Source organism: Prevotella melaninogenica (assembly GCF_018127925.1).
In the GTDB taxonomy this organism is placed as follows: Bacteria; Bacteroidota; Bacteroidia; order Bacteroidales; family Bacteroidaceae; genus Prevotella; species Prevotella melaninogenica_C.
Genome location: NZ_CP072348.1, coordinates 1,563,700 through 1,621,370 on the forward strand (window position 1 = coordinate 1,563,700; position 57,671 = coordinate 1,621,370).

A 57,671-nucleotide genomic window follows, 5' to 3' on the forward strand; every position below is an offset into this window, starting at 1 on the left:
TGATAGAAAAACGTGGGACAGAGTTGGCTATTACTGACCCTGTTTTTGCCAAGTGGTTTCAACGAAAAATGATGTTTTAAGAATCAGAGAAGGCATAAAATAAAAGGCGTCAAGTCAATAGTTTTTATCGTATTACATACTTTTCTTATACGAAGAAACTATTGACTTGACGCCTTTAATCGACTTTATTATAGTCTTATTCCTTATCCATAGTGTAGCATTACGCCGTTATCATCTTACGTGATATGCGTAGGAGGATGGCGAAGAGGATAACTGCAGTGATGAAACCAGCGATGGCATCAATGAGATAATGCGCTTGAATATAAACAGTGGCACAGCAAAGCAGAAGATAGAAAGGTGCAAGGATAGCTAAAAGTTTATAGTTGCGGTCGTGCCAAAGGAGCAACATACAGATAGTGCTAACACCAACGTGTGAGCTTGGGAAGGCTGCAGTAGGACGCTCACCAGCAGCCTTAGCATCCTCAACGAGGTGATAGAAAATGCCATCAGTATATCCGGGGCTTGGTAAACACTCCTGATGATGGTTGAAGTAGTCGTGAACATTAGGGAAGATACCCGCTGTCACGTTCTGCAAACCTATCGCCTTGTAATAGAAGGTAGGTCCTGTTACAGGCACGAAGATGAATACGATGTAATAAATAAAGAAGGAAGAGAGGATGATAAAGGTAGCTCTATTAAACTCCTTATAGTACCATCCGAAGTAATAAACAGCCGTTGCGGCTATCATAGGATAGTAGGCTGCATAGCCCATATCGAACAACTCGCTGAAGAGATGTCCCGGCAAAGCCTTTGAGAAGAGTAGGGCTGGCTGACAACCAAAGAGGTCTTGCTCCCATTGCGCAAATAGATGGTCGAGGTTGGGCAGGTGTCTATTGATTTCAAAGGTGTCAGGATACCACCAAGCAAGCAGTCCTAACTGTACGCCAACACGTAGGAAACGAGTCGCCCTACAGGGAGCTAAGCGATAAACCACCCACATAGCAGCCGTCAAAGCGACGATGCGTAGACGCCCGAAGATCATTGCCTGCGGGTTGTTAATGGTGGTGTACATAAAGAAGATGACGATGAGTGTCAGCACCAAGTAAGCCATTACCACCCATTCGTATGCCATAAGACCCTTTACGGGCTTCTTTTCTAATTTAAATAAGTCTATGATGAATTGTTTCATTGTTTGTTGTTATTGGGCTTATTAGGCCTATTAGCCTTATTAGCCTAATTGGGCCAATAAGGCTAATAATAATTAGCTATCCTATAGCCAGCCTTCTTTTTTATACCATTCAATAGTCTCTTTCACGCCTCGTTGGAGGTCATATTCAGGCTTATAACCTAACTCTTCAATCGCTGGGCGGATGTTACAACGCCAGTTACGCTGCTTTAGAATCTGGTATTTGTCGTTGTTTAAAGCCGAAATCTTACCTGTCGCATGTCCAATAAGGTCGCCAAAGAACGTGACAACACGTAATACCCATATCGGAGCTGTGATGCGAATCCACCAAGGACGACCTAACTCCTCGTGGATAAGGTCGCTAAAGGTAGTACTCTGATAGACGTTCCCATCACTTAGGAAGTAGGCACTGCCTATCTTTCCGTGGTCAAGTGCAAGGAAGGTAGCCTGTACCACGTCCTTAACATATACGAAGGTGATATCCTGCTGCTTATAACCAACAGCAAAGTCGCTATGCCCCTTGATGCTCTTTGCCATTAGGAAGTAATCCTTCTCACGTGGTCCATATACGCCTGTTGGGCGCAAGATGATATAAGGAAAGGACGAAGGCAACAACTGTTCAGCCTCCAACTTACTCTTACCGTAAGCCGTGTTAGGTCGAGGAGTGTCTGTTGGCTCAATCTCCTTATAAGGTTGTTGCTCTCTGATAGCACCGAAGATGCTAAGGCTTGAGAGGAAAACAAAACGCTCCAAAGGCTGATTAAGTTCCTGCAGCGCCTGTACGAAGTTGCGCGTACCATCTCGATTGACACGGAAGAAATCCTCTTTGTTTAAGCATTTTGTCACACCAGCGGCATGAACAACATAGTCAAACTGATGTCCAGAGAGCTGTTCTTTTAGCTTGTCAACAGATGAGAAGTCAAGTTCTATGAAGTGAATACGCTCATCTTGTAGGTATTCTCGTGAGGAAGTACGGCGTACTACCGCCCAAGTTTCCATACCCTTGCGCAGTGCTTCCTCCACGATAAAGGAGCCTATGAAGCCCGATGCGCCTGTTATAAGTATCTTTTTCATTAAAAATTTCGTTGCAAACGTTTGCAAAGATACAAACTTTTTCGTTACTTTGTGGAAAATAACAAAACTCAAGTTTCGGTTTTTAGATGTTTTGTATGTAATGAACAGCATTGCAACTAAGTATCAAACCGTTTTGTCTCGGTCTACCGGACATGTGCTACGGCTATTTCGGACAACTTGTCCGAAGCCTCCGGACAATAATGTTCGATGGCTTTCAGGATTGCTTAGGATAACCTTTACTTGAGTTCAAAACAACTAATTCCACTATGAGGAAAGAAAAGAAAAGCAGCAAGCGATTGACTAAGAAGCAGCTTGCAGAGAAACTCATGAGTTTCTTTCAGACACAACCCGACGAGACATTTAGCTTTAAACAGATATTCCATGCACTCAAACTGACCACCCATCCAGCCAAAATGTTGGCGATAGATGTGATGGAGGAATTGGCGTGGGACGACTTCCTTTCAAAGGTTGGAGAGAGTGCTTACACGTTGAATACCAAGGGACAGGTGCAGGAAGGTACCTTTATCCGTAAGGCGAATGGTAAGAATACATTCCTGCCAGAGGATGGTGGTACACCAGTCTTTGTCTCTGAGCGTAATTCTATGGCGGCTTTGAATGGCGACCAAGTGAGAGTTCAGTTCATGGCACGCCGTCAGAACCATATAAAAGAGGCAATGGTCATCGCGATACTGCAACGGAAGAAAGACACCTTCGTTGGAAGGTTGCGGGTCGAGAAGGACATTGCCTTTCTTGTAACGCAGGAGAATCTCTTTATTCATGACATCCTTATCCCTAAGAAGAAACTAAAGGGAGGAAAGACAGACGACCGTGCTTTGGTGAAGATTACCAAGTGGCCTGATGCCGATCATAAGAACCTTGTGGGCGAAGTGGTGGACGTCTTGGGTGAAGCTGGTGACAATGATGTGGAGATGAATACCATCCTTGCACAGTATGGATTGCCTTATAAGTATCCTAAACGTGTCGAGGATGCTGCCGAGAAGATAAGTGCTGAGATCACAGCACAAGACTATGCGGAACGTGAAGACTTCCGTGACGTATGGACTTGTACGATAGATCCACGCGATGCGAAGGACTTTGACGATGCACTTTCTATCCGAAAGTTAGAGAGTGGACTGTGGGAAGTGGGCGTACATATTGCTGACGTGTCGCATTATGTCAAAGAAGGAGATATTATTGACCGTGAAGCGCAACAGCGTGCAACGTCAGTTTATCTCGTAGACCGTACTATCCCGATGCTTCCAGAGCGTCTTTGTAACTTTATCTGTTCGCTCCGTCCAGACGAAGAGAAGCTTGCTTTCAGTTGTATCTTCAACCTTGACGATGAAGCAAACGTAAAGGCTTACCGCATTGTGCACACGGTTATCAAGTCAAATCGTCGTTATGCCTATGAAGAGGCACAGCAGATATTGGAAGACAACGGTGTTGTTGATGGTACAGGTGAGCCTGCTCCAACCCCAGGAAAGGCAGGATATAAAGGCGAGAATGCCGAGCAAATCATTACACTCGACCGTCTTGCGAAGTTGATTCGTTGTCGTCGTATGAAGGCAGGAAGTGTTAAGTTCGATTCAGAAGAACTCCACTTCGACATTGATGAGAAGGGTAAGCCTATCCGTTGTTACTTTAAGCGATCAAAGGATGCCAACAAGTTGATTGAAGAGTTTATGCTCTTGGCTAATAAGACAGTAGCAGAAAGCGTTGGAATCGTGAAGAAAGGCAAGAAAGCAAAGACCCTTCCTTATCGTGTTCATGACAATCCTGACCCACAGAAGTTCGAGAACTTGCGTGAATTTACAGCCAAGTTCGGTTATAAACTCAAGTCTGCAAGCACGAAGGGAGCCACTGCTCGTGCGTTGAATAAGCTGATGGACGAGGTACAAGGCAAACGTGAAGAGAAGGTAATACAGACGATTGCACTCCGTTCGATGATGAAGGCGAAGTATACCACGCACAACATTGGTCACTTCGGACTTGCTTTTGATTATTACACCCACTTCACCTCGCCTATTCGTCGTTATCCTGACACGATGGTTCATCGCTTGATAACACGCTATCAGAACGGTGGTCGCTCGGCTAATAAGGAACATTACGAGGAGCTTTGTGAGCATTGTTCAGACATGGAACTCGTTGCACAGAATGCAGAACGCGACTCTATCAAGTATAAGATGGTTGAGTTTATGAGCGAGCATATCGGTGAATGCTATGATGCACACATCTCTGGTATACAAAGTTTCGGCATCTATGCGGAGATTGATGAGAACCATTGCGAGGGTATGATACCAATGCGTGACCTCGACGATGACTATTACGATTTCGACGAGAAGAACTATTGTCTTGTTGGTCGTCGTCGTCACCATGTCTACCAGCTTGGTGATCCTATCCGCATACAGGTGGCTAAGGCCGATTTAGAGCGTAGACAACTCGACTTCGCACTTGATGATGGTCGCCCATTAAAGGCAAAGCAGGCTGTTGCTGAGTATGCTGTAAATAGGAAGAACGACCGAAAGAGCAGCAAGCGTGGTAGCAAGAGCCGCAGAAGAAAGTAGTTATCAAGGTGAGACGAAAGATATTCTTTTCACACAAAGAGGAACTATGGAACTCATGGAGTCATAGTGGAGGAATCGTACTGGGCGTAGTGTTCGGTACGATTTTCCTTGTTTGGTGCTCTAAGGAGCGGTCTGGTTGGGCAACAGCAGGTGTGATATTATATCTTGTCGGGATGCTTTTCAGTTATATCACATCGACCGTCTATCATGCCCTCTCTGCCCATTCCGTATGGAAAGAACGGTTGCGAAAGTGGGACCATGCAGCCATCTATTGGCACATAGCAGGCTCTTATTCGCCCATAACACTGATAGCCTTGCGCAATCAAGGTGCTTGGGGCTGGGGTTTGTTTGCCTTTGTATGGCTCTGTGCGATACTTGGCACCATTTCATCCTTCCGTAAACTGCGTGACCATAGTAACTTAGAAACGTTGACATTCATTGGTATGGGACTATCTGTATTGGTCGCTTTCAAGCCATTAGTCGATGCTTTGGAAACGCAATCGCTCGTCTGGATCTTTGCAGAAGGAGTCATGTATATCACCGGTGCACTGTTTTATTCGCTCAATAAGCGTAAGTATATGCACACAGTATTCCACTTCTTCGTCCTCGCAGGTAGTATTTGTCACATCATAGCCGTGTGGGGAATCCTAATGGAATACCTATGATTTGTACTCATATAAACCCTAAAAGAAATGTTTAAACGTAGCATCTTGCTCTCCCTAATACTCATTCTTGCTGTTGTGAATACGCAGGCGCAGGAACGAAAATACACTCGTCTGAAAGGCTATTATCGTGTCTACCAGAGCACAAACTCCATGCTTAGCTATTTCATTGACGGTATGATGGAGTTTTATATACCGCTTTCTGACACTGCTGCTGAGGCTTCAGAAGGGAAGAAGGGTTCACCTTTTGTTGAACGGAAGTTCCTTGGTGAGCGTCGTCGTAAGGCTCCGAAAGCCAATGGTGATGATACCTTTGTGCGTATTTCATTACCGAATCTGGAACGGCAGACCCTCCTTAAGAGTATTGACAGCGAGGAATACTCCACTCGTAACAATGGGGATGTGTACCGATGGGCTGATAAATGCGGTAAGATAAGCAAGGAAAAGCGGAAGATTAATGGGAAGACAGAGGTCGTGACAACCCTTGAGATGGACGAACTCGTTGGTCAACCAAAGCACGAAATAGATATGAGTCAGCTGCGTATGTATGGTATCGTGGCTCGGATGACACAGTATGATGAGAGCGAGAGTTACCTCTCTAACAATCTTCTCCTTGCCTCACAGAAGCATCAAACCTTCTTTGCTCACTACCGTGGAGAGGATGATGACGAGCGAATAGACGTCTGGAGTGAGTTCTATGTGTCGGACCGTATGACCATTACTGAGAGCGAACTCAAACGTATAAAGAAGGAGAAAAACAGCGTTTGGACCTTCTCTATCCCTGCTGTTGTCCCACCTTTAGATAAGGAAGTGGCTGAGGCTTGGACCAAGATGGTGGAATATTGAGGGAGAGTAGAGACGAAGGAGTTAAGGAGTAAAAGCGAGTGAGAGGAGTTAAGACGAATGTTCTATAATTAACTTAACGATTGTCTTTAGTGTTAGTTATGGGATAATACACAATTATCCACAACCAAAGTATAAGACAGAAACGTTAATATTGAATTGAAGAATGAAGAAAAGTATCTTTGTATTCTTGACATGTTTAGTGTTAGTAAGCTGTGGGCAGCAACGGAGCAACATCTCTTTTCCAGAAGAGAAGTTCACAGTCGACTTGCGACTTCCTACTACCCCAGTGAAGGATCAAGGGTCGAGTTCGCTCTGCTGGGTCTATGGAATGCTTGCAACCCTTGAAACAGAGCATATCATGCGGGGCGATTCTATAAACCTAAGTCCTGACTATGTGGCACGTATGTACCTTAGTGAGCAGGCAAGTCGTCGCCGTTTACTCCCTAATAAGATTGTTCAGAAGGAGGCTGGTATTACAACGCGTGGTATGTGTACTATGGCACTCGACCTTATACAAACCTACGGTTTGCAGCATTATGATGCCTATCGTCATAAGCTAAATATGGACTATAACGTTCTTTGTCGTAAGTTGGATAAGGGCAATGATGCGGAGAAACTATTGGATAAGTATATCGGTCCGCTACCTAAACAGGTCTTTATGTTAGGCGCATTATACACTCCATTAGAGTTTGCACATAGCGTATGCACTGATGATGAGTACATAGCACTAACCAGTTTCACACATCATCCTTACGGACAACGCTTTCCTTTGGAAGTACCTGATAATTACTTTCATGACACTTTCCTCAATGTTCCACTCGACACGATGATGAACCGCATTGTTCAGAGTCTACGTTCAGGACATCCAGTGTGTTGGGAAGGCGACACGTCAGAGCCTGGTTTCTTATTTGGAAATGGTTTTGCTGTGTTGAAACATGAAGACAAAAAGGTGACAGCTGAGCGTCGACAGGCTTCTTTTGAAGCGCATCGTACAACCGATGACCATGTTATGGAAATCGTAGGCCTGGCTCATGACCAACACGGTCGTCGCTTCTTCCTCTGCAAGAATAGTTGGGGAACAGCCAATCGCTACCATGGTTTTATGTTCTTAAGTGAGAACTATGTGCGCATGAAGACTATTGCTGTGGTGCTACGAGCTATTTAAGACGAATACAATACAAGGTGATAGGGACTGAACACTCAGCCCCTATTTTTGTTACTATACTCATGAGAGTAGCCCTACTAAGACTAAACAGCCACAGAATAAGCCTAATGCGTCCTAAGTATCAACTCACCTCCTGTCTGCATCACAGGGACCTCAACCTCCGAAGAATACTCCTTATAATTAAACTCCCCATCTGGTAGACGATACAAACTAAGCTTACTGTCTTCCTCAGCAGCACATGAGATCTGCACCGTCTGACTATGTGTATTCTTCAGTTTTATGGGTTGGTAAAACATTAGATAACCTCTTTCTCCATTAAACCCATTCGGTATTTGGCTCTCTATACCATATCTGACTTTATTACAAATGGCAAAGCTATCCTTCTCGTTAATAGTTCCATTCGTTTCTATCCTTACCTTCACAAGCTGCTTGCGAGGGATGAATATATTCTGCTCATACACCTGTCCTTGCTGTAAACGACCTGGCATTCCATAAGCATCATAGAAGAGCTTCTTCTCACTCAACGGACGTACTGCTGTGATATCAGTAGGTAATAGATACACTTTGTCATCCAACTTACTCAAATCCAACGTCATCTGTAGATGGTATACGAAGCCTTCTTCAGGTGAATAAGTGGTTAAAGACTTTAATTCTTTGTCGTTTAAATTGAAAAACATTATGTAGTTACCATCCTTATCCGTCGTTGCTTTGGCCTTATGATAAACCTTAGTAGAATAAAGAGTAGACATAATCGTGTAGTCCAACTTCAATTCTATGTTAGGAATTGGCTGTCCGTCTGGCGTTTTAGCAACCCCTTTAATAATCAAACTCTTAGGATCTGGCTTATCAATAAAGTCATCTTCTTCAGAATGACAGCTTGCCAATAGCAACATAACTACTGGTAAAGCAAGTAGATACAATAATACCTTCTTCATAATCCATTCATTTTTAGTTTTAAGTTAAGTCGTTTTTAGATATCATAGCTTTAATATGATACCATCCTTCTATATTGATTTCGATTTCACAAAGGTATGTAATATTTGAAAAACAAGCAAGAAGATTGCTTGTAAAAATATGATTTTAAGGATTTATACACCATGAAGGGTAGTGGAAGTATGCGTATTAACAAACCCTATTCACAATAATAAGCAGTCAAACATTACAAGGCTTATAATTTATTTTCATGAAAATAAATCTTTTTCTTCATGAAAATAAATATTTCTTTTCACGTAAATAATTATTTTTCTTCATGAAAATAATTCGCAGAAGGTGAACTCTACTACTGTTTTATTCCCACTTATGCAGGCTATATTCATGTGATTTGAAATTAAAAAGGGGGCATATACGCCCCCTATATCTTTATGTCGTCAGTTGTTTGAAACCTACTTTATAAGTAGCTGACGAGCAAACTCCCAAATGACAATACCGGTTGTTACACTAACATTCAATGAGTGTTTGGTGCCGAACTGTGGAATTTCAAGGCAGCCGTCGCTCATATCCACGACACTTTGCTTTACACCTTTCACCTCGTTGCCCAGCACGATAGCGTAGTGGGGGGATGGGTGTTGGGTGTTGGGTGTTGGGTGTTGATGGTTTGTTGGGTTCTGTGTGTTGAGTTCCTGCAGTTTTGTTGAGTCTTCCACCTGTTCCACACTATATACAAATACGCCTTGACGATGGAGTTCTTCGATAGCATCCTCTGTACGTTCAAAGTAACGCCAGTCAACTGAATCCTCACCACCGAGTGCCGTCTTATGAATCTCAGCGTTTGGTGGTGTGGCAGTGATACCGCATAGATAGACAGCTTCCACGCGGAAAGCATCAGCCGAACGGAAGACACTTCCCACATTATGTAACGACCGCACATCGTCTAACACAACGATGAGTGGCAGTTTATCAGCTTCCTTGAACTCTTCAAGGGAAAGCCTATTCATTTCTATTGTGCGTAGTTTTCTCATAAAGGAAAGCCCCACCTGACCTCCCCGAAAGGGGAGGAGTCTTAGCTTGTGAAGTTCCACCTAACCTGTCCGAAGGGAGGATTATTAGCTTGTAGAACCCAACTTAACTTCCCCTAAGGGGAGGAGTCTTAGCTTGCGTGTGGGTTATAGTTGTAGAATATTATAATAGAATAAGGGATATATGCTAAATGTTATAGAAACCTCAACAAAGCAACCCTGTATTATTCTCTCTTTATTATCTGCACTCCCCTCCTTTCGGAGGGGTTGGGGGAGGCTTTTGGGGGAGGCTTTCTTTACTGCAAACTAAACCCTACTGCATACGCCTTAATCTTTGTCACCATAGAGAGTAAGCCGTTGCTACGTGTTGGTGAGAGATGCTGACGAAGACCTATCTTGTCAATGAAATACAGGTCAGCATCGATAATCTCTTGTGGAGTATGATTGCTTAACACACGTATCAGAAGGGCAATGATACCCTTTGTGATGAGTGCATCAGAGTCAGCAGTGAAGATAAGTTTACCATCTACGTTGTCACACTGCAGCCATACACGGCTCTGACAACCATCAATAAGGTTCTGCTCGTTCTTATACTGCTCCTCTAATGGCTCCAACTCGTTGCCCAAGTCAATGAGCATTTGGTATTTATCCATCCAATCAGTGAAGTCTTCAAACTCACCAATTACTGCATCTTGTGCTTCGTTTATTGTCATTGTATAAATGTTTTGTTCTATTCAGAATTATGAAAATTTCTGTGAGTAGAGTTTTATAAGCAAGTAACTTGTCCACTTGTCTACTCGTCCACTTGTCTACTCGTCCACTAAAAATCATTTTGTTACCAACTTAAACAGTTTATCATTCGGGCGCACCTTGTCCGGTACAGGGATAGAAACACGCCAACCTTGTTCTGCTTTATCAACAGGATTGAGGTCGTAACGGATTTCTTCAGCATTGAGGAACATAGCGCCAGTGCTGTTACCAGTGATAAGAAGCTTCTCTCCCTTTACGAAGGTGTTTGCCTCAACAGCCACCTCAGCTACGCCAAGACGAGAGAAATACTTTATCACCTTACCGATGAGCACCTTCTTCTCTGTAGCCTTATTGCCATAATCCTTTGTCCATTCGCCCATCTTCTGACCTTGATAGTAGCCATCCCAGAAGCCACGATTGAAGACTGTTGAGAGTCGTTCGTCCCACTGGTCCTTCTTTTCTTCGGTGAAGGTACCATCGAGTACGCTCTCTATTGCCTCCTTATAGCAGCTCACAACGGTGTGAACATACTCTGGTCCACGTGCACGACCCTCAATCTTAAACACACGTACACCAGCATCCATCATCTTATCAATGAAGCGAACACTCTTTAAGTCCTTAGGACTCATAATGTATTTGTTGTCAATCTCTAACTGATTGCCAGTCTCATTGTCTGTAACCGTATAGCTACGACGACATATCTGAGTACAAGCACCACGATTAGCAGAGCGGTTAGAGTCGTGAAGACTCATATAGCACTTACCCGAAATTGCCATACAGAACGCACCATGGCAGAACATCTCGATACGAATAGGCTGTCCCTTTGGTCCACAAATATTCTGTTTGATAATCTGTTCGTGTATCTCCTTCACCTGATCCATATTCAGCTCGCGTGCCAATACGGCAACATCAGCAAACTGAGCGTAGAACTTCAAGGCATCAATGTTAGAGATATTCAACTGTGTAGAGAGGTGAACCTCAACCCCCACCTGACGGCAATACATCATTACAGCAACGTCACTGGCGATGACAGCGGTTATATTTGCAGCCTTAGCAGCATCGATAATCTCGTGCATAGTCTCAATATCCTCGCCATAGATGACAGTGTTTACAGTCAGATAAGTTTGTATTCCCTTTGCGTTACAGGTCTCGGCAATCTCTTTGAGGTCGTCGATGGTGAAGTGGTTAGCTGAATGCGAACGCATATTCAGCTTTCCGATACCGAAGTAAACAGAGTTAGCTCCGGCATTGATGGCAGCTGCGAGCGACTCTCGTGAGCCTACAGGTGCCATTATCTCAAAATCATTTGTATTCTTGTTCATTGTTTTATTTTCATTACTAAGCAGTTATCAAGCATTGAGTTTATCAGTAACCTTTCGTCTACTTATCTCTATGCTTTGCTTTGTCTGTTGCTATCCTTTATTTATTGTGAATGTGTCTAATCGGTCTGCAAAGGTACGGAAAATATCCGATAAAGGGCGTAAACGAGTTTGTAAGTTTTGCAAATCTTACTATCTGATCGACCTAAATGCCGTTTGTATAGCCCTTCTTGATAATAAGTTGCACCTATATTGGTGATATACTGTAGGATGTTTATCCCTCCGCACGTGTGGTGCTAAGCCTCCGCACCATATGTGCTAAGCCTTCGCACCACTCGTGCTGAGCCTGATCACATTGGTTTAATATAAGTAAGACACAGCATAATTGTCGTGATAAAAGGAATGAAATATCACTGGCAAAACTTGTATGAGAAATGTTTATCAAGCGACTTAATTAGATAAAAAGACCGTGTTAGCGCGCCATAAGACTCAAATAGTCAGAACGTTTTTCGGTTGTATGCGATAAATTTAGTATCTTTGCATGCTAAATTTTTCGAGATAACAACAGAATGAAGAAACTATATATTGAGACATACGGCTGCCAAATGAATGTGGCAGACTCTGAGGTCGTGGCTTCAGTCATGAAGATGGCAGGCTATGACGTATGTGAGAATGAGGATGAAGCAGACGCAATCTTCCTTAATACCTGTTCTGTACGTGAGAACGCAGAGAACAAGATATACAATCGTTTAGAGGCTTTGCACGCTGAGCAGAAGAAAGGGCGCGACCTTATCTTGGGCGTGTTAGGATGTATGGCAGAGCGTGTAAGAGATGACTTAATTCAAAATCACCACGCCAATCTTGTGTGTGGACCAGACTCCTACCTCAACTTGCCTGATATGATAGCACAGTGTGAGAACGGTACGAATGCTCTGGATATCGAACTCTCTACTACGGAGACCTATCGTGATGTCATTCCACAGCGTATTGGTGGCAATAGAGTGTCGGGCTTCGTTAGTATCATGCGTGGTTGCAATAACTTCTGTCACTATTGTATCGTACCTTTCACACGTGGTCGTGAGCGTTCTCGTGATGTAGAGAGTATCTTGAAAGAGGTTAAAGACTTGCACGATAAGGGCTTTAAGGAGGTTACACTCTTAGGTCAGAATGTCAATTCATACGGCTTGTTGCCTAATGGTAAGCGTCCAGAGAATGGCGTTTCCTTTGCAGAACTCTTGCATAAGGTGGCACAGAGCGTACCAGATATGCGTGTGCGCTTCACGACTTCTAACCCAGAAGATATGACAGAGGATATTATTGAGGCAGTAGCTACCGAACCTAATCTCTGTAATCATATCCACTTCCCTGCACAGAGCGGTAGTAATAGCGTGCTGAAGTTGATGAATCGAAAGTACACTCGTGAGGACTACCTTGAGAAAGTGGCTGCTATTCGTCGTCTTATTCCTGATTGTGGTCTGACAACTGATATCTTCATTGGTTATCATAATGAGTCAGAAGAAGACTTCCAGCAAACGCTTTCATTGATGCGAGAGGTAGGTTTCGATTCAGCCTTTATGTTCAAGTACTCTGAACGACCAGGTACTTATGCTGCAAAGCACCTCCCTGATAATGTATCTGAGGAAGAGAAGATTCGTCGTTTGAATGAGTTGATTCGCCTTCAGACCGAAATTTCAGCCGAGCAGAACAAGAAAGACGAGGGCAAGGAGTTTGATATCCTCATCGAACGCTTCGGAAAACGTAGCCGTGAACAGCTGATGGGACGTACTCCACAGAACAAGGCTGTAGTCATGCCACGTGGCAATCATCATATTGGTGAGACAGTCCGCGTACGCATTACAGGATCAACCAGTGCCACACTCTTTGGAGAAGAAGTGTAAATATACTATATGTATGGATATAAAACCGCAAAACAATTTTGCGGTTTTACTATTTATACTTATATTTGCACATAGGAATTTAAATAAGAAGTAGTATGGATGCAGTTATCAATATTGGAAGTTTCCTGAACTTCGTCAACTCAATGTCACTCTCTCCGAGAGTCAAACGTTGGCTGGGTGAGCGACTTATTCATGAAGCAAAAGAAGAAGAAGCAAAGCTGGAGCATAAAGAGAAACTTGGTTTACTCGGTAGTCTTGCTGGTTCATGGTCTGATGTTGATATTGATACTATGAAGTTGAGTATACAGGAGGGGCGTCAGTCCGATGATATGAATAAGATTATGATGTTTGATGAGAAGTAAGTATTTGTTGGATACCAATATCTGCATTGAATTATTGCATGGTCGTTATCATATCTCAGATAAAATAGAAGAGATGGGAATAGAGCATTGTGTGCTTTCTGAGATTACGATAGCAGAGCTTTATTATGGGGCTTATAATGCTAACCTACAGAAGCATTTCAGAGAAATTAATACTTTGGAGAGATTATTTGATATAGTTCCAGTATTTAATGCTCTATCATTGTTTGGTAAAAATAAGGCTATATTACGTAGGCAAGGTTTATTGATAGATAACTTTGACTTGCTGATAGGATCAACTGCAGTAGCACATAACTGTGTACTCGTTACGGATAATGTGAAACATTTAAGCAGGATTCCAGATATAGAAATAGAAAATTGGATAAGTAGATAATATACCTATGAAGGAATTCATACACGTTTTACGCAGGTTCATACCACCCTATAAGAAGTATCTTGTGCTGTCAATTATTTTTAATATATTGTCAGCCTTTCTCAATATATTCTCCTTTGCTACCCTTATCCCACTCCTTCAGATTCTTTTTAAGGTAGATGCAGGAACGGGAGCAACGCGTGCAATGGCTTGGAGCGAAGGTTCTTTTAAGGAGGTACTATCGAACAATGCAGATTATTACACACAGATATACATCACCAGTTGGGGACCAACAACCGTCTTGTTGGCTATCGGTTTGATTCTTGCCTTTATGACTTTCCTAAAGACTGGTGCCTATTTCCTTTCTTCTGCATCAATCATTCCTATCCGAACAGGCGTAGTGCGTGATATTCGCAACCAACTCTATGAGAAGATAACATCTCTTTCTCTCGGCTTCTTTAGTGAGGAAAGAAAGGGAGACATCATTGCTCGCATGAGTGGTGACGTACAAGAGGTTGACAACTCCATCATGTCATCAATCGACATGCTCTTTAAGAATCCTGTTCTTATTATCATTTACTTTACCACACTGCTTGTTATCTCTTGGCAGTTGACCCTCTTCACGCTTATTTTCGTACCTATCTTCGGATGGTTTATGGGCTTTGTTGGTCGAAAGCTGAAGCAGAATAGTATGTCAGCGCAGAAGTTGTGGAGTGATACGATGAGTCAGGTGGAAGAGACCTTAGGCGGATTAAGAGTCATCAAAGCCTTCTGTGCTGAAGGAATGATGAATGAACGCTTTGATAAAATCAACTCAGAATACCGCAGCGACATCATGCGTGTGAACATTCGTCAGCAGTTAGCGCACCCGATGAGTGAGTTCCTTGGAACGGTCATGATAGTTGTCGTACTTTGGTTTGGTGGTACCCTTGTCTTGGGTGAATCACCAATTATCAGCGGTCCAACCTTCATCTACTATCTTGTTATCCTCTATAGTATTCTCAATCCATTGAAGGAATTCTCTCGTGCAGGCTACAATATCCCTAAAGGACTTGCCTCAATGGAGCGTATTGACAAAATTCTACAGGCAGAAGTGAAGATACAAGACCCTGAGAAACCAGTACATATTGATAGTTTCGAGCATGAGATAGAGTTCCGTAACGTCAGCTTTGCTTATACAGACGGTAAGGATGATGAGAAGAATCCAGAGCTACACTGGGTATTGAAGAATATCAACCTCGTTATTCCAAAGGGTAAGACTGTTGCTTTGGTAGGACAGAGCGGTAGCGGAAAGTCTACCTTGCTCGACCTCATCCCACGTTACTACGATGTGCAGGAAGGTGAGATTCTCATTGACGGAATCAATATTAAGGATTTAGGAGTACACGATCTTCGCCAGCTTATTGGTAATGTAAACCAAGAGGCAATCCTCTTCAACGATAGTTTCAAGAATAACATCTCTTTCGGTGTCAATGCTACAGACGAGGCAATAGTCGAAGCTGCGAAGATTGCCAACGCTCATGAGTTTATCATGCATAGTGAGCGAGGATACGACACAAACATCGGTGACCGTGGTGGACGCCTTTCTGGTGGACAGCGTCAGCGTGTAAGTATTGCGCGTGCTATCCTTAAGAACCCTCCAATCCTCATCCTCGATGAAGCAACATCAGCCCTCGATACAGAGAGTGAGCGTCTTGTACAGGATGCCCTTTATAAGCTTATGAAGACGCGTACGACCATAGCTGTGGCGCATCGCCTATCTACTATCAAGAATAGCGATGAGATTTGCGTACTGCACGAAGGTGAGATTGTAGAGCGAGGTACGCACGATGAGCTTATGGATATCGAAGGCTACTATAAGAAACTGCATGATATGCAGGAGATATAAAGGCCTAACAGGATTGAAAGATATGAAGGGATTATTAAAAACAACATTTGGTTCGCCAATAGCATTAGTGTTCAACTTGCTATTGGCGTATGCCATTTTCTTTGTGGCACGATTGACATACTTCTTTGTCAATTACAGTTATTTCATTGATGGTCTTAGTGCTTCTTCGCTCTGGATGTGGGTAAGAGGAAGTCTTCTCTTTGATACAACAGCCATCCTTTATACGCATATTCTCTACATCGTGATGATGCTTTTGCCGCTATGGCGGAAAGAAAACCCTGTCTATCATCAGGTTTGTAAGTGGGTATTCATGGTTGTTAATGCCCTTTCCCTTGCTATCAACCTTGCTGACTCGGTTTATTTTCCATTCACACTGCGCCGTACAACGACCAGTGTGTTCCGTGAGTTCGATAATGAAAACAACATTGCTGGCATCTTGTTCCACAATGCTATTACACATTGGTACCTTTTCCTTATTTTTATTCTTATCCTGTGGCTTGCCAATAAGCTGTATGTTATGCCACGTACTGACTACCGCAGCTATCAGAGTCTGCGTCAACGGTTGGTTTATGCAGCACAACTATTCATATGCCTTGCCGTTGCTGCCGTCCTTACAGTGGCTGGTTGTCGAGGTGGACTACAGTCGGGTGTGCGTCCGATAACCATCAGCAACGCCAACCAGTACGTAGAACGTCCTACTGACTGCGCCTTGGTGCTCAACACCCCCTTTGCACTCATCCGCACGATAGGCAAGTCCGACTTCTCCGTTCCTGATTACTTCCCCTCTTTGGCAGCTGCCCGTGAGGTCTACGACCCTGTTTATTGGATGCAGTACAAGGAGCCTAATCCTGCTTCAGGCGTACGCCTTCCCAATAAGAAGAACATTGTTATTCTCATTGTTGAGAGTTTCGGGCGAGAGTATATCGGAGCCTTTAACCGCGATTTCTTCGATGGTAAATACAAGGGGTATACACCAAATGTTGACAAACTCATTGATAAAAGCCTCGTTTATCGCTTCTCTTATTGCAACGGACGTAAGAGTATTGATGGCATGCCATCAATACTCTGCAGTATTCCTCGCTTTGGAGAACCCTTCATTCTCACCCCCGCTTCAATGAACAACTACACTGGTATGCCTGGACTCCTTAGTAAATGGGGCTATCAAACAGCCTTCTTTCATGGTGCCAATCGTGGTTCTATGGGGTTCCTTGCATTTGCTAATAAGATTGGATTTCAGCACTACTATGGTCGACAAGACTATGACGAAGACCCTCGCTTTGGTGGGGATAAGGACTTCGATGGTAACTGGGGCATCTGGGACGAACCTTTCTTGCAGTATTACTGTGCGAAGATGGGCGAAATGAAACAGCCTTTTATGACGGCTCTCTTTACTGTCTCAAGTCACGACCCATTTGTTGTTCCGGAGAAATATAAGAACATCTATAAGGAGGAACACCTCCCTATCCAAAAGTGCATCCGCTATACCGACATGGCGATAGGCAAGTTCTTCGAGTCTGCAAGCAAGCAACCTTGGTTTAAGAATACTATCTTCGTCCTAACAAGCGACCATACCAACCAGAGCGATCATGAGCAGTATAAGACCGACATAGGTGGCTTCTGTTCACCTATTATTATATATGACCCATCTGGAGAGATAAAGCCAGGACGTGTAGATGGTGTGGCACAACAGATTGACATTATGCCAACACTACTCTTTCACATTGGCTATAACTCAACACCATACCTCGCTTTCGGTAAAGACCTACTACATACACCAGCGAAGGAGACTTGGGCTGTCAATTATCTGAACGGTATCTATCAATACATTAAGTATGGTTATGTACTCCAATGGGACGGTAAACAGACAAAAGCTATCTATCGAGTAACCGATGCACTGATGAAGCACAATCTTCTCGGACACGTGCCTGAGCAGACAAAGATGGAACGAGAACTGAAAGCTATCATCTATCAGTATATGTATCGTATGGTACACGATAAGATGCACCCAACGATTAATAACCCTGAAGATCAATGAAAAGAGCCCTCAATAAGACCCTTTACATCATCGCTTACGGCTTCTGGTACCTGGTAGCTCTACTTCCTTTTCCAGTGCTGTATCTACTCTCCGATGGCCTTTATCTGCTAATGTCACGAGTAGTGAAGTATCGCCACAAGGTGATATGGACGAACCTCAAGAACAGCTTCCCAGAGAAAACAGATGACGAACTTCGTCAAATTGAGCAAGGCTTCTATCGCTGGTTCTGTGATTACATTGCTGAAACACTAAAGTTGATGACAATGAGTAAGATGCAACTGATGAAGCGTATGACCTTTACAGGTACAGAAGAACTGAACAGAGTGCTTTCTGAAGGCAAATCAGCTGCTGTTTACTTAGGACATTTAGGTAATTGGGAATGGATTACTTCACTCCCCTACTGGGTAAATAACACTTTATGCTGTCAGCTTTATCACCCATTGGAAAATGAATACTTTGACCGTCTTTTCAAGTTCGTACGCGAGCGTCAAGGTGCACTTTGTATTCCTATGCAAGAGTCGTTACGCAAGATTATACAATTCGGACGCAAAGGTAAGCCACTCATTGTGGGCTATATCTCGGACCAAGCACCCTTTTGGTGGAGCATTCATCATTGGGTTCAGTTTATGAATCAGGAGACCCCTGTACTCACGGGAGGGGAAAGAATCGTTAAACACATGAGCCAGGTCTTCGTCTATGGTGATGTGACCCGTACGCGTCGTGGGCATTATAACTGTGAGTTCCGCATCATTCGTGAAGAGACCAAAGGACTACCAGATTATGAAATCACCGACCTCTACTTCAAAGAGCTTGAGCAGTCAATTCGTCATCAACCAGAGATTTATCTCTGGAGTCACAACCGTTGGAAGCGTACACGCGCTCGCTTTGATGAATATTTTGAGGAGATTGATGGTAAGGTACGTCTACGTGAGGGCAAGGAAATGATTTATTAAACCACGTGAACATAACAGAGCTACATCTCTCCACAATTGACTAAAGCGGAGGGAGGGCTCAGAACGTTAGAAAACCATAACAGAAAGGATACAATCCTGCTGTTCTTCTCACATCATAATCATAAAAGATAAACCAGCCACATGATACAAGTTGTATTGAAAGACATCATGTTTAATACCCCCCTAAACAGTTCTTTTACAGCAGTTAAGACCATGTTTTCTCAACCTTTCTATGTGTCTGCCCATTCTAACAGCGTGTCAAGTGCGAATTTTTTTCATGAAAAAAAATATTTTTCTTCATGAAAATAATTATTTCTTTTCATGAAAATAATTATTTCTTTTCATGAAAATAAATATTTCTTATCGTGAAGAAAAATGATTATAAACTATAGAGAGGGATTATTCATGAGGCACTTTAGATGTAGAGATGACAGTGAAAACAATGACTATCGACGCTCTATTCTTACCGAAATTATCCTATCATAAATTCAAAATAAACCAAAAGAAATAATGTATAAGAACTTAACATACCTAATAAAGCATTCCGCTGTAATCCTTGTTATCCTATTCTTCGTACGCATTTGCTTTGCTATTGCGTTCGTCCCGATGAGTATTATCAGCAATAATTTGGCTGTTTTTCCTCACTTACTCTTCAATGTCTTTCGCTTTGATTTGCAAGTAGTATGCTACGTGTTATTACTTCCTACGGTTCTAACTTTCATCTTTGCAGCCATTAGAAAATCATGGACAGAATGCGTGTTAAGTCGTTTCCGTAGGCTTTATTTCTCTATTATCAGCACTCTCTTACTGGCGATTAGCGGCATTGATATGGGCTTTTATGACAATTTCAATAGCCATATCAATATCACCTTCTTTGATTTCTTCAACGAAGGACCAATGGGTTTGATTCAAACTATATGGGAAGAATATCACTGTGTCTATGAGGCTATAGCTTTTCTTCTTATTCTTTCACCAGTCCTTCTACTTATCCGTAGAATTGAGTTGAGCAAGTCTTCCTCTCGTCACCCTCTCCATTCGACAAGCAGACAGCGACTTTCACGTTTCGAGATTACTAAACTATCAGTTACCATCCTATTATATTTAACCTTTTTAGTCATCGGTCTGCGTGGGTCAGTCTGGCGCTTCCCTTTACAGATAGAAGACACGTTTGTGTCAAACCAGAAACTGCTGAACGACCTTGTTCCAAATGCTATTTATATGTTGAAAAAGGCTTATAAAGAGAAGAACAACGCTTTCAAGATAGTAAAGACAGACGACTTACTGCATGAATATAAGTTCAAGAGTTTGCAGGAAGCCTTGGATTTATATACAGACGGAAAGGTGAAGATGGCGAATAACGACACACTAAGAGCACTGCAGCATGCTCTCTTTGAGGAAGTAGGTGACAGCTTGAAACAGCCTCAACCGAATATTGTAATCATTTATAGTGAGAGTTGGAGCAATTATCTGTTCAATCTCCAACAAAAGAATGCGGAGATGTATTTTGGTTTAGAGCGTCATTTCAAGGAAGACCTACTCTTCCGTAACTTTCAATCAGTGCAGAATGGTACAGTAGCTTCGCTTGAAAACCTCTATGTTTCTACCCCTTTTCCACGCTTCTTTGCCTCGACTTATCGATTCAAGACACTTCCTACATCAATTGCCTTACCTTTCAAAGCCAGCAATTACACAACAACATTCATGTCAGGAATGGATGCTGCGTGGGAGAACTGTGCTGAAGCATTGCCTCACCAGCAGTTTGATGCAGTCTATGATAAGTTCTTTCTCTTGAAAGACTATCCTCATGCGACTTATAATAGTATTGGTGTTTACGACGAATATCTCTTCCAAGCGTTGTTAGATAAGTTAAATAAACCATCAAAGAAACGGCAGATGATAACTGTGATGACGACGACAAATCATCCACCTTTTGAGTTCCCAAAGGACTTGAAACTTCCTCCTTTGCCCGATTCTTTCTATGGTAAGAAGTGTTTTGCAGAGCATAATCGTAAGGTTTTGGATAAGTATCTCACTGGATTCCGATATTATAATAAAGCACTGAACGACTTTCTCAATCGCTTCAAAGCCTCTGCAGCAGCAAAGAATACGATACTTATTATCACAGGTGACCATAACGTGCGCGTTATTCTTAATCATGATGTAATCGATAAGCGGTATGAACATTCCGTTCCGCTCTATGTCTATCTCCCACCTTACCTACGCAAGGAGGCTTATAACAAGCTAACTAAGCGATGGGGAAGTCATGATGATATCTTAGCGACATTAGCTCCTTTTGCTTTCCGCAATACAAAGTATTTCAAGATGGGTAAGAACCTCTTAGATACGTCCGTTTCGGACAGTACTTATTATAGTGCAAACGTTGATCAGATAGAAGCTATACCAAGCTATCAAAAGAAGGCTGAGCGACTTACGGCAGCCCGAAACCTACTGCGATTGGTTTATTTCACAAAGGTTTTACATTAAATATGAATATTGATATACCCTGTTAAAATATGCCTAAGTTCAGTATCATAGTTCCCTGTTATAAAGAAGTATTCCTAAAAGAATGTATAGAAAGCATTCTTTTCCAAACCTATCAAGACTTTGAACTTATCTTAGTAAACGATGCCTCACCTTATAATATAAGACAGATAGTGGATCAATTCAAGGATGATAGGATAAGATACTACGAGCGCAAACAAGGCTTTGGTGCTAAGGGGTTAGTGCAAAATTGGAATGATTGCCTACGATATGTGCGTGGAGAGTATGTTATAAATATGGGAGATGACGATAAGCTCATGCCCAATTGTTTGTCTGATTACATTGACTTGATGAAGAAATATCCGTGTCTTGACATCTATCACACGCGTGTTGCCTTCATTGATGAGCATGGAAAGACTATCCGATTACAGCGAGAGGCTACAGAGTACGAGTCGGTCTATGCTTTTATGTGGGCTTGTTGCTATGGTCGTCGCAGCACGTTCATTGGTGACTTCCTCTATCGTACGGAGGCTTTAAGGGCTGTTGGAGGCTATTATCCATTGGATTATGCATGGAACTCTGACCGTATATCGGCTTTTGTAGTGGCAAAAGAAAAGGGGTTAGCCAATACCAATAAGATTGGTTTCAAGTTTCGTAAGAGTAGATATGAAATATCAAATGATACATCATCTTCCATGGATAAAGTGCTTTTGTGGGAACGGATAGAGGATTGGTATCGCTCATTTCTCTCAGAATCAATGGTCTCTGGTGAAGATAAAACTATTGTTGAACGGCTGCAATACAGGCTTAGACGATTCATAGACGATGCCATTGTTACTGACATTTATACTGATTTGAAAGCAAATAAGTGGCACATCGGAGTGTGGCTGAAGTTGTGTCGTAGAGAGCAGTTCTCTTTCCGTGTGAAAAGAAGAATTATCGGTAAGTTCTTGCATTGCCTTTTCAAATGATAAGTAAAAGTACTCTTAATGTTTAACGATGAGATAATATTACGATATGATAAGTATAATAACTCCTGTTTATCAAGCTGAGAAGTATTTAGAAAATCTGATTAACTCCATTATTAATCAGACATATCATGATTGGGAATTGCTGTTGATAGATGATGGTAGCACAGATGGATCGGCAGAAATTTGCGATTGTTATGCTCATAAAGATAATAGAATACGTGTCTTTCATAAAGCCAATGGAGGTGTCGCATCAGCACGTAATCAAGCTATGGATATGGCTAAAGGTGATTATTTAGCATTTGCTGATAGTGACGATTGGGTAGAGCCTAATTGGTTAGAACAGTTGTATACTATTGCAAAGGAGCAGGAGGCAGATATTGTTGTGTCCGATTACTATGAAGAATATCCTCAAAAGACCATTATGCGAAGTAAAGATGACGATTCTATAATTGTCTTAAATAGAAAAGAAACTTTACTTCTGACCTTTCAGAATAAGATAGCATGTTATCTGTGGTCAATGCTTATCCGAAGAGATATAGCACAAGAACGGTTTGCTCCTTATCGTGCATTTGAAGACTATGCTACTGTATTTGCTTGGATGCGTCATGTAAATAAAGCCGTAATGTTACATACGCCACTTTATCATTACAGGCAGTCTGCTAATAGTTGTCTTCATAACAATATGAAACAGAACTTAATAGACTGGATAAATGCGACAATCACACGTTATGAATTAATTAAAGGAACCCCTTTTATGCAAGAGAATACCTCTCAAATTAATGCTGCTTATATTTGTTCATTAGTGAAAGGCGTTAAAGATGTTGTGCGTTCTCCGTATGATAATAAGTTTAAACAAAGTTTATTGAAGAAAGTCTCCGTTGAAATTAAAAGTATTCAACTCTCTTCACCATATAAACTATTAGGCTTAAAATATTTCCTGCGCTATCGACTACTCTGTCAGAGTACAGACCTCTTTAAGTTTATTGTAGAGAAAACTGCTGTGTTTTCTTTTCATCAAAATAATAGAAAAGACAATTTATACTCATAAATAGCTTCCTTATCTCCTGTCTAATTATGGTTCCTCCGACAATAGCTTTCTGATAAGAGATACTATTACACATACTACAAGAATAGTATATTTTTAATTGCTGTCATTTTTAACGTTTTATGAAATACCATTGTAAACTAAAGACTTAGGTGATGACTTTGACTGACAGTAATGACAGCAAATTTTAATCTTAGTGCAAACCTTTGTTGTCGATACGCATAAGCAGGGGGTATTGTGAGTATTAAAAAATCACGTATGCATCAAAAGATTTGGAAGGAAACGGTAGACGAACGCAATAAAGAATGATGGCTATATATTATTCAATAAGTCGAATGTTCCTTGATAGTTTACATTACCCTTTCTTATTATGCTTTTCTTCTAAGAGTTTAGCTACAATATAGAATTGGTATTCTGCATCTAACACAGCATGAATCAGTCCAGGAATACCATCTAAACAGCCTCGTTTAATGAAATAAGACTTAAAGAAGCGAAACATAGGACGATAGATGAGTGCCATGCAGCCATAGTTCTTTTTGCGACGGCGTGGGACTTCGTAGTCAGAATAGGTGTTGTTCTTTCTAATAATGTTGGTAACACTGTCGTTGGCAAGGTGTTCGAAAGCTAGATCCATGCGTGATGCTGGAATCTTCAAGATTCTTCCGTCTACCTTAGGGGCTGCATGAATAACTGGAGGCCAACTGCATTTGTCGCGTCGGAGAAAGCGGAGTATATAGTCAGGATAGCTGCTGTGCATTATTCTTCCCATGAAGTAGTTTTTTCGTGGGATAGCAATAGCATCGGGGCGGTTATCCTTCTGAATAGTATCATAAAGGTATTTGCGTAGTTCTGGAGTAACAATCTCGTCTGCATCAACCACCAATACCCACGGCGAGCTTGCCTTATCGATGGCAAACTGGCGTGCCGGTTCTACAATGCGTAGGTTGCCTTTGGGAAAGGTAATAATCTTACAGTTGTAGGAACGTGCTATGTCAAGGGTCTGGTCAGTACTTTCCATGTCGCAAATGACAATCTCGTCAAAGTCCTTTACTGCTTCTAGTACGACTTTAAGATGTTCTTCTGCATTGTAAGTATTGATGACTACGGAAATATGTTGTGTACTATTCATATCCGCAAATATACAAATTATTTTTTATCTGTACTATGTCATGATATAAAATGATAAAAATAATATCTACCAAACTTTGTAGTTCCCCATTAAAAGCTTAAAATATCAATTAATTTTCACTTGATGGTTGACTCTTAAATAATAATTCAAAAGCCGAACTTATATCATACTTTATTGCTACTTTTGTACTGCCATTGACAAAATGGATATTAACACAATTAATGGAAAAACTATATGAGTGATAAAGTCAAACGTTTTCTAAGTCATCCGCTACTCTCTAATTGCCGTTTACTCCTTGGTATATGGATTATCTTATCGTTGGCTGGTATGTTGAAATTTCATCGCAGTTATAACAACTTCCTTATCTTCAGGGGTGTTTATTGGCACACAGTAAATGGAACTTCGCTCTATGCGGCTTATCCTACAGAGTATGGAGATGTGAACCATTATGGTCCTTTATTTTCTCTAATCATAGCACCTTTTGCTATCCTCCCTGAGTGGATAGGCATGTTGCTATGGCTCTTGTTCTTATCAGGGTGGTTGTTTGCGGCTATCTATTGGTCAGGACTACGTAAATCACAGCAAGTCTACATCTATTGGTTCTGCGGATTTACATTGTTGACAGCTCTATTCATGCAGCAGTTCAACATAGCTATTGCCGCTATTATCCTCTCATCATTCTTTCTTATTGATAAGGAGCACGAAGGATGGGCAGCATTCTTCATCGTCTTAGGTACGTTGGTGAAACTTTATGGCATCGTGGGATTAGCATTTTTTCTTTTTTCACGGCACAAGGTACGACTAATACTATGGTTAGCAGTGTGGTCGGTAATACTTTTTTTAGCACCAATGGCAATCAGTTCGCCCGACTATATCATTGGACAATATCAAGAGTGGTACAGCAGCCTTGTTGCAAAGAATACGGAAAACATTCATTCGATTGCGCAGAATATCTCCCTCTTAGGGCTTGTCCGCCGTACAACAGGTTGTATGAATTATTCAGACCTATGGCTGATTCTACCTGGAATGATGCTCTTTGCCCTTCCTTTCCTACGCTTCTCACAGTATAAGAACCTTGCCTTTCGTGAGACAATACTTGCCTCTGTACTTATGTTTGTCATTCTTTTTAGTACAGGTAGTGAGTCAAGCGGATACATTATAGCATTAACAGGTGCTTGTATATGGTATACGGTTGTGCCATGGAAGCGTGGAAATTGGGCTGTAGCTCTGATGGTGTTTGTCTTTATATTGTCTGGTATGGGTAATAGCGACCTTATTCCGAAGTGGATACGCCACGATTACATACAGCAATATGCCCTCCGTGCGTTGCCAATCAGTATTCTCTGGTTGTGGCTTTGTTATGAGTTATGCACAAAGGATTATACCCCAATAGAAAAGGTTGATGCTCATGAATAAGAAGATAATAGGTTATGATGCTAAGCGTATCGTAAGAAATGGTACCGGATTAGGTAGCTATGGGCGTACGCTTATTAACGACCTTGCTCCGTTGATGCCTGACACAAACTTACGACTCTATGCTCCTGATGCCGGACGTGACGACCTTCGCAATCAGGTGGAACTGCGAGATAACGTGCAGTTCTGCTATCCCGACCACCTTCGTTTCCGTCTGCAGCGTGACTGGTGGCGTGTGAAAGGGGTAGTAAAAGACTTAAAGACTGATGGAGTAGAACTTTATCACGGTCTTTCGGGTGAACTCCCTTCAGGCTTGGCAGCAGCAGGAATCCCTGGTGTTGTTACTATTCATGACCTTATCTTCCTACGTCATCCAGAGTTCTATCCGGCTATTGACGTTTTCTTCTATAAGCGGAAGTTCTATCAGACACTACGCGAGGCAAGCCGTATCATTGCGATTAGCGAATGTACGAAGCGTGACATCTTATATTATGGTGACTTCCCAGAAGATAAGATAGACCTCGTCTACCAGAGTTGTAGCACCCACTTCAATCAGTCGGTAAGTCCTTCACTGATAGAGGAAGCCCGCCGTAAGTATCAACTTCCACAGCGTTATATATTAAATGTAGGAACGGTAGAAGTGCGGAAGAACATTCTTTTGGGTATTCGTACTATGGCAAAGCTACCTTCCGACTTACATCTTGTCATCGTAGGACGGAAGACTAAGTATCAGAAAAAGCTCGATGCAGAAATCAAACGTTTAGGAATTGGCGAGCGAATCCATTTCCTTCAAGGTGTACCTAACGACCTTCTCGCAGCTATTTACAATCAGGCTGAGGCTTTTATTTACCCTTCTCGTTATGAAGGCTTTGGTATTCCTATCATCGAAGCTATACAAAGTGGACTTCCAGTCGTGGCTGCTACGGGTAGTTGTTTAGAGGAAGCAGGAGGTCCGGATTGCCTTTATGTAGGTCCAGACGACGTCGATGGCACTGCAGCTGCAATCCTATCTGCGATTGAAAACCGCAAAGAAATGGTTAGTAAAAGCCAAGTTTACGTGAAACGATTTGAAAATCAAGATGTAGCTTCGCAGGTTCTTGCGATATATGAAAAAACATTCTTCTCCCCTCTCCTATAATCCTTTCTTAGGGGGGCGAAGATTGTTTTTCTTTCAATTAATTCTTTTATTCCACATTTTCTTCTTACCTTTGCGGCATGAACAAATTAGCTATGACATATCAGACCAATTCAGCACAGCAAAGAAACTTTGATTTCTTTGCCTTTTTTAGTGCTTTATATTTGGTAGTTTCAGATATTTTGCTAACACACACACACACACACACACACACAGGCGCACCTAGCGTTTAATCATACTTTTTTCTTCCATCCTACGCGCGCGCGAAGCGTGCCGTAACGCTTGTAAACAAAGGACTTCATGGAGTTTCCTTTGTTCGCTTTTTTGTGCCCGTTTACGAGCTATCAAGAAGGCAAAATAAGAAACGTTTAATGACTGATTTTACCACAATAATTCATTGTAATTCTCTGATTAAAGTTTGTTTTCTCTCGTTGATTTCTCGGGCAGGCAGTAGTGAAATGCTGTCTGCCTGTAGAGAGGGGGAAGGCAAGCGGTTAGGAGGAATAGATAATAAGGTTATCAGGATGTATATAATATAAAAGGTGAGCAAAGAAGCCACATAGAGAGTAGATAACAACTATTTTTAATCAAATCAAAAAAAGCAATGAGAAAGAAACAAGAAAAGAAGGATTATTCTGCACCATGTTGCATGATAATTCAAGTGAGCGAAACGACTTATCTTATGGATACGTCTTTCCCGAGCCAGCACAAGAAGGCAAATCACGGTACTGGTCCAACGGCTTCAGCGAAGTCCTTCGGCTTATGGAGTGATGAGCACTTTGAGGAGGGCAGTAGCGAAGAGGCTAACAATGACAGCTCTTCATCATGGGACGACTAATTTCTAAAGCGATTAATTAACAAAAAACAGAAAACGAACAAAGAAAAAAGAAAGATGAAACAGACAATGAAACATCAGTCCCTTTTATCAGGGATAAAGTCTTTGGGCATCATGCTGAGCTTAGGCTTGGCCTTGGCCTCATGTACAAAGGACGACGTGGCTCAGAACCCAGCAAAGCCAAACGAGGAGAGGAATAAGAACTTAACGACCTTCGTGGCAGGTGGCGAGAACAAGACGCGTACGTCAATGAAGTACACCAGCGGTGACTTCTATTGGGAGGCAGGCGACTATATCTACGTAAAGGATGACAACGGCGATTTGAAGAAGAGTACAAACGCTCCAACCAGTAAGGTAGCATCTTTTAATTATAAAGTTCCAGGTAAGTTTACAGACCATAGCAGTTATGAGGTTTATTACTTGGGCAAGAACAGTAGTGGCAACTCAGTAACTATCTCAACGGCCCAGAGCCAGACAGTTCCAGACAATACCGCGCACTTTGGCACTGCAGGCGATTACGGTACTGCTACCGCTACAAAGGTAACAGACAAAAATCAGTTTGAGTTCGTATTGGAACATCAGGCAGCTTACTTAGTCTTCCAGCCTTACACAAGTAACACAATTCTACAGAACTGTTACTTAACAAAGGTAGAAGTAACCTCCGACAACGATATAGCGGAGACCTACACCGTCAACCCAACAACAGGTGCTTTGGACGCTTCTGCAGTATCAAACGGCAAACAGATAGTCTTAAAGACACAAGATGCAACAAGCGGCAGCAGTTACAACAACGGCTTCCCACTAAGCAACAACATCGCCAGCGTAACAACTAACGGAGCTTACATGGTGATTAAGCCAGGTACTCATACTTTAAGGGTACGTTATTGGGTAAAGGACGTGGCAACAGGTACAGAGGGCACTATAACTAAGACATATCCATCTACAGCATACGCTTCGAACACCTACTACGATATGACCGCTAGCCTTGACGTAAAGAACAACTACGATGGCGACCATTATTACATGTGGGACGCCAAGCAGCAATATTGGTCTGGTTACAAATGGAGAATGAATTCGGCAGGAAACACATACCAACCAACACTAAACAATGGTTATTCTTCAAACTACCCCCAGAGCAACACTGACTCTCGTTGGTACAACGTGGGCGGTAGTTCAGGTCGCTTCGATGCAACCCAGAGTTGCGCAGGTCTTCCAAATGCTAACGAGATGTCTTGGTACTGCATGTTCGGCGATCCCCGTTGGGATGCAGATGAACTATGGACAACTATGGGTCATTTATATAAAGGTGGTATGTGGTTTAAGAAGAAGTCTGTATTACAGACAGAGCATCATTACGACACCGAGAAATCTGCCGACGGTTCAACCGACATGCGTACAACAATGAAGACCTACTACAACGGCAGCAGTAGTATCAACAGCTCTGGCCTCCCTTCCGCCGCCGATGCAGGTAATTACTTCTACCTGCCCGCCTTGGGTGACTACGGCTCTGGTCAGCTGCGCGGCGTTGGCGGCAGCGGCAACTATTGGTCGTCAAGTGCTCTCCCATGGAGCAGCGGCTACGCGTACAGCCTGCACTTCCAAACTGACCGCATCTACGTGAACTACTACGACCGCGACTACGGGCACAGGGTCGACGGCAGGTTCGAGTAGTCCTAAAAGCCCCACCCCGAACCAACGGTCACTGACCGAAGGGAAGTAAAGGGAAGGGAGTGCAGGGAACATTCTCGGTTCAATGCCTTTGGGCAAGTGCGCCGTATTGTAGTCGCAATATTAATCGTACCCAGCGAACAAGTCCTCTCGTACCCAGCTGCTGGGTAGAAGTCTACCCAACCGCTGGGTATGATGCTACCCAGCAGCTGGGTATAAGACGACCCAACTGCTGGGTATAAAAAACATGAAAAAAGCATCAAAATGATGTTGATATTTAACCTAATTATTAATTAAAATCTAAACTAAAGATGATTGAATTTAAAGTAACGTCTCGTAAGGCGACCATGGGAAAGATGAAGGGTAAGACGGTGTATATCGCTGTGCCGAAAGGTCAGCAGAAGCTCTCGCCCGAAATGATATTGGAACGGATTGTGCGTGAGACATCATTGAGTGAGGGTGATGCAAGGAACGTTATCATCACGCTGCGCAATCTTATTCTTGAGTGTGCCCGCATGGGTACAGGCTTAGACCTTGGCGACATCTTTTCGCTGCGTGTCAACGTGCCTTCAAAGATGGAGGAGAACGAGAAAGATGTTTCGGCAAAGAGCCTTAAGACTCCGAAGCTTACCTTGACCTGGAAGGAGCCAGTGCGCAAGGCCTTGAAAGAGCTGCAGGTGGATGTGGATAATCCGGCGAGGAAGAAAGTGAAAGGAAAGGAGGAAAAAGAAAAGAAAGAGAAGGAAGGTGGAGGACCGGAGGCGGGATAGAGAAGCCCCACCCCGTCCCTCCCCGAAGGGGGAGGGGGAATAACCCCAAAAGAATCTATTCAGGCTTTTCTCCAGTAGGGAGGGGGATTAAGCCTTAAAGATTCTACTAAATAGGAAAAGAGCCATATCTAACGCTGATGATGCGTTTAGGTATGGCTCTCTTTTTCTTCTTTTAGGATGTAATGTATATTTTTATTCTGATTCTGATTTGTTCTTAATGAACACAAGGCGTAATAAAACGAAGTTGATAGGTACTACTATCACCATCACAAGAATAGGCGACAGCCATTTGCTTACACCCATCCAAAGGAAGAGATGGAGCAGTCCTATCTCTAAAAGATAGTTGAGTAGGTGGCTACCAACGAAGCCAGCAACGTTGTTCTTTGACGGTTTTCCCTTAAAAGTAAAGTAGGTTGTAAGTCCATAGTTACAAAGAAGTCCTACTCCGTAACCAGCCGTATAAGCTATGGTTGTATTCGTAAAGAGTAGAAAGAGACAATAGATCGCATAATGGATAAGCGAACATATAGTGCCTGTTATACCAAAACGGAAGAGTCGCCAGAAGTCTTTTCGCCAGCGTTGCCAAAGCTCTTTAATGCATATCGCCATGTGAGAAGGGATTAATCGAGTATTTGACTGATGTTATAAAGTGGACGCTGCTTTACCTCTTCATATATTTTGGCAATATAAACTCCCACCGCACCGATAGAAATCATCAGCATAGCGCCCACGAGCCAGATACTAAGAATGAGTGAAGCCCAGCCCGCTACCTCTGTATGATTGACGAAAGCGTGGATGACGTAGATACCTATGCACAAGGTGACAAATAAGAAGGCGATACCAAGATAGATGACATAGTAGATTGGTTTTACGGAGAATGATGTGATACCATCCAATGCCAAGCCAAGCATCTTGCGCAAAGTGTATTTAGAAGTACCAGCTTTACGTTCGCTGATACGGTCGTCAACAGTTGTAGACTTGAGTCCAATAGAAGGGATGAGGCCACGCAGATAGAGGTTACGTTCCTTATATCCAGAGAGTATCTCTAAGGACTGACGGCTCATCAGACGGAAGTCGGCATGGTTAAAGATACTGTTCACGCCCATCTTCTCTTGTAGATGATAGAACGCCTGTGCAGACATACGCTTCAAGATTGGGTCGGCTTTGCGCGAAACCTTCACCCCATAGACAATCTCATTGCCTTCCTCAAAGGCATCAACCATCTGCGGAATACATTTCTGATAGTCGTCTTGCAAGTCGGCATCGAGTGTGATAACAGCATCAGCCCAGTCTTTTGCCGTCATCATACCAGCCATGATAGCATTTTGATGCCCCACGTTATGAGCGAGGTTGATACCCTTTATACGTGGATGCTGGCTGTGGAGCTGTTGGATAATCTCCCATGTTCGGTCATGGCTTCCGTCATTGACAAACACAATCATCGAGTCATCGGAAATCCTTCCCTGACTGATGAGTTCGTCGAATAGTTCCATGAGCTGTGCTGCCGACTGTTCTAAAACCTCTTCCTCGTTGTAACATGGAGAGACTGTTGCAAGTTTTATCATATCTTTTATTCTGCCTGTTGGGATGTTTATAGGGAGTGTTTCTTAGCCTGCTGTCTGCTATTCAGAGCGGGATTTCAACTTATTTCTTCTGGCGGTTGACAAAGTCAACGTAGGTAATAAACTCCTGCTTGTCTGCCTTCATTGCTTTGATAAAGCGGTCGAGTCGCTGTTCCAATTCGTGTCCACTATGGTTCTTGATGATAAAAGGCATCTTGAACTCTGGATGTGACTTGAGATCATAGAACTCCCATGGGTGGAAATAGGTCACGAAATAGCCATCGTGGCGCAATACCTGTCGAACTAAACGAAGATAGAACCACTCTGGGAAGTTGTGCATGGAAAGCCAGAAGAGTGGAATGCGTAGGTGTGGACTAACGCTGGCAGGTATCTGCATGACCTTCCCTTGCATAAACCATGTGCGTGGAGTGGTGAGGTGCATGTATCGACCCGGTATAAAAGCAGGATTCAAAGAAGAGTTATAAAGGTAGCCAGCCTTCTCTATATCCTCATCCGATACAGGGAACATACGTGGCTGACGATAGCCCGCAACCTTCACACCTGTTACGCGTTCGATGATTTCTTTAGAACGGAAAACGTCCTCTGGCTTGGGTTGCCAGTGGTCAACACCATGACAAGCCACCTCGTGCCCTTCGTTCTTAATACGCTCCATGACCTCTGGTGCCAGTTCTGCAAAGTTGCCAGTGCAGAAGAAGGTAGCGCAGACGTTATTCGCCTTCAGTATGTCGAGGATGTGATTAGTACCCTCAATGGATACCTTCATACCCTCTTCAAGGGAGAAGTCTACCCCATGTTCACGTGGTACATCAAACTCTTCCGTATCGAAGCTCAGTAATATCATTTCTCTTCTGTTTCTTTATTTGTCCAGTTTCCTTCATCAAAAGAAAGCTATTCTACAAACCCTTTTTCCTTTTGAGGATAGCCTTAACAACGGCTTTGACCATGTCTTGTTTTATTGTTGTAAGCTTTCATTTGTGGAAAGTATTGCAAAGTTACAATAAAACTCTGATATTACTTGTATAATAAGGTGTTGATTTGGGGCTTATTAACCATCAATAATAGGGTAGAAGAGGATTAATAAGGTTCTTCTGTTAGATGTATAGTTTGTAAATAGATACTATGTCTATCCGTCTTCTACCAACAACTTATTCCTATATTATGGGAATTTGTAAACTATTTTTATGTTATTCAAAATCAATACATGCTCTTTGGACTTCTAAAAGACGCCTAATAGGCTTGCAAAAGGTGCCCTTTTGAGGTCTTACTAACGCCCTTTTGAAGTCCAATTAAGCACCTTTTATTGTACTACTTTATAACTAACTGATTTCGTGTTTGTTACAAACCTGATTTCTATACATGTATTTGTCATTATTTACAGATGTTTTATTAGAAATTATGTAATGTTTTTTCAAAACGTTATCTTGAATCTTTGGAGTATTGATTGGTGGGTGTTGGGTGTTTAATGTTAGGTGTTGATGATGTGAATTTTGGGTTGTAGGGTGTTGGATGATGGGTGTTAGGTGTTTAATGTTGGGTGTTGATGATGTGAATTTTGGGTTGTAGGGTGTTGGATGATGGGTGTTAGGTGTTTAATGTTGGGTGTTGATGATGTGAATTTTGGGTTGTTGGGCGTTTAATGTTAGGTGTTTATGAAATGATAAGGTGGTTGATAAAGATAATCTACAATATGAGTTGGCATTTTATATGCTTTTTATTGTTTTTAAGTGAATGGAGGGTTGATTTTTAGATGCTTTTTACTTGTAAGATATAAAAATATATTTTTTCTCCTCAAAAGATTTTGTTTTCTCAATAATATTTCGCACTTTTGTCCTCAGAATACACTAACGTAAACAAAAGATAATCTAAAAAACGGAAAGTCGAGAAAGCAACGAGGGGAAATGTAGACCTATGTTATGTCAAATTCCTTATGTTTTCATCTGTGCTATAGGATGATTCTATGCTTTTCAGATCGTACCGCTTCAGATAGAATCTTAATAAAATCATGTCACAAAAGAAGAACAACAAGAGATTGCTTGCAGTGCTTACAATGGCATTGTTTTCCATAGTATCATTTGCACAGGGAGTCAAGTTGGCTGATGGTGTTGAGCCATTGCCAGCAGATGCAGAAACTCTGGGCTCAGAATATACACTTGTCTTCCATGATGAGTTTAATGAACCGGATGGCACCTTGCCTAATACAAAGGTGTGGAGATACTGTACGCGCCGTCCCAAAGTGACATGGGCACGCTTCTTGAGCAACTCTCCTGAGGTCGTTTTTATGAAGGATGGTAATCTCGTTCTGCGTGCCATTCCTAATTCTGATAGGTCAAAAGATGATGTTGAAATGCTTTCAGGCGGTATCGAAACCAGTCAGAGTTTCACCTTTCGCTTTGGTCGTGTAGAGTGTCGGGCTATGATTAATCCTTTTGTAGGTAATTTCCCTGCTATCTGGATGATGCCAAAGTCAAAGTTTGGATGGCCGAAAGGCGGTGAGATTGATATCTTTGAGCAGATTGATAATGAGCAGCGTTGTTATGCAACTGTACACTCTGCGTGGACACAAAGTCATGGAAATGAGCCACACTCTGGCAATCTTTTGATGTCGATGAATCGTTATCATATCTATGCAGTAGAGTGGGAAGAGGACGTGCTGACCTTCTTTGCTGATGGTAAGCGCGTGTTCCAATATAAGAAACAGAATGATAGTCAGGAGCAATGGCCGTTTGATAAGTCTAATTTCTACCTGATTCTCAATCAGTCAGTGGGCAATGGTTCATGGGCGAAAAAGGCAGATGTCAACCATACCTACGAGATGCGCGTCGATTGGATACGTGTCTATCAAAAGGAGAAGCATATCCCTACGAGTATCAGTGTCCCAATGACAAAGATACAGGAAAGTACTGAAAGCGATGATATTTATTCGTTGCAGGGTGCTAAGATGGGGACTCATGAGAGCGAATTGCCAAAGGGAATCTATGTTCTTAATGGTAAGAAGTTTGTTAAATAAGCTTTACCGCTACGGTGGAAAAGCTAAGTAATACAGAAACGATTTACTAACATAAACAAGAAATAATCTATGGAAGAACAAATCGAAGTGAAAGAACTCGACAGTGTTGTAGTGCACTTTTCTGGTGACTCAGGTGATGGTATGCAGCTTGCGGGTAACATTTTCACCACTGTCTCGGCTACAGTCGGCAATGGTGTGTCTACTTTCCCAGACTATCCAGCTGATATCCGTGCCCCGCAAGGCTCCTTGACAGGTGTGAGTGGATTCCAGGTTCATATCGGTTCGGGCAAGGTTTATACGCCTGGTGACCTCTGTGACGTTCTTGTAGCAATGAATGCTGCTGCGTTGAAGATGCAGTATAAGCATTGTAAGCCTAACAGTACAATCATTATTGATACTGATTCATTCGGACAGCGTGACCTTCAGAAGGCTGAATTCCGTAGTGATGACTATTTAGGCGAGATGGGTATCGACCCTGATCGGGTAGTGGCTTGTCCGATAACAAAGATGGTGAAGGACTGTTTGGCTGATACTGGCATGGATAATAAGTCTATGCTAAAGTGCCGTAATATGTTTGCCTTGGGTCTTGTCTGCTGGCTTTTCAGTCGTGACTTAGAGTTGGTAAACAACTATCTTGAGACAAAGTTTAAGAAGAAACCAGCCATTGCAGAGGCGAATATAAAGGTAGTACGTGCAGGATATGACTATGGTCATAACGTACATGCTTCTGTTCCTAATACCTATCGTATTGAGTCAACAGTGAAACAGCCTGGCCGTTATATGGATATTACGGGTAACAAGGCTACTGCATACGGTCTGATGGCAGCGGCTGAGCGTGCTGGCTTGCGTCTTTTCTTAGGTTCTTATCCTATCACTCCAGCAACAGATATCTTACATGAGTTGTCAAAGCATAAGTCAATGGGTGTGACAACGGTACAGTGTGAGGACGAGATTGCTGGTTGTGCATCGGCTATTGGTGCTGCTTTCGCTGGTGCCTTGGCTGCTACTTCAACCTCTGGTCCTGGTATCTGTTTGAAGAGTGAGGCAATGAACCTTGCGCTTATTGATGAACTTCCATTGGTGATTATCGACGTACAGCGTGGTGGTCCGTCAACGGGTATGCCTACGAAGAGTGAGCAGACCGACCTCTTGCAGGTGCTTTATGGTCGTAATGGTGAGAGTCCAATGCCTGTCATTGCAGCGACAAGTCCTACAGACTGCTTCGATGCAGCCTATAATGCTTGTAAGATAGCATTGGAACATATGACGCCAGTAGTGCTCCTTACCGATGCATTCATTGCTAATGGTTCTTCTGCTTGGAAGCTTCCAAACATCGAAGATTTGCCTGAAATCCATCCACATTACGTCACAGAAGACCAGAAGTATAAGTACACTCCATACAAACGTGACCCTAAGACATTAGCACGTTACTGGGCTATCCCTGGCACGGAGGGCTATACACACATCCTTGGTGGTTTGGAGAAAGATGGTGAGACAGGTGCTATCTCAACCGATCCAGAGAACCATGACAAGATGGACCACCTTCGTTGGAACAAGGTGGCACGTATTCCTGTACCTGATTTGGTTGTTCAAGGCGACGAGGAAGATGCCGACTTGCTTATTGTTGGCTTCGGTAGTACTTACGGTCATCTCTATTCTGCAATGAAGGAATTGCGTAGAAAGGGAAATAAGGTTGCTTTGGCACAGTTCAAGTATGTGAACCCATTGCCAAAGAACACTGCAGAAGTGCTTAGTCGTTACATGAAAGTCGTTGTTGCAGAACAAAATCTTGGTCAGCTTGCAGCCCTCTTGCGTATTCGTATCAACCACTTCGCTCCTTATCAGTATAACCAAGTTAAGGGACAACCATTCGTTGTCACGGAGTTGGTTACTACTTTTGAGAAACTTCTCAAGGCTCCACTACCAAAGGAGGAAACCGGTACTTTCTATACGAAGATACTTGAGTAGAATAGTTGACGAGTTTACAAGTAGACGAGTTTACAAGTTGCTTGCGACGTTGGGAAGTTTACAAGTAGATGAGTTAATGAGTTGACAAGATGCTTGTTAATAGCCCCAAGCGAATAGAAGTAATCATAATTAAGGATTTAATGAGTTGACAAGTTGACGAGTTTACGAGTTTACAAGTTGCTTGTTAATAACCCTAAGCGAATAGAAGTAATCATAATTAAGGATTTAATGAGTTGACAAGTTGACGAGTTAACGAGTTTACAAGTTGCTTGTTAATAACCCTAAGCGAATAGAAGTAATCATAATTAAGGATTTAATGAGTTGACAAGTTGACGAGTTAACGAGTTGACAAGTTGCTTGTTAAGAGCTAATCGAATAGAAGTAATCATAATTATGAATTATGAATTTTGAATTATGAATTAAATTAAAAGTCATGAATCAATATACAGCACAAGATTTTAAGAAGGGACAACCACGTTGGTGTCCTGGCTGTGGCGACCATTTCTTCCTTGCCAGTTTGCAGAAAGCAATGGCAGAGTTAGGTGTTCCACCTTACGAAACAGCCGTTATCAGTGGTATCGGATGTTCAAGCCGATTACCATATTATGCTAATACATACGCTATGCAGACCATTCATGGTCGTGCAGCAGCGATTTCTACTGGTGCAAAGGTGACCAACCCAAACCTTACCATTTGGCAGGTTTCGGGCGATGGTGACGCACTTGCCATCGGTGGTAACCACTTTATCCATGCGATGCGTCGTAATGTGGACCTGAATATGATTCTTTTGAACAACCGTATCTACGGTCTTACGAAGGGACAGTATTCACCAACCAGTCCACGTGGCTTTGTTTCTAAGTCAAGTCCTTATGGTACTACGGAAGACCCATTCCGCCCAGCAGAACTCTGTTTCGGTGCTCGTGGTAACTTCTTTGCACGTAGTGTTGCCAGCGACAATACCGCGACAATTGAAATCCTTAAGGCTGCTTATCAGCATAAGGGTGCTGCCGTTTGTGAGATTTTACAGAACTGTGTCATCTTCAACGACGGCTGTCACAACTCTGTCTATACCTCACAAGGTCGTAAGGAGAATGCTATCTATGTCAAGCATGGCGAACCATTGATCTTCGGTCCCAACCAGGAGTTTGGACTTGTACAAGAAGGTTTCGGCTTGAAGGTGGTTAAGATTGGTGAGAATGGTATTACTCGCGATGATATCCTCGTACATGATGCTCATTGTCAGGACAATACTTTACAGCTAAAACTCGCCATGATGAGCAACGAAGACGGCTTCCCTGTAGCCCTCGGAGTTATCCGTGACGTTGAAGCACCTACCTATGACGCTGCTGTCAATCAGCAGATAGAAGAGGTGAAGGCACAGAAGCATTACCACACCTTTATGGAGATGCTTGAAACCAACGATATTTGGGAGGTTAAGGAATAAGAATTTAAGACAAAATATATTTGCTTAGAAAGAGGAAAAGATGTATCTTTGTGGACAACCAACCATTTAAGACATCATGAGTAGACTAACCTCATTTCTACATAGCAGGTGTACGATGCAGACAAATGCCACTTCCTGGCGCACGAGTGTTGCGCTGGGAGTTGGCATTTTCTTGTTTCTTTACCTCCTACAGCCGTTTGGGATTAGCCAGTATCGGGGTAGTATCTTTCTGATGTGTCTTGGTTTTTGTGTCATGACTATCTTCGTTCAATGGCTTTGTGCTTTCCTTTTCTTCAAAAGGCCATTACGAAAAAATGTCCCAATCACCAATGGTTATATAATTCTTTATAGTATTGCTATTGAGTTGGCAATGGCAATCTCTATGACACTCTATGCTGCTTTCTTCTTCCAGATGTCATTAACATGGCGGCTATTCAGTATATTCTTTTATTGGACTTTCCTTGTTTGGGTAATTGTTACAGCTATTTTTACGTTGGTAAACTATAACCGTATGTTGAATAGTAGACTGGAAGAAATGATAAAGAAGACTACGGAAGAACAGGAGGATATCCTTATCACGCTGCATGATCAGAACCTGCGTGGAACCGACCTCACGTTGCCTATCAACAATCTACTCTATATCGAAGCTCGAAAAAACAATGTCTGCGTATGTTATCTAAAAGAAGGTAAGATACAAAAAACCGAACTCCGTTCGACGTTGACAGCCTTAAAAGACGACCTTCCTTACGATAATATCTTTCAGTGTCATCGTTCCTTCCTTGTGAATATCAATAACATCTCTTCTGCAAAGGGCAATTCCAACGGCTATCAGCTGCGCCTTTCAGGTTGTGAAGACATCATCCCAGTCTCTCGCACCTTTGTTCCTGGCCTCCGCCACTTCGTTGGTTAATATCTATCTATTAGCAAGTTTTTCTATTTTTTACAAACAACTTATTCTCTTATCAATAGGTGTTTGTAAACTATTTTCACACGACTCAAAATCAATTCATGCTCTTTTGGCTTCTAAAAGACGCCTAATAGACTTGCAATAGGTGCCCTTTTGAGGTCTTACTAACGCCCTTTTGAAGTCCAATTAAGCACCTTTTCTCCTACTACTTTGTAACCAATTGATTTCCTGTTGGTTATAAACCTGCTTTTTATCCGTGTTATTGTCCTTATTTATAGCTGTTTTACTTGAATTTATGTAATGATTTTTCAATGCACAATCTGTGTTTTTTGAAGTATTAAGATGAAAGTTTTTTTCTGAAATAAGGAGTGATAAACTAAAGCTATTACATAAAAAAGGACACTGAGGAAAGGACTAAGACGGTGCAAGAGAAAGTTTTGTAGCGTAGTTAGTAATAGAAACACCCAGCTACTATTAAAAAAATACTGGTAATCTTCCCATAAAAACATACTGTTTGCTATTATATTCTTACCTTTGTAAGGTGATATTCTGAAATCGAATGTAATGATAAATCTAAACTAAAAAATACTTCAAAGAAATTAGAAATATGGGAAAGATACGTTATTTTCGCTTGTTGTAGGTGTTACGATACGGCATGAAGTGTTTTCTATAAGTCAAGGTGGCAACTATCTCTTTTAGATAACGAAACAGCTATTTAAAAGAGGTTTTTAGTCATATCTTTTAAATATTTTTCTAAGTTTCTCAAAAAAAAGTTCCTAAATCCGTGCAGTCTTTTAAGCAAAACATGCTCCTTTTAATAAAAAGGTATGGTATATCTATGAAAATAGATGTTAATATAGACGCATGTAAACAGGGAGAACGTGAGGCTCTCGGAAATTTATATAAGGCATATTCCGACAGATTAAAGAGAATATGCCTGCACTATGTGGAAGATGAAAGTACGGCAGAAGATATTTTACACGATGCTTTTATCATCATTTTTACCTCTATTAATTCGCTGAAGGACAACTCAAAATTGGAAGGATGGATGATAACGATTGTGAGAAACCTTTCGTTGAGATTCCTACAAAGTACAGAAAAAAGTAATATTCTTTTATCCAGTTTGGGGAAAGAGGTGTTGAGCGAAGATGACGATAAAGAAAAGAATATAGAGCTGGAGTTGTTGCTGTCAGCGATAGAACTGTTACCAGAGGGGAACCGAGAAATATTCAAACTCTCTGTGTTGGACGGTCTTTCACATAAGGAAATAGGGGATTTGCTTGGTATCAATCCCCACAGTTCTTCTTCGCAGTTGGCTCGGGCAAAGAAAATGCTGCGTGTCATATTGATTAAGTATTGGATGCTGTTCTTGCTTCCCATCCTGATACCTGTCTATATCTATTTCGTAACGAGGGACAAGTTCGTTGACACATCTGATAATAGATCAACGGCTTTAGATACTCATCAGAACTTTCCAAAACGAGTTCAACAAAATGGAGCTGCTTCTCAAAAGAATGGGCAGCCAAGGTATTCTATACCTTCAAGTGCTACTGGAAATGATAGGCATGTTTTGGCAGAAAAGACTCTTTCTACTGAAGATATTTCATCACGAATAATAACAGATAGTATAGAATCCAGACAGCAGATTGTATCATTTCATGAGGACTCCTTGCAGAAATATCTTGCTAAAATTAGAGTAAGTATAGACGACTCAGTGCCTCACATTCTACAAATTTCGAAAGATAAAATGTTGGCATCGAGTGAAAGTATGAAGGTCGATGTAAATCATAAGAAGAAATATACGTGGAAAATTAACTTTGGTTATTCCTCAAATACATCGGGTAATACAATATCTAACTTCAATTATCTGTCAGTTATCGATTATGCAAATGGTGGTGCAGCTGCTAAACTTTACACTTGGACAGATTTAGAGAACTATTATACTCGGAATAATGCTTTGATGGATTCTGTCGAGAGAGCGAGAATGTCCTTGATACTGCGTGAACATCCAACAGATGGCAATAGTTCATTGGGGGAGGTCGCACATCATAGTCGCCCTAAGACCTTTGGATTTTCCATTAATAAGCAATTAAGTCCAAAGTGGACTTTCGGGACAGGTATAACTTACACCAGACTAAAATCAGAATTTGAAAGCGAGTATAACAGGGCAAGACTGGTGAAAACCCAGAAAATAGATTATGTTGGCATACCATTGAGACTGACCTATCAAGTATGGTCAAAAGGACGGTTCAATGCATATATGACAGGTGGTATGGCATTAGAAATGCCTGTCCACAGTTCGCTTGAAAAGAAGTACATCATAACAGCCGACTCGTCGTACACGTTGAAGAGGGACATCAAGCCACGTTCTCAGTGGTCTGTAAACTTAGGTGCTGGTGTGCAGTACAAGCTATTCAAACCTTTCAGCTTGTATATAGAACCAAATATGTTCTATTATTTTAGAAATGGTAGTAGTCTCGAAACTTACCGTACAGAGCATCCGTTTATCATTACCGTACCATTCGGATTACGGCTTACTTGGTAAATGGAGAGAATGAATTGATAAAAAAGTTACAAAACTGTGCAGTCTTTTTTTTGTTTTCTACTCTTACAATAAAAGACAAAACTTAAAAAAAGATGTACAGTATTTATGACTACATCCACAATGGAATGGTATTTGTCAACAATGTAGTACGCAGACAGCATAAGGAACTTACCTCTTTAATGATATATTCCACAACAAGTTGTCAGTCTCGTTGCAAACACTGTTCCATTTGGAAAAAACCTACAGAAAATCTAAGTTTGGTTGATATTATCAGAATAATGAATAGTAAATGTGTAACAAAAAGCACAATAGTAGGTTTGGAAGGAGGTGAGTTTATCCTCCATCCCGAAGCAGACAATATATTAGAATGGTTTGATACTAACCATCCTAATTATACATTACTGTCCAACTGCCTTGCAACGAACAAGGTAATTTCTGCTGTAAAGAATCATCACCCTAAACATCTATACATATCACTTGACGGTAATAGAGAAACCTATCGTTATATGCGTGGGAGAGATGGGTATGACAAAGTGATTAAGGTTATAGAGGCATGTAAAGACATCGTGCCTATTTCCCTAATGTTTTGTCTTTCTCCATGGAACTCGTTTGAGGATATGAGGTATGTCATAGATTGTGCTAAACAATATAACATTGATGTACGTATTGGCATTTACAGCACAATGTCATTCTTCGACACAACCAAAGATTTAATAGAATCCAATGATGCGGATTTCATCAGCCAGATACCCTCTTCCATACATCAAACATATGAGAACTTTGACTTTGTAGCTTTGTATGACGAGTGGAAGAATAATAGACTGAAGTTACGGTGTCATAGTATATTTAGTGAATTGGTCATCCACTCTAATGGGGATGTCCCCTTATGCCAGAATTTAGATGTAATCTTGGGTAATATTCACGAGAATACACTCGATGAGATATTCAATTCAAGGAATACGTGCAAAATTCAATGTCAGTACTCCAAAGAATGCAATCAATGTTGGATCAATTATCACCGAAAATATGACATTATCCTGTTAAGAAATATAGAAAAGATAATCCCCAAACGATTGATAGAGTTGTTTTATGGGAAATATCAATGGACCAGCAACAGGCAAACTACCTATAATAAACATTTCAAACGAATAATAGCAAAGCTAAAATGGGATATTTAGATAACATCATAGGCAGATACAAGTATATACGCAGTATGAGAGAGTTGAGTCATACTTACACGCAACAGTATGCTCTTGTTGGGTTTGGCAATCATTGTGCAAACAACCTTCTGCCCGTCATACAGTATCTTCAGTTACCACTGAAATATATCTGCTGTACCTCAGAGAAGAAAGCCGAACTGATTTCTCAAAAGTATAAAGGAGTCAAAGGAACAACTTCTTTACAGGATATACTGCTCGATGATACCGTTTCTGGTGTTTTTGTGGCAGCTAATCCCCATTCACACTTTCAGATTGCAACCGATATTATAAAAGCAGGAAAGTCCTTATTTATAGAGAAACCACCCTGTGAGAATGAAAGAGAATTAAAGTCTTTGATCGATACTATCATGCTATATGGCTCACAACATATCGTTGTCGGACTGCAAAGGCGTTTTGCCCCTGCCACTCAAGTTTTGAAAAAACGATTGAAAGGTGATGGCAAACGGCATTATTATTATCGCTATCTGACAGGATTATACCCTGAAGGAGATAGTTTACTTGACCTATTCATCCATCCTCTTGACTATGTAACATTCCTTTTTGGAGAGGCAAAGATAAAGAGCTTGGATGTCATTTGCAGTAGAGATGGTGCCCAAACTTTATTTCTTGTATTGGAGCACCAAGATATAACAGGTATGTTGGAACTATCAACAGATTATTCTTGGAAAGAAGCACGGGAACAGCTAAATATCAGTACAGATAAAGGACTTTATGTGTTGGAAAACATGGAGCGACTTGATTTCATGCCGAGACGCTCTGCATTGTTAGGGATTCCGTTGGAAAAAGTCTTTCCAAACAATGGAGCAACAATTTGTCTCTACGGAAGAAACAACTTTGTCCCAACTATTGGGAATAACCAAATTGTTTCACAAGGGTTCTTTTCTGAAATCAAGACTTTTGCCGACATGATTGAAAACAAACATGAGGCTGATTATACTTTGGGTTTGGAAAGTGTTAATCATGTTTATTCGTTAATGACAGAAATACATACATACACAAGCAAGATATAATAAAAATTACGTTTATAAAATAGTAACAAACTAAATTCATGTAATTATGAAAAAAACATTTTACAGCCTTCTGTGCATCATCGGATTGTCTGCATGTTCAACAGAGAATGTTGCCCTTGATTCATTAAAAGTTTATGATGTTGCAAATTCTACTTGCAAGTTAACACTCTCTCCAACAGAGACACGTCCCGATGCCTATGCTGAAAACAACATTGTGCCGGCAACTTTAAGCATGGAGCTGGGCAAAGACGGAATAGTTCAATGTATGCTGGAAGACGTGAAAGCCAACTGTGCCGTAAAAAATATTTATGTGAGCATCGCTAATCAAAACAATCAGATTACCCTTGTTGTGTACCATAATGTACTTGATGCACTTGCCGATTGTATTTGCAAATATGATGTTCGTTTTAAGATGAGTAAATTGCCTTCTGGTAATTATAAACTAAAGGTGTACTATGCTAACCCAAATATGAAATATGATGAATCTAATATTGCATATAATGGACAAGTAAATATTGTTCAGAATAGAAAAGTCTCTGTAAAATTCAATCCAGAAATAGGTTTACCTGAGAATTAAAGATGTAGGTGTCTATTCTAAATATGGCACTTGGGCTGGTATATATCAGGTCAAGTGCCATATAGTATTGTCAATATTCCATCTTCATCTTATCTTTATCTCTATAGATATTCCTTTATAATTGAGTTTCCTGTCATTCCTGTCATTCGTTATGATGACTTAACTTGTTAATTTACAGTAGGTTTATGAGAAATGTTAAAAGTGACAGCAAACTGAAATTAAAATTATTTTTGTAGAAATGAGTAGTGCGTGTCTTCTTACTTTAGGCGGAAATATCACACCATTCCTTTAGCTATCCGACGAACTAAGCGTGTTAGTTATTCGTCCCAAAAGATAGTATTTCAGCGAGCTTGATAGTTATTTAAACCGCTTTTTTGTTGTCTGTCCCCATTATTTGGAGGCAATCAAAAGCTTTGATACATTTGCGACAGAAATCATTGTTTCACTTTTTAAAATCAAAGCGTATGAAAACTTTAGTTTCTAAAATCATCGTTATCGTTGCCCTTATGTGCGCAACCAGTATGAATGCACAGAACAACAATCAGTTCGATGCACAGTTAAAAACCACTTTAAGTAACGTCAAGGCAGACGAAGCTACATCTATTGTAAAGGGAATGGATGAATTGAATCGTATGGAAATTCAGTATCCTGATGCTTGGCTCCCTACCTATTATCGTGTGTTCTATGCCCTTCAGTATGCTGCTCGCTCTCCACAGAGTGATTATTCCTCCTTATTTTTAGATGCAGTGAAGGCTGATCTTGAGGCATTGCAGACAAAAAAGGGAGTTGATCGTTCAGAGCAATTTACATTAAAGGGATTCTATTACACGGCACTCATCACACAGAATCCATCAGTCAATGGTAAGCTCTATTATATTGATGCTATCTGTTGCTACAAGTCTGCCATTGGCATTAATCCAACGAACCCTCGCCCTCGTATCCTCCTTTATATCTTCTTTGAGAAGATGAGTAAGGAGACTGGACAGCCAAGTATGAATAGTCCAAAGGACTTAGAAACCATCAAAGAACTCTTTGCCAAGGAAAAGCAGAATGGTATGCAGCCTACGTGGGGCCGTAATCTGATAGATTATTTTAAGTTGAAGTAATGTTCTGAAAGAACTTAATAAGTAAGAGTAAGGGGGCGTATAAAGGTACGCCCCCTATCGTTGTAATGCCTTTGTAGTTTTAAGGAACCATGCTAATAGATGCTATAATTCATCATCAAGAGTTCATAAAACAAAAGTACGTTCAGTCTAAAGAACATGTTACTTAAACATCAATGTTCTCATGTAACTCTGTCTTAAAGCATATCATTGAGGCGTATGTCTTAGGGACATTCAGTCTTCATTCCCTGATTTACTCAATTAAAAAAAGTTCGCGAACAAACTCAAAAAAGTTCGCGAACAATTTCCATTTTGTTCGCGAACAATTTTCGATTTGTTTGCGAACTCTTTTTCGTTTATCCTTGACCAAACGGTCAACGCTCCTTTTAGTCCTCTGGCACAGGTCCAGGATTTTCTCCGCTTCCCTTGTCTTTATGAGAAGGTTTTGAACTAGAGTTTTCCTCCTTTACCGTCTCATACGAGTTCTCGCGCAAAGCGGCCTTTAGTTCCACACCCGGCGTAAACGTCACGCGTGGCTTAATTGTTTCAGTCTTAAAAGCCTTTACCGTCGCAGCCCCCTCGCTTGAAAGTGTCAGGCGCATCGTGCCGAACTCGCCCAGCTGAACGCTAAAGCCATCACGAAGATAATGAGGTAGGCAATCCATAAAGTTTGACAGTACGTTTTCGATATCACCACGTGTCAGCGAAGAACGCCCCGCAATGTCATGCGCAATATCTCGCAGGTTCTTCTTGCCCACATTTACCGGACTTGCATAAAACTTACCCGGTCCAGTCTTTGTACCCGGCTTTCTTCTTTCTATCAGTTTAATTTTCATTGTGTTTAAAATTTTATTAGTTATTACTTACTAGTGCTGCACTTTGCAGCAACACGTTTTTCATTAGTTTCTTTTTTTACTCAGTTTGATTAGCTCAATCAAAGCGTGTTTATTCAATATTCAAAAGAGATAGAAACCTCCGCAAAGCTTAGAAAATCCGCATGATGCGGAGGCTTAAAACGCATATTAGGTTAGGGCTAAATTTCTAACGGGTCGGAAGAAAACTTCTAACGGGTTAGAAATTTCTCGCTAACCCGTTCCCCGTAAATTTCTAACGGGTTAGAAATTTTCTTGCAACCCGTTAGATTTTCTCTTATCTCTCATTCTCCCTTTATCCCGTTAGACACTCCCTACCCTTCGGGGAGGGTCGGGGTGGGGTTTTACGGCGGTAGTTTAGGTGTCGCCTTTTAGAGGGCGACACCGGTAAAAGGCAAGCGCAAGGACTACTCGAAGCCCCCAACCCTGAGTCCGTAGTAGCGTTCGAAGTTGCCTGCATCCACTCCGACACCATTTCTGCTGATATCTAGGTAGTAGGCATAGCTATCACTCCACGAGCTGGCACTAGACGACCAATAGTAGCCATGTTCCCCAATTTGGAACATCGCACCAAAATAGTAGTGACCCAAAGCGGGCAGGTAGAAATAATTGCCTGCGTCAGCGGCGGAAGGAAGAGTACTAGATACGGTCCAGCTTCGGGTCTTGTGTGCTGTTCGCCAATCAGTGCCGTCAACAGCGGTATTACTGTTGTAACCGATTATGTATGATTTCTTCTTAACCCACATGCCACCTTTATATAAATGACCCATAGTAGTCCATAACTCATCACCATCCCAGCGAGGATCACCCTTTTCAGCGTACCATGTCATCTCGTTCACGTTTGGAAGAGTTGCGCAACTATTGCTTGCTTGAAAGGCACCGCCACCCTCGTGGTACCAACGAAGATTAGGATCAGTGTTGTTCTGAGCGTAGTTGCTGGAAATTGTTGCGCTTGAAAGACCTTGCCTGAGAGTTGGCTGGCCTACCCCCGCTGCCAAATGTTTTGTCCATTCGTAACCAAACCAATATTGCTGCTGAGCATCCCACATATAATAATGGTCACCGTCGTAATCACGTACATTGAGGTTAGCAGTGATATTATAATATTTGTTTTGGTCGTAGGTAGCTGATGCTAATGTCTTGGTTATAGTTCCCTCTATACCTGTTGCAACGTCCTTTACCCAATAACGTATCTTAAGTGTGTGTGTTCCAGGCTTTATCACTATATAAGCACCATTAGTGGCTGCACTTGTTGTACTATTAGTCAAAGGGAAGCCATTAGCGTAAGTTCCGCTACCTTTTGTTGTCAGTACAATTTGCTTGCTAGTGCCCGTTCCTGTGAGTTCGCCTGTTGCTGGGTCAAGGGTGTAAGTACTAGTAATGTCATTATCAGAGTTTATCTCTACCTTAGTCAAGTAACAGTCATGCAAGATTGTATTGCTGGTACGGGGCAAGAAGAGCAAGTAAGCTGCCTTGTGATCAAGCACAAAAGCAAACGAACCGTTTGATTGCTTCGATGCATCAACCATTCCGCAATCGCCTGATGTGCCAAAGTGAGCGGTAGTGTTTGGCGTTGCTTGGGTCTGACTAGCAGAGATTGTCACTTGGTCCTGACTGCCACTCTGACCTGGGTAGTAAACTTTATATGACATATGGGCTGTGTACGTACCAGGAACCTTAAACTTAAAGTAAGCGGTCTTGCTTGTTGGCGAATTACTACTTGCGTTCCATGTGCCGTTATCATCTTTTACCCAAATCTTGTCGCCTGCCTCCCAAAAGAACTTGCCGTCGCTCTCCATTGAGGTGCGCGTTGAGGGGTCACCTGCTGAAAAGGTCGTCAGGTTTTTATCGTTATCTGTGCTGTTTGGGTTTTGCGCCACATCTTCATTGGCACAGGATGCGAACGCTAAAGTGAGCCCACAGAAAGCTGCAAATGAAAGTAGGCGGGTCTTAAATAATTTCTTTTTCATTGTCTGTTTCTTCTTTTTCGATTTTGTTTTCTTTACTTTGTTAATAACTCTCTATTAGTCTTCCCATGAAGAATTCTCTGTTGTTTCTTCGCTTTCAGACATCCAACTCGGAGCCTGTTTTGCATCACCAAAAGTTCCACCTGATTGGGCTGGATTGTGCTGACCAGGGTAAGACGTATCCATTAAATAAGTGGTTTCGCTTACTTGAACTATTATGCAACGTGGTGCAGAATAATCCTTCTTTTCTTGTTTCATTCTCATTGCTTTTTTGATTTGATTAAAAATAGTTGTTATCTACTCTCTATTATGTGGCTTGTTGCTCACCTTTTATTATATATCCTGATGGCTCATTATATAAATCTCCTAACCGTTCGCTCTCCCTCCCTACAGGCAGACAGTGTTTTACCACCGTCTGCCCGAGAAATCAACGAGAGAAAACAAACTATTACTAGAGAATTATAAATATCTTTCGTGGTAAAATCAGTGCTTAAAACGTTCTTATTTTGCTTTCTAAACAGCTCACAAACGGACACGAAAAAGCGAACAAAGGAAACTCCTAGAAGTCCTTTGTTTACAAGGGTTACACCCCGCTTCGCGCGCGCGTAGGATAAAAGAAAAATTATATGCTTAACGCTGGTAGCGCCTGTGTGTGTGTGTGTGTGTTAGCAAAATATCTGACACTACCAAATATAAAGCACTAAAAAAGGCAAAGAAATCAAAGTTTCTTTGCTGTGCTGAATTGGTTTGATATGTCATTGCTAATTGTTTCACGGGCGCAAAGGTAAAAAGAAAATATGGAATAAAAGAATAAACAGAGAAAAACCTCGTCTTCATGTTCCAAAGAGGCACATAAAGAAATATCACCTATTATTGATAGAGCATGATTACTATCTTATGAACTAGAAGCTAACAATAATTGCTTTAATCAGAATCAAAATATCAGTGCTGCCTGAATAATAGGTGGTATTTCCTAGTAGAAAGTTTTGATATACTTACTTATTATATAAGGAGATACTTTATAATTTCTCACCATAGCACAAGTCACCTGCATCACCGAAGCCAGGAACAATGTACTTATGTTCGTTCAATCCTTCGTCAATTGCTGCACACCAAATGGTTGTTGAGTCTTCAGGGAAGGTTTTGCGGATATGTGCGATACCTTCTGGCGTAGCCAAAAGACAAGCAACATGCACATGACGAGGAGTTCCCTTTGAAAGGATAGCCTTGTAGCCTAACTCCATAGAACCACCAGTAGCCAACATTGGGTCAGCGATGATAAGTGTCTTACCATTGATGTCTGGTGTAGCAAGATATTCAACGTGAATACCTACCTCATGATGTTCAGCATCCGTATATTCTCGATAAGCACTAACGAAGGCATTACCAGCATGGTCGAATATGTTAAGGAAACCGTTATGGAAAGGCAATCCAGCACGGAAAATAGTAGCCAAAACAATCTTGTCAGTTGGTACATTAACCTGAGCCGTACCTAATGGAGTAACAACATCCTTTGGTTCGTAGTTCAGTGTTTTAGAAATTTCAAAAGCTTCGAACTCTCCGATACGCATAACATTGTTGCGGAAGAGCAAACGATTCTTCTGATAATCCTTATCACGGATTTCTGCTAAATACTGATTGATAATAGAGTTCTGCTCTGAAAAATTAATGATGTCCATTTTAAGTCTTAGGTGTTATAGATAAGCAAGTTAGCAACTTGCTCTGCAAAATTTCGGCAAAATTAAGAAATAAATCTGAGGTTTTGCAAAGTCTGATTTGCAAATATAGCCATGCTTCTTGTTTTTTTTATTTCTTTAACCTTCTAAGCAAATACTTTGATACTTTTTCTACGGTATTTTTTGTGTGAATTTAATAAATATATTACCTTTGCGGTGTCTTAATAAATAGGACATAAAAACAGTGAACAAATCAATTTTCAACTAAATACATTTATAAGAAATGGCAAAGTTTGATAAGAGCGTACTTGAGAAGTACGGTATTACAGGTACAACAGAAGTACTTTACAATCCTTCTTACGAAGTATTGTTCAATGAAGAAACAAAAGAGAGTCTTCAGGGCTATGAAAGAGGTCAGGAGACTGAGCTTGGTGCAGTAAACGTAATGACTGGTATCTACACTGGTCGTTCTCCTAAGGATAAGTTCATCGTTGATGATGAGAACTCTCACGATACAGTATGGTGGGATTCTGAGGAATACCATAACGACAACCACCGTGCTTCTAAGGAAGCTTGGACAGCTGTTAAGGACATCGCTAAGAAGGAGCTTTCTAACAAGCGTCTTTTCGTAGTTGATGGTTTCTGCGGTACTCACAAGGATACACGTATGAAGATTCGTTTCATCGTTGAGGTTGCTTGGCAGGCTCACTTTGTAACAAACATGTTCATCCGTCCAAAGTCAGAGGCAGACTTCGATCAGGAGCCAGACTTCATTGTTTACAACGCTTCTAAGGCTAAGGTTGAGAACTGGAAGGAGCTCGGTCTTCATTCAGAGACTTGCGTTATGTTCAACGTAACAACTAAGGAGCAGGTAATCGTTAACACATGGTATGGTGGTGAGATGAAGAAGGGTATGTTCTCTATGATGAACTACTTCTTGCCATTGAAGGGTATGGCTTCTATGCACTGCTCTGCTAACACTGACATGAATGGTGAGAACACAGCTATCTTCTTCGGTCTTTCTGGTACAGGTAAGACAACTCTTTCTACCGATCCAAAGCGTAAGCTCATCGGTGATGACGAGCACGGATGGGATGACAAGGGTATCTTCAACTACGAGGGTGGTTGCTATGCTAAGGTTATCAACCTTGACAAGGAGTCTGAGCCAGACATCTATGGCGCTATCACACGTGACGCTCTCCTCGAGAACGTAACAGTTGACGAGAATGGTAAGATTGACTTCGCTGATAAGAGCGTAACTGAGAACACTCGTGTTTCTTACCCAATCTACCACATTAAGAACATCCAGCGTCCTGAGTCTCAGGGTCCAGCTGCTAAGCAGGTTATCTTCCTTTCAGCTGATGCATTCGGTGTATTGCCTCCAGTATCTATCTTGACTCCAGAGCAGACTAAGTACTACTTCCTCTCTGGTTTCACTGCTAAGTTGGCTGGTACAGAGCGTGGTATCACTGAGCCTACTCCAACATTCTCTGCTTGCTTCGGTCAGGCATTCTTGGAGCTCCACCCAACAAAGTATGCTGAGGAGTTGGTTAAGAAGATGCAGCAGAGTGGCGCTAAGGCTTACTTGGTTAACACTGGTTGGAATGGTACAGGTAAGCGTATCTCTATCCGCGATACTCGTGGTATCATCGACGCTATCTTGAACCACTCAATCGACGCTGCTCCAACAAAGCAGATTCCTTACTTCGACTTCACTGTTCCTACAAAGCTCGAAGGTGTTGCAACTGACATTCTCGATCCACGTGACACTTACGCTGATGCAGCTCAGTGGGATGAGAAGGCTAAGGACCTCGCAGCTCGTTTCATCAAGAACTTCAAGAAGTACGAGAACAACGAGGCTGGTAAGGCTCTCGTAGCAGCTGGTCCACAGCTCTAATCCTTTCGGAATACTTCTGAATAGATAATAATGACTCCCATCCGTAGCAATACGGGTGGGAGTTTTTGTTTGTCCTTCTGTAATGTAGAATAGTAAGACTGCTAATTTTAGGTAGAAATATTCCGTACTATTACTACAGTAGTTTTAATTTTGTTTTGCTGTCACTTTTAACACTTCGTGTAATGCTACTGAATATTAATGAGTTAAGTGGATGTTTTGAATGACAGGAGTGACAGCAAAGTTTGTTTTGGTAAGATTATGTCCTGTCTCTTATGAGTTAATTATTCATATAGAAAATCCCTGTTAGGATTTTTTGTTCTTCCGAAATGTGGAGTGATACGCTAAAGCATTTATATAATAACGCACACGGAGATACAGAGGGAACGGAGCTAAACGCCATATTGTGGAGGTGCCAATGGCACAATGAGCGACGGAGGGGTAGCATACTGATTCCTAATAACTTTTTAGGATAAACGCTTTGTATATAAATTGCTAATAGAACTGGCAAACAATCTCCTTTACTCTATGCACTGACTGTGCCTCTCTGGACTGCTATTATTATGTTTTAATACTCCTCCGTACCCTCCATTTCTCTGTGTGATATTTCGTCAGAGATCTAAGATTATACGGATAATTATCACTCTAAATTTCTGAAAACCCATATTTTTGTGAACATCCAACTTCTGTTTCTCTCAGCTTGCTCTGTATGGTTTATCGTGTTGCAGGCTTACTTTATTGTTTTCATCTGATTATCAAACTTCTAATGGGATTATGGCGAATGTATTGAGTACTCCGCACCACTCGTGTTCAGCCTCCGCACGACCTGTGCGGACGCTCCGCACAAGATGTGCGAAGCGTCATTACGTTGACTGAAAGAAGTAGGATGAGCTACGATAGATATTTATTTGATTAGCAGTAGACTATAAAGGTGAATATAATTCCTTAAATGTGTAAACTATTTCGATACTAATTACTCTATTTTTTTGTGCTATCAGGTAAGATTTTCCTAAATCTTTGTTCTATATTGTTCGTGTCAAGTACCTTTAACTGTTCTTTTGCCATTTTATGGAGAATCTCAAAACGTTGCTTTCTTGATACCCCTTGCTTTATCATTTCAGAATTAGCAGATTCCATATTAGATAATACTACTAACTGGTTGATGCTTGCAGTTTCTCTAAGATTTATTCCTTTAGATGCCAAATTCGGGTTCGCTTGAACCCATTCTTTTGCTTTACACCCAAAGAGAATTATATTTAACATATCAGCTTCTGTTGCATAGATAATCCCATGCTTGATAGCCTCAATGTCCATTTTAGGAATAATCACGTTTTTAATAGCATCGGTATGAAGTGTATAATTGGTTTTGGATAGTATTCGCTTTGCGTTCCACTCTAACGAAAGCGGATCGCTCTCTTGTTCTTTTAACCGCTGGTATTCCTTTACAATATAAAGTTGGAATACAGGACTTAGCCACATGCCAAAATTAAAGGCTATATCCTTGTGTGCGTAAGTTCCACCATACCTGCCAGCCTTAGACATAATACCTATCGCATTTGTCTTTTGTATCCATTGCTTTGCCGTTAGAGTAAATGAGTTTAATCCTGCGCTATTTCTAAACCCATCGAATTCGGTGGGATTAAAATTAGGGTTGTAAAGCTGTTCCCATGCTCCCAAATATTCTATTGTGCTTCTTGTGCGTAACCAGTTCTGTATGATATAATCCGTCCTTTCCTTGTCTTTGAAATGTGCCATATCTGTTAGGCAAATGTAGTCGCTCTCATTTCCTATCAGCACAGATATTTCTGTACTGTTATCTTCTTTGATGTATTCATATTTTTAGTTATTATATCAGCAAAAGTAACAAATAAAACGCACTTTTCAGTATTGTTAGGGTCTTTTTTCTTCTGATACGATTTTTCTCCGTAATGAGGGCAAATGATGGTGTGATGTAATGTAAAATAAGTAGACAATCAAAGGCGCAGAAAAGTCGAAGAGGGATAAGGGTTTAAGTCGAGAAAAGGCGTGTGGAAAGACAATCGTATAAATTGAAAAGTTCATGTGAAGGTAAGGAGGATATCAGAAGCTTATCAGATGTGATTTATTGGTCATTTTTCTTCAAGTTTATCGTTACTTTGGCAATACTTACTAAACAAACTTAAAAAAACGTAGTTATTTTCGATATTTTACATAATTAACCTCGTTAAAGACGTTGATTCTGAAGAATTCTGATTAAATTTGCAGCTAAATTCAATTATTAGTATCTGATGCGTAATAAGATATATATTCTCGTAGCTTTAATGATGGCTACTTTGACAATGACTTCTTGTCTTAAGGACGACGACGAGAAAACCAGCGTAAGTTACAAAGACACGGCTATTTTGAGCTTTTCTTTGGGACAGTTGAAACAAGTGCGTGATACCATTGCTAAGAATGGCAAGGATAGTACTTATACAGGCAAATTCAATGCTGCTAAAGTTAAGTTCTATATTGATCAGGCTCAGGGTTTGATTTATAACCCTGATTCTTTGCCATATGGTACGAATCCAGCCAGTGCGTTGGCAAAGGTTGTGGCAAAGAATAGCGGTACTATTGTTATCAAGTCAACAACTGACGAGAAGTTCACTTATTACCGCAACAATGATTCCATTAATTTTAGCACTCCTCGCATGTTCCGTGTTTATTCAAACAATGGAGGCGAGTATCGGGACTATAAGGTTTCTGTGAATGTTCATAAGCAGAAGGGCAACGTGTTTAGCTGGCAGGCACTGCAAGCAAATAGCAACTTTTCGTCGTTTACAGCGATGAAGGCTGTTAGTGCGGGAAGCAAGGTGTTTGTCTTCGGAACGAATGGTAGTCAGACGGTTGGCTATGCTGCGACAAAGGACAATGGCAACAGCTGGACAAAGCTCAGCAAGATTTTCACAGCAAATGCTTATAAGAGTGTGGCAGTGCAGGGTACTAAGCTTTTCGTTATCGACAATGGTACGGTTTATAGCTCTACAGACGGCAGCAGCTGGACTACAGTGGCTACAAACAGCAGTTTGAAGCAGTTAGTGGCAGCATCACCAGCAGAGTTGTTTGCGCTATCAACGTCAGGTACATTGTTGGCTTCAAAAGACAATGGTGTTACGTGGACTAACGAGTCATTAGATAGCAATGCTTCACTCCTTCCAGTAAGCAATATTGGTTCTTCACTTACAGCAGTTACATCTGACTTGTATCGCGTACTGCTTGTTGGTACACTGGCAAGCGGCACAAAGAATGCTGCATGGACGAAACTTTCTTATCGTCAGAATGAGCAGTGGAGTTATGTAGAGAGCAATGCTGACAAGTTCCAGCTCCCTCTTTACAAGAGTCTTTCAGTTGTAAACTATGATAAGGCAGCCCTTGCGTTGGGCGTTGATAATAGTGGTAAGTTGGCTTCTATGCTCCTCTCTCGAGATGGGGGTATCACATGGAAGAGCGATAAGAGCTTCACTTATCCAGCAGACATACAGGCTGCGACTGCTTTTGCAGCAACAGTTGATATCGACGAATACCTCTGGGTAATTAGTGGTACAAAGGTTTGGCGTGGTAGACTCAATCGAGTAGGCTGGGCATTGAACCTTAGTCGATTGGCTGAATAAGCTATTCAAACAGGACAACAATGAAACGTATCTTCATCAACCTCCTCCTCTTCCTTGCTGCTACGCCTCTATGGGCGCAGTCGGACCCGGAGTATAAGATGGAGATTGGTGCCGGTGTCGGTATGATGGGTTACTTAGGCGACTTTAACGAGTCGTTGTTTAAAGACCTACAGCCGATGGGAACGGTTTTAGCAAGATATAATCTCAGTCCTTATATGGGGTTAAAGATGAACGTATCGTTTGGAAAGATGAAAGGTTCATCGGCTGATGTCAAGACTTACTATCCACGTTTTGCTTCAGCCCCCTATACATTCGACAATTCGTTGGTTGATGTAGGCTTTGCATATGAATATAACTTCCTGCCGTATGGTACGGGTCGTGACTATCGTGGTGCACAGCGTTTGTCGCCTTATGCGATGATAGGATTGGGTGCCACCTATGTTAATATTAAGGGTGGCGATCGCAAGTCGGTGCTTACAGCTAATCTTCCAATCGGATTGGGGGTGAAGTATAAAGTGAATGAACGAATGAACGTAGGCTTAGAATGGGCGTTACACTTCTCGCTCAGCGATGAGTTAGACGGACAGAAAGACCCTTACGGCATTAAGAGTAGTGGACTCTTTAAGAATACAGACAGCTATTCAACCCTGCAGCTGACGTTCTCTTATAGTTTTATGGCAAAGTGTAAGACTTGTCATAATGAGGACGAGTAAGGGAAGTTAGTTTCCACCTATTATATATAGGTAATGTCTAAAGCGTGCAGACATAAGTGCTGTACAGAACAAAACATAGGTTTATCTCTTCAAAAGATATGGCAGAAGAATTAGATATGACACGAATACCCCAGCATATTGCCATTACAATGGATGGTAATGGACGTTGGGCAACCGAACGCAATAAGCCACGCTCCTACGGACATCAAGCAGGAGTAGATACCGTTCGGCGCATAACATCAGAATGTGTACGATTGGGTGTGAAGTTTCTCACACTCTATACCTTCTCAACAGAGAACTGGAATCGTCCTACGGATGAGATAGCAGCGTTGATGGGACTTGTGCTTACGTCTTTGGAAGATGAAATCTTCGTGAAGAATAATGTGCGTTTCCGTGTTATTGGTGACATGGCACGTCTGCCAGAAGAAGTGCAGAAGAAGTTGCGTGAGACTGAAGAGCACACAGCGAAGAACTCTGCAATGACGATGGTTGTGGCACTTAGCTACAGTGCACGTTGGGAGATAGCAAAAGCAATGAGGGAGATTGTTACAGAATATCAGGCTAACAGCTCTGAACCTTTGCGCCCAGAAATGATTACAGAAGAGGTGATTAGTGAGCATTTAGAGACAAACTTTATGCCTGACCCAGACCTCTTGATTAGAACGGGTGGTGAGCTTCGCATCTCCAATTATCTCTTATGGCAGATAGCTTACTCTGAGCTATACTTCTGTGATACCTATTGGCCTGACTTCAATGAGCAGGATTTGCAGAAAGCCATTGCGAGTTTCCAGAGTAGACAGCGTCGCTTTGGAAAGACTGAGAAACAAGTAGAAGAAAACGAAAACAATTAAGTTACGCGATAGATGACTAAAATAAATAAGGTGTTGATGCTCCTTGCGCTCTCTGGAGTTACGCTCACGATGAGTGCACAGCAGAAGATTGTAAACCCAGATATCACATATTCAGGTACTCCTAAGACTTACAAGTTGGCAGGACTGACCGTTACTGGTATCGAGGGCTATGAGGATTATGTCCTCACTGGTATCTCTGGACTCGCTGTTGGACAGGAGTTGGAGGTTCCG

General features: G+C 41.6%; 48 protein-coding genes (2 of these 48 only partly in view). 33 read left to right on the forward strand and 15 right to left on the reverse strand.

Annotation, left to right across the window (positions count from 1 at the left end; all coding sequences use genetic code 11):
- A protein-coding gene (locus J4861_RS11850; RefSeq protein ID WP_211817000.1) for an AAA family ATPase crosses the window boundary here: on the forward strand, positions 1–80 show its end. It extends 1,054 nt beyond the left edge of the window; 80 of the gene's 1,134 nt are visible here — the last part of the coding sequence; its start codon lies beyond the left edge, outside the window; its stop codon occupies positions 78–80.
- Positions 81–220: 140 nt separating this feature from the next.
- On the opposite strand, the gene J4861_RS11855 is transcribed toward J4861_RS11850, so the two are convergent.
- Both J4861_RS11855 and J4861_RS11860 read right to left on the reverse strand, forming a co-directional pair.
- A complete protein-coding gene (locus tag J4861_RS11855) occupies positions 221–1,189 on the reverse strand; it encodes a phosphatase PAP2 family protein (protein ID WP_211817001.1) in 969 nt (322 codons plus the stop codon).
- A gap of 81 nt (positions 1,190–1,270) precedes the next feature.
- A complete protein-coding gene (locus J4861_RS11860) occupies positions 1,271–2,260 on the reverse strand; it encodes an NAD-dependent epimerase/dehydratase family protein (protein WP_211817002.1) in 990 nt (329 codons plus the stop codon).
- A 266-nt stretch (positions 2,261–2,526) separates the two neighbouring features.
- On the opposite strand from J4861_RS11860, the gene rnr reads away from it, so the two are divergent.
- The 4 genes from rnr to J4861_RS11880 all read left to right on the forward strand — a co-directional run bounded on the left by rnr (position 2,527) and on the right by J4861_RS11880 (position 7,497).
- Positions 2,527–4,824 (forward strand): ribonuclease R, encoded by a 2,298-nt coding sequence (rnr, locus tag J4861_RS11865; protein ID WP_211817003.1) that lies wholly within the window; start codon positions 2,527–2,529, stop codon positions 4,822–4,824.
- Positions 4,825–4,832: 8 nt separating this feature from the next.
- Positions 4,833–5,489, forward strand: coding sequence for a PAQR family membrane homeostasis protein TrhA (trhA, locus tag J4861_RS11870; protein ID WP_211793687.1), 657 nt, complete (start codon positions 4,833–4,835; stop codon positions 5,487–5,489).
- A gap of 27 nt (positions 5,490–5,516) precedes the next feature.
- A complete protein-coding gene (locus J4861_RS11875) occupies positions 5,517–6,332 on the forward strand; it encodes a hypothetical protein (protein ID WP_211817004.1) in 816 nt (271 codons plus the stop codon).
- Positions 6,333–6,495: 163 nt separating this feature from the next.
- The gene (locus J4861_RS11880; protein ID WP_211817005.1) at positions 6,496–7,497 is read left to right on the forward strand and encodes a C1 family peptidase; all 1,002 of its coding nucleotides are present in this window, start codon (positions 6,496–6,498) and stop codon (positions 7,495–7,497) included.
- Between the two features lie 104 nt (positions 7,498–7,601).
- On the opposite strand, the gene J4861_RS11885 is transcribed toward J4861_RS11880, so the two are convergent.
- The 4 genes from J4861_RS11885 to J4861_RS11900 form a co-directional block, all read right to left on the reverse strand.
- The gene (locus tag J4861_RS11885) at positions 7,602–8,432 is read right to left on the reverse strand and encodes a hypothetical protein (RefSeq protein WP_211817006.1); all 831 of its coding nucleotides are present in this window, start codon (positions 8,430–8,432) and stop codon (positions 7,602–7,604) included.
- A gap of 447 nt (positions 8,433–8,879) precedes the next feature.
- Positions 8,880–9,455 (reverse strand): RNA methyltransferase, encoded by a 576-nt coding sequence (locus J4861_RS11890; protein ID WP_211817007.1) that lies wholly within the window; start codon positions 9,453–9,455, stop codon positions 8,880–8,882.
- Positions 9,456–9,748: 293 nt separating this feature from the next.
- The gene (locus J4861_RS11895) at positions 9,749–10,165 is read right to left on the reverse strand and encodes a SufE family protein (RefSeq protein WP_013264161.1); all 417 of its coding nucleotides are present in this window, start codon (positions 10,163–10,165) and stop codon (positions 9,749–9,751) included.
- 114 nt (positions 10,166–10,279) lie between these two features.
- Entirely contained in the window at positions 10,280–11,524 is a 1,245-nt protein-coding gene (locus J4861_RS11900; RefSeq protein ID WP_036861976.1) for a peptidase U32 family protein, read from the reverse strand.
- 566 nt (positions 11,525–12,090) lie between these two features.
- Between J4861_RS11900 and miaB the strand changes: the two genes are divergently transcribed.
- The 9 genes from miaB (at position 12,091) to J4861_RS11945 (ending at position 23,527) form a co-directional block, all read left to right on the forward strand.
- Positions 12,091–13,419 (forward strand): tRNA (N6-isopentenyl adenosine(37)-C2)-methylthiotransferase MiaB, encoded by a 1,329-nt coding sequence (gene miaB / locus J4861_RS11905; protein ID WP_211793694.1) that lies wholly within the window; start codon positions 12,091–12,093, stop codon positions 13,417–13,419.
- Positions 13,420–13,514: 95 nt separating this feature from the next.
- Positions 13,515–13,781, forward strand: a complete 267-nt coding sequence (locus tag J4861_RS11910; RefSeq protein WP_052046446.1) for a hypothetical protein — start codon at positions 13,515–13,517, stop codon at positions 13,779–13,781.
- Positions 13,771–14,172, forward strand: coding sequence for a type II toxin-antitoxin system VapC family toxin (locus tag J4861_RS11915; RefSeq protein ID WP_211817008.1), 402 nt, complete (start codon positions 13,771–13,773; stop codon positions 14,170–14,172). The genes J4861_RS11910 and J4861_RS11915 overlap by 11 nt, the downstream gene beginning before the upstream one ends.
- A 7-nt stretch (positions 14,173–14,179) precedes the next feature.
- Positions 14,180–16,039, forward strand: a complete 1,860-nt coding sequence (locus tag J4861_RS11920) for an ABC transporter ATP-binding protein (RefSeq protein WP_211817009.1) — start codon at positions 14,180–14,182, stop codon at positions 16,037–16,039.
- A gap of 22 nt (positions 16,040–16,061) precedes the next feature.
- A complete protein-coding gene (locus J4861_RS11925) occupies positions 16,062–18,074 on the forward strand; it encodes an LTA synthase family protein (protein WP_211817010.1) in 2,013 nt (670 codons plus the stop codon).
- On the forward strand, positions 18,071–19,027 hold the full coding sequence (locus tag J4861_RS11930) for a lysophospholipid acyltransferase family protein (protein ID WP_211817011.1): 957 nt from the start codon (positions 18,071–18,073) through the stop codon (positions 19,025–19,027). The genes J4861_RS11925 and J4861_RS11930 overlap by 4 nt, the downstream gene beginning before the upstream one ends.
- A 510-nt stretch (positions 19,028–19,537) precedes the next feature.
- Complete coding sequence (locus tag J4861_RS11935) at positions 19,538–21,511, forward strand: LTA synthase family protein (RefSeq protein ID WP_211817012.1); 1,974 nt, start codon at positions 19,538–19,540, stop codon at positions 21,509–21,511.
- 29 nt (positions 21,512–21,540) lie between these two features.
- Entirely contained in the window at positions 21,541–22,479 is a 939-nt protein-coding gene (locus J4861_RS11940; RefSeq protein ID WP_211817013.1) for a glycosyltransferase family 2 protein, read from the forward strand.
- 46 nt (positions 22,480–22,525) lie between these two features.
- Positions 22,526–23,527, forward strand: a complete 1,002-nt coding sequence (locus J4861_RS11945; RefSeq protein WP_211817014.1) for a glycosyltransferase family 2 protein — start codon at positions 22,526–22,528, stop codon at positions 23,525–23,527.
- A 352-nt stretch (positions 23,528–23,879) separates the two neighbouring features.
- Here J4861_RS11945 and J4861_RS11950 read toward each other — a convergent pair whose 3' ends face one another.
- A complete protein-coding gene (locus tag J4861_RS11950) occupies positions 23,880–24,653 on the reverse strand; it encodes a glycosyltransferase family 2 protein (RefSeq protein WP_211817015.1) in 774 nt (257 codons plus the stop codon).
- Between the two features lie 234 nt (positions 24,654–24,887).
- Between J4861_RS11950 and J4861_RS11955 the strand changes: the two genes are divergently transcribed.
- The 5 genes from J4861_RS11955 (at position 24,888) to J4861_RS11975 (ending at position 30,474) form a co-directional block, all read left to right on the forward strand.
- Positions 24,888–26,069, forward strand: coding sequence for a glycosyltransferase family 87 protein (locus J4861_RS11955; RefSeq protein ID WP_211817016.1), 1,182 nt, complete (start codon positions 24,888–24,890; stop codon positions 26,067–26,069).
- Positions 26,062–27,204, forward strand: a complete 1,143-nt coding sequence (locus J4861_RS11960; protein ID WP_211817017.1) for a glycosyltransferase family 4 protein — start codon at positions 26,062–26,064, stop codon at positions 27,202–27,204. The genes J4861_RS11955 and J4861_RS11960 overlap by 8 nt, the downstream gene beginning before the upstream one ends.
- A 601-nt stretch (positions 27,205–27,805) precedes the next feature.
- Complete coding sequence (locus tag J4861_RS11965; RefSeq protein ID WP_346267018.1) at positions 27,806–28,039, forward strand: hypothetical protein; 234 nt, start codon at positions 27,806–27,808, stop codon at positions 28,037–28,039.
- Positions 28,040–28,093: 54 nt separating this feature from the next.
- Positions 28,094–29,707 carry a hypothetical protein gene (locus J4861_RS11970; protein WP_211817018.1) on the forward strand — a complete coding sequence of 538 codons (1,614 nt, stop codon included), beginning with the start codon at positions 28,094–28,096 and terminating at the stop codon, positions 29,705–29,707.
- A gap of 308 nt (positions 29,708–30,015) precedes the next feature.
- The gene (locus tag J4861_RS11975) at positions 30,016–30,474 is read left to right on the forward strand and encodes an HU family DNA-binding protein (protein ID WP_211817019.1); all 459 of its coding nucleotides are present in this window, start codon (positions 30,016–30,018) and stop codon (positions 30,472–30,474) included.
- A 192-nt stretch (positions 30,475–30,666) separates the two neighbouring features.
- Here the strand turns inward: J4861_RS11975 and J4861_RS11980 are convergent, their stop codons facing one another.
- From J4861_RS11980 to J4861_RS11990, 3 genes are all read right to left on the reverse strand, one after another.
- Positions 30,667–31,083, reverse strand: a complete 417-nt coding sequence (locus J4861_RS11980) for a GtrA family protein (protein WP_211817020.1) — start codon at positions 31,081–31,083, stop codon at positions 30,667–30,669.
- A gap of 11 nt (positions 31,084–31,094) precedes the next feature.
- Entirely contained in the window at positions 31,095–32,039 is a 945-nt protein-coding gene (locus J4861_RS11985) for a glycosyltransferase family 2 protein (protein WP_211817021.1), read from the reverse strand.
- Between the two features lie 79 nt (positions 32,040–32,118).
- Positions 32,119–32,898: a polysaccharide deacetylase family protein gene (locus J4861_RS11990; RefSeq protein WP_211817022.1), complete on the reverse strand. Its 780-nt coding sequence runs from the start codon at positions 32,896–32,898 to the stop codon at positions 32,119–32,121.
- Positions 32,899–34,059: 1,161 nt separating this feature from the next.
- Here J4861_RS11990 and J4861_RS11995 point away from each other — a divergent pair.
- From J4861_RS11995 to J4861_RS12035, 9 genes are all read left to right on the forward strand, one after another.
- Positions 34,060–35,064, forward strand: a complete 1,005-nt coding sequence (locus tag J4861_RS11995) for a glycoside hydrolase family 16 protein (RefSeq protein WP_211817023.1) — start codon at positions 34,060–34,062, stop codon at positions 35,062–35,064.
- 69 nt (positions 35,065–35,133) lie between these two features.
- Positions 35,134–37,032, forward strand: a complete 1,899-nt coding sequence (locus J4861_RS12000; protein ID WP_211817024.1) for a 2-oxoacid:acceptor oxidoreductase subunit alpha — start codon at positions 35,134–35,136, stop codon at positions 37,030–37,032.
- A gap of 433 nt (positions 37,033–37,465) precedes the next feature.
- Entirely contained in the window at positions 37,466–38,476 is a 1,011-nt protein-coding gene (locus J4861_RS12005) for a 2-oxoacid:ferredoxin oxidoreductase subunit beta (RefSeq protein WP_211793712.1), read from the forward strand.
- A 76-nt stretch (positions 38,477–38,552) separates the two neighbouring features.
- Positions 38,553–39,386, forward strand: a complete 834-nt coding sequence (locus tag J4861_RS12010) for a LytTR family DNA-binding domain-containing protein (protein ID WP_211817025.1) — start codon at positions 38,553–38,555, stop codon at positions 39,384–39,386.
- A gap of 835 nt (positions 39,387–40,221) precedes the next feature.
- Complete coding sequence (locus J4861_RS12015; RefSeq protein WP_211817026.1) at positions 40,222–41,928, forward strand: sigma-70 family RNA polymerase sigma factor; 1,707 nt, start codon at positions 40,222–40,224, stop codon at positions 41,926–41,928.
- A 92-nt stretch (positions 41,929–42,020) separates the two neighbouring features.
- A complete protein-coding gene (locus J4861_RS12020; RefSeq protein ID WP_211817027.1) occupies positions 42,021–43,106 on the forward strand; it encodes a radical SAM/SPASM domain-containing protein in 1,086 nt (361 codons plus the stop codon).
- Positions 43,094–44,158 carry a Gfo/Idh/MocA family protein gene (locus J4861_RS12025; RefSeq protein ID WP_211817028.1) on the forward strand — a complete coding sequence of 355 codons (1,065 nt, stop codon included), beginning with the start codon at positions 43,094–43,096 and terminating at the stop codon, positions 44,156–44,158. Before J4861_RS12020 ends, J4861_RS12025 begins: the two co-directional genes overlap by 13 nt.
- A 46-nt stretch (positions 44,159–44,204) precedes the next feature.
- Positions 44,205–44,735 (forward strand): hypothetical protein, encoded by a 531-nt coding sequence (locus tag J4861_RS12030; RefSeq protein ID WP_211817029.1) that lies wholly within the window; start codon positions 44,205–44,207, stop codon positions 44,733–44,735.
- A gap of 464 nt (positions 44,736–45,199) precedes the next feature.
- Positions 45,200–45,841 (forward strand): hypothetical protein, encoded by a 642-nt coding sequence (locus J4861_RS12035; RefSeq protein ID WP_211817030.1) that lies wholly within the window; start codon positions 45,200–45,202, stop codon positions 45,839–45,841.
- Between the two features lie 383 nt (positions 45,842–46,224).
- Here the strand turns inward: J4861_RS12035 and J4861_RS12040 are convergent, their stop codons facing one another.
- The 4 genes from J4861_RS12040 to upp form a co-directional block, all read right to left on the reverse strand.
- The gene (locus tag J4861_RS12040) at positions 46,225–46,674 is read right to left on the reverse strand and encodes an HU family DNA-binding protein (protein WP_211817031.1); all 450 of its coding nucleotides are present in this window, start codon (positions 46,672–46,674) and stop codon (positions 46,225–46,227) included.
- Between the two features lie 443 nt (positions 46,675–47,117).
- Positions 47,118–48,680, reverse strand: a complete 1,563-nt coding sequence (locus tag J4861_RS12045; protein WP_211817032.1) for a hypothetical protein — start codon at positions 48,678–48,680, stop codon at positions 47,118–47,120.
- A gap of 54 nt (positions 48,681–48,734) precedes the next feature.
- Positions 48,735–48,941: a hypothetical protein gene (locus J4861_RS12050; protein WP_346267019.1), complete on the reverse strand. Its 207-nt coding sequence runs from the start codon at positions 48,939–48,941 to the stop codon at positions 48,735–48,737.
- A gap of 755 nt (positions 48,942–49,696) precedes the next feature.
- On the reverse strand, positions 49,697–50,356 hold the full coding sequence (upp, locus tag J4861_RS12055) for a uracil phosphoribosyltransferase (protein WP_009013109.1): 660 nt from the start codon (positions 50,354–50,356) through the stop codon (positions 49,697–49,699).
- Between the two features lie 280 nt (positions 50,357–50,636).
- On the opposite strand from upp, the gene pckA reads away from it, so the two are divergent.
- The gene (pckA, locus tag J4861_RS12060) at positions 50,637–52,250 is read left to right on the forward strand and encodes a phosphoenolpyruvate carboxykinase (ATP) (protein WP_211805095.1); all 1,614 of its coding nucleotides are present in this window, start codon (positions 50,637–50,639) and stop codon (positions 52,248–52,250) included.
- A 975-nt stretch (positions 52,251–53,225) separates the two neighbouring features.
- On the opposite strand, the gene J4861_RS12065 is transcribed toward pckA, so the two are convergent.
- A complete protein-coding gene (locus J4861_RS12065) occupies positions 53,226–54,074 on the reverse strand; it encodes a KilA-N domain-containing protein (RefSeq protein WP_211817797.1) in 849 nt (282 codons plus the stop codon).
- A gap of 440 nt (positions 54,075–54,514) precedes the next feature.
- On the opposite strand from J4861_RS12065, the gene J4861_RS12070 reads away from it, so the two are divergent.
- The 4 genes from J4861_RS12070 to J4861_RS12085 all read left to right on the forward strand — a co-directional run.
- The gene (locus tag J4861_RS12070; RefSeq protein WP_211817033.1) at positions 54,515–55,876 is read left to right on the forward strand and encodes a DUF6242 domain-containing protein; all 1,362 of its coding nucleotides are present in this window, start codon (positions 54,515–54,517) and stop codon (positions 55,874–55,876) included.
- A gap of 20 nt (positions 55,877–55,896) precedes the next feature.
- Positions 55,897–56,589, forward strand: coding sequence for a type IX secretion system protein PorG (gene porG / locus J4861_RS12075; protein ID WP_036923799.1), 693 nt, complete (start codon positions 55,897–55,899; stop codon positions 56,587–56,589).
- A 98-nt stretch (positions 56,590–56,687) separates the two neighbouring features.
- On the forward strand, positions 56,688–57,440 hold the full coding sequence (locus J4861_RS12080) for an isoprenyl transferase (RefSeq protein WP_211817034.1): 753 nt from the start codon (positions 56,688–56,690) through the stop codon (positions 57,438–57,440).
- Positions 57,441–57,452: 12 nt separating this feature from the next.
- Positions 57,453–57,671 carry the 5' end (the start) of a BamA/OMP85 family outer membrane protein gene (locus J4861_RS12085; RefSeq protein ID WP_211817035.1) on the forward strand. 2,397 nt of this gene lie beyond the right edge of the window, so the window shows 219 of its 2,616 coding nt (coding positions 1–219); the start codon lies at positions 57,453–57,455; the stop codon falls past the right edge of the window.

Excerpts from the sequence above, each read along its gene's own strand:
- J4861_RS11915 (WP_211817008.1), top strand. The coding sequence starts at position 13,771 with ATGAGAAGTAAGTATTTGTTGGATACCAATATCTGCATTGAATTATTG.
- J4861_RS12005 (WP_211793712.1), top strand. The coding sequence starts at position 37,466 with ATGAATCAATATACAGCACAAGATTTTAAGAAGGGACAACCACGTTGG.
- rnr (WP_211817003.1), top strand. The coding sequence starts at position 2,527 with ATGAGGAAAGAAAAGAAAAGCAGCAAGCGATTGACTAAGAAGCAGCTT.
- J4861_RS12025 (WP_211817028.1), top strand. The coding sequence starts at position 43,094 with ATGGGATATTTAGATAACATCATAGGCAGATACAAGTATATACGCAGT.
- J4861_RS11860 (WP_211817002.1), bottom strand. The coding sequence starts at position 2,260 with ATGAAAAAGATACTTATAACAGGCGCATCGGGCTTCATAGGCTCCTTT.
- J4861_RS11945 (WP_211817014.1), top strand. The coding sequence starts at position 22,526 with ATGATAAGTATAATAACTCCTGTTTATCAAGCTGAGAAGTATTTAGAA.
- J4861_RS11935 (WP_211817012.1), top strand. The coding sequence starts at position 19,538 with ATGTATAAGAACTTAACATACCTAATAAAGCATTCCGCTGTAATCCTT.
- J4861_RS11975 (WP_211817019.1), top strand. The coding sequence starts at position 30,016 with ATGATTGAATTTAAAGTAACGTCTCGTAAGGCGACCATGGGAAAGATG.
- J4861_RS11970 (WP_211817018.1), top strand. The coding sequence starts at position 28,094 with ATGAAACAGACAATGAAACATCAGTCCCTTTTATCAGGGATAAAGTCT.
- J4861_RS11890 (WP_211817007.1), bottom strand. The coding sequence starts at position 9,455 with ATGAGAAAACTACGCACAATAGAAATGAATAGGCTTTCCCTTGAAGAG.
- J4861_RS11910 (WP_052046446.1), top strand. The coding sequence starts at position 13,515 with ATGGATGCAGTTATCAATATTGGAAGTTTCCTGAACTTCGTCAACTCA.
- J4861_RS12035 (WP_211817030.1), top strand. The coding sequence starts at position 45,200 with ATGAAAACTTTAGTTTCTAAAATCATCGTTATCGTTGCCCTTATGTGC.
- J4861_RS12015 (WP_211817026.1), top strand. The coding sequence starts at position 40,222 with ATGAAAATAGATGTTAATATAGACGCATGTAAACAGGGAGAACGTGAG.
- J4861_RS11955 (WP_211817016.1), top strand. The coding sequence starts at position 24,888 with ATGAGTGATAAAGTCAAACGTTTTCTAAGTCATCCGCTACTCTCTAAT.
- J4861_RS11980 (WP_211817020.1), bottom strand. The coding sequence starts at position 31,083 with ATGGCGATATGCATTAAAGAGCTTTGGCAACGCTGGCGAAAAGACTTC.
- J4861_RS11885 (WP_211817006.1), bottom strand. The coding sequence starts at position 8,432 with ATGAAGAAGGTATTATTGTATCTACTTGCTTTACCAGTAGTTATGTTG.
- J4861_RS11930 (WP_211817011.1), top strand. The coding sequence starts at position 18,071 with ATGAAAAGAGCCCTCAATAAGACCCTTTACATCATCGCTTACGGCTTC.
- J4861_RS11950 (WP_211817015.1), bottom strand. The coding sequence starts at position 24,653 with ATGAATAGTACACAACATATTTCCGTAGTCATCAATACTTACAATGCA.
- J4861_RS12040 (WP_211817031.1), bottom strand. The coding sequence starts at position 46,674 with ATGAAAATTAAACTGATAGAAAGAAGAAAGCCGGGTACAAAGACTGGA.
- porG (WP_036923799.1), top strand. The coding sequence starts at position 55,897 with ATGAAACGTATCTTCATCAACCTCCTCCTCTTCCTTGCTGCTACGCCT.
- J4861_RS11895 (WP_013264161.1), bottom strand. The coding sequence starts at position 10,165 with ATGACAATAAACGAAGCACAAGATGCAGTAATTGGTGAGTTTGAAGAC.
- J4861_RS12050 (WP_346267019.1), bottom strand. The coding sequence starts at position 48,941 with ATGAGAATGAAACAAGAAAAGAAGGATTATTCTGCACCACGTTGCATA.
- J4861_RS11925 (WP_211817010.1), top strand. The coding sequence starts at position 16,062 with ATGAAGGGATTATTAAAAACAACATTTGGTTCGCCAATAGCATTAGTG.
- J4861_RS12020 (WP_211817027.1), top strand. The coding sequence starts at position 42,021 with ATGTACAGTATTTATGACTACATCCACAATGGAATGGTATTTGTCAAC.
- J4861_RS11880 (WP_211817005.1), top strand. The coding sequence starts at position 6,496 with ATGAAGAAAAGTATCTTTGTATTCTTGACATGTTTAGTGTTAGTAAGC.
- J4861_RS11855 (WP_211817001.1), bottom strand. The coding sequence starts at position 1,189 with ATGAAACAATTCATCATAGACTTATTTAAATTAGAAAAGAAGCCCGTA.
- pckA (WP_211805095.1), top strand. The coding sequence starts at position 50,637 with ATGGCAAAGTTTGATAAGAGCGTACTTGAGAAGTACGGTATTACAGGT.
- J4861_RS11920 (WP_211817009.1), top strand. The coding sequence starts at position 14,180 with ATGAAGGAATTCATACACGTTTTACGCAGGTTCATACCACCCTATAAG.
- J4861_RS11965 (WP_346267018.1), top strand. The coding sequence starts at position 27,806 with ATGAGAAAGAAACAAGAAAAGAAGGATTATTCTGCACCATGTTGCATG.
- miaB (WP_211793694.1), top strand. The coding sequence starts at position 12,091 with ATGAAGAAACTATATATTGAGACATACGGCTGCCAAATGAATGTGGCA.
- J4861_RS12010 (WP_211817025.1), top strand. The coding sequence starts at position 38,553 with ATGAGTAGACTAACCTCATTTCTACATAGCAGGTGTACGATGCAGACA.
- J4861_RS11985 (WP_211817021.1), bottom strand. The coding sequence starts at position 32,039 with ATGATAAAACTTGCAACAGTCTCTCCATGTTACAACGAGGAAGAGGTT.
- J4861_RS12070 (WP_211817033.1), top strand. The coding sequence starts at position 54,515 with ATGCGTAATAAGATATATATTCTCGTAGCTTTAATGATGGCTACTTTG.
- J4861_RS12080 (WP_211817034.1), top strand. The coding sequence starts at position 56,688 with ATGGCAGAAGAATTAGATATGACACGAATACCCCAGCATATTGCCATT.
- J4861_RS12000 (WP_211817024.1), top strand. The coding sequence starts at position 35,134 with ATGGAAGAACAAATCGAAGTGAAAGAACTCGACAGTGTTGTAGTGCAC.
- J4861_RS11940 (WP_211817013.1), top strand. The coding sequence starts at position 21,541 with ATGCCTAAGTTCAGTATCATAGTTCCCTGTTATAAAGAAGTATTCCTA.
- J4861_RS11990 (WP_211817022.1), bottom strand. The coding sequence starts at position 32,898 with ATGATATTACTGAGCTTCGATACGGAAGAGTTTGATGTACCACGTGAA.
- J4861_RS12045 (WP_211817032.1), bottom strand. The coding sequence starts at position 48,680 with ATGAAAAAGAAATTATTTAAGACCCGCCTACTTTCATTTGCAGCTTTC.
- J4861_RS11900 (WP_036861976.1), bottom strand. The coding sequence starts at position 11,524 with ATGAACAAGAATACAAATGATTTTGAGATAATGGCACCTGTAGGCTCA.
- J4861_RS12030 (WP_211817029.1), top strand. The coding sequence starts at position 44,205 with ATGAAAAAAACATTTTACAGCCTTCTGTGCATCATCGGATTGTCTGCA.
- J4861_RS11875 (WP_211817004.1), top strand. The coding sequence starts at position 5,517 with ATGTTTAAACGTAGCATCTTGCTCTCCCTAATACTCATTCTTGCTGTT.
- J4861_RS11960 (WP_211817017.1), top strand. The coding sequence starts at position 26,062 with ATGAATAAGAAGATAATAGGTTATGATGCTAAGCGTATCGTAAGAAAT.
- J4861_RS11995 (WP_211817023.1), top strand. The coding sequence starts at position 34,060 with ATGTCACAAAAGAAGAACAACAAGAGATTGCTTGCAGTGCTTACAATG.
- upp (WP_009013109.1), bottom strand. The coding sequence starts at position 50,356 with ATGGACATCATTAATTTTTCAGAGCAGAACTCTATTATCAATCAGTAT.